This window comes from Hoeflea sp. AS16 (assembly GCF_038900095.1).
Lineage (GTDB): Bacteria > Pseudomonadota > Alphaproteobacteria > Rhizobiales > Rhizobiaceae > Hoeflea.
Map to the genome: position 1 here is coordinate 57,251 of NZ_JBBMQQ010000013.1, position 48,292 is coordinate 105,542.

Here is a 48,292-nt window from a genome sequence, read left to right on the forward strand (position 1 = left end):
GACAATCTCGAACTGCTTGCCCGCCGTGATTTCAGCGCCCTGACACGGATTTGCGGCGTCGACGAGGAAGATCTGCTCGACATGATGGCGGAGATCCGTGGGCTGGACCCGAAGCCCGGAACCCGGTTTGAGACCGGATCGAGCGAGATGATCGTTCCCGACGTCTCCGTGCGACCCGCCTCCGATGGCGGATGGAATGTCGAACTCAACCCCGATACCTTGCCAAGAGTGCTGGTCAACCAGACCTATTTTGCCACCGTCACCGGCAAGATGCAGAAGAATGCCGCCGGCCAGGAGTTTCTCAGCGAGTGCCTGCAGACGGCCAATTGGCTGGCCCGCTCGCTCGATCAGAGGGCGCGGACGATCATGAAGGTGGCCACAGAGATCGTCCGGCAGCAGGATGCCTTTCTGCTGCATGGCGTCGACCATTTGCGGCCGCTCAACCTCAAGGCCGTGGCCGAGGCCATCGGCATGCATGAATCCACCGTCAGCCGGGTAACCTCGAACAAGTACATGATCACGCCGCGCGGCGTCTTCGAGCTGAAGTATTTCTTTACCGTTTCCATCGCCTCGGCCGAGGCCGGCGGCGATGCCCACTCTGCCGAATCAGTGCGCCACCGCATCCGGGTTCTGGTCGATCAGGAGACCCCCGAAGCGGTGCTGTCGGATGACGATCTGGTGCTTTTGCTCAAGAAGTCCGGCGTCGAGATCGCCCGCCGGACGGTTGCCAAGTACCGCGAAGCGATGTCCATTCCGTCGTCCGTTCAGCGGCGCCGCGAAAAACGTGCCCGGGCGCGTGCGGCGGCAGTCTGACCGGCGTTGAGCAATGGTTTGAAAACATTCTCTAATTGCGCAAAAGCCGTGCCAAACTTGACAGTATGGGTACTTCGGCGTAGAAGCCGCCCCGCATTGGGTGACGCAGTTTGTCGGCGCGCCTCAACCCGGTTAAGTCAAGTGAAAAATTGCTTGGACCGGGCCAATTGACCACCGCTGGACGCTTGGATGAGCGCGGCGCATGGCTTAGACTAAATTCCCAAGTCATAACAAGAAGGGATGACCCATGAGCGTGCGAGTGTCGGGTAAGCATATGGAAATCGGCGAGTCTTTCATGACCCGCATCGAGGACCAGGTCACAGGTGCGGTTCGGAAATATTACGATGGCGGTTTTTCAAGCCACGTGATTGTCGAAAAATCCGGGTCGCGCTTCAAAGCTGATTGCAAGATCCATCTCGATACCGGTGTCGTGCTGCATGCGACCGGAGAAGCCCAGGACCCCCAGCCCGCATTCGATGCTGCGGCGGAGCGGGTCGAAAAGCGTCTCCGCCGCTACAAGCGCCGCCTCAAGGATCATCATGCCAACAGCCAGCAGGTTCAGGCCGAGTTGGCTTACGCAGTGGTGGATTCGGCCAGCGACGATGCGACCGAAGTGCCGGAGGATTATTCTCCGGCAATCATCGCCGAAAGCACCAAGCAGCTGGTGACCATGAGCGTCGCCGATGCGGTGATGGCTCTTGATATGACGGATGAACGGATCCTGATGTTCCGGAATGCGGGCAATGATGCCCTCAATGTTGTCTATCGCCGTGATGATGGCAACATTGGCTGGATTGACGCAGGCGGGGTAAAATCCTGACGGCGTTGGCTGACATGAAATAGGGATGCAGGCCACAGGCGGCTTTCCCGCAATGGCCTGCAACCTTTCACATGAAGCGAACAACGAGGTCCGGAACGCGGGCCCAGAACAAGGAATTCAACATGGCGCTTGCTGATCTGATTGCGCAGAACTCTGTTCTGCCTGCGCTCAAGGCAAACTCCAAGAAGCAGCTGTTGCAGGAACTCGCGGCCAAGGCCTCGGAAGTCACTGGACTTCCCGAGCGCGAGGTCTTCGACGTCATCCTGCAGCGCGAACGGCTCGGCTCCACCGGTGTCGGCAATGGCATTGCCATTCCGCACGGCAAGCTGGCGTCGCTGGACAAGATCGTCGGTGTTTTCGCGCGTCTTGACCAGCCCGTCGACTTCGAGGCGCTGGATGATCAGCCGGTCGACCTGGTGTTCCTGCTGCTGGCGCCCGAAGGCGCTGGTGCCGATCACCTCAAGGCGCTCTCACGCATCGCCCGCGTGATGCGCGACAGCGAGATGGTGGCCAAGTTGCGCGCCACCGACAGTGCTGCCTCGCTGCATGCCTTCCTCACCGAAGAGCCCGCCTCCAACGCGGCCTGAACCGGACGGCTCACGGTCTTGCGGCCTGAGCCCGGCCCGTCCGGCTGGGGCTGGCATCCGCAGGTGCCGGTTCTCGCCTGGTCAACTTTCGGAAATCGATATCTGCTGAAACCCGGATTGCCATGCCTGGCATCCGGGTTTTTGCCTTCCGGGTACTGGTCCCTTGCGCTCCGGTACGGGCTCGCGGCTCTGCGCCTCGAACCAGGTTCGAGCCGCACAGTCCGGCATACAACTCATCTCGTATGCTTTCGAATGATTCTGAACTATGGCGATATTTCTTCGACCTGAAGTTGAGATGATCAGTGACGGCTTGCCCAATTTGAGCACCGGAGAGGCGCTGCAAGCCCGTTTTTCTTTGCATCCGTTGGTAGAATTCACTCTTCTTCGCAGATCGGTCACAACCTGTGGATCTCGGGGAAATGATTGCTCGGACTTGCCAGAATGAAAAACTTCGGTAAAACTCACCAAACAAAAATAAACGAAAGCAAAAATCGAGATATATAAAAATATTCGGAACGACGGCGGATAACGACACCCACTGAAAAGATTTCAGGTGCCACAGGTTCCGGTTTGAACTGGTTGGCCTGCGCGGCTCAAAAGAGCCCATCAGGCTGAACCAACATTATCCGAGTGAACGCACACGAGCATGGAGGAGCATGGCTTCGTAGACGGGGGAGCAGCAATCGAGTGTCGCAATGGGTTTGGGTTCCGTTTTGGAGCAGCCATGCGCAATTCGAAGAAAGCCTCCTCGTTTGGGTGGGCCGTCATCATGTGCGGGCATGGCCGCAGCGAATAAGGGGTCGCTTGGAACAGGACGAAGGCCGCGACCTGAAGTTTGGAATCAAATGCCGGAATTTTCCCGGCAATCCTTGGAGGAGGTAGCAATGATTCGTAGAAAGTTTCTTCAGGCGACTGTCATGGCAGGCGCAATGCTCATGTCTTTTCAGGCGACAGCCAAAGATCTGACCGGCGCCATCGTGGTAATGGATCTGACCACCAACGCGTTTCAGATCGAAATGGCTGAACAGGCCGTGGCTTACGGCAAGGAAGTTGGCGTCGACGTCCAGCGCTATGCGCCGGCCGGTTCATTCGGCGACTATGAAGGCCAGATCTCCATCATCGAGAACCTGATCACCAAGAACACCGACATCATCATTCTGGTGGCCGGCCACACCACCGCCCTGGTGCCTGTGGTCAAGAAGGCAATGAAGGCCGGTGTCGCCGTGGTCAATATGGACAACCGCCTCAACACCACCGACATGGTGGCCTATGTCGGTGTCGACAACGGCCAGGGCGGCAAGATGGCGGTCGACTACATTGCCAAGCGTCTCGGCGGTATCGGCAAGATCGCACTTATCCAGGGTGAAACCGGAAACCCGGTGCAGATCCTGCGGACAAAGGGCTTTGAGCTCGGTGCGCTGGTGCACCCGGGTCTTGAGGTTGCCGCCCAGCAGGGTGCGCACTGGACCGAAGAGGAAGGTCTCAAGGTGATGGAGGACATTCTTCAGTCCCATCCGGATCTGGACGGCGTCTTCGGCGAGTCCGACAACCTGGCCGTTGGTGCGGCGCGGGCTGCTGCATCCGCGGGCAAGAAGGACATCGTGATTGTCGGATATGACGGCCAGCAGGGCGGTTATCAGGCGATCAAGAAGGGCGATGTTGCCGCAACCATCCGCATGGATGCGCGCAAGATGGTTCAGCTCAGCATGGATGCTGCGCTGAAGTACATTGCCAACGGCAAGACCACCGAGGGCATCGATCCGGAAACCTACATTGCGCCGGAACTCGTCACCGCCGCCGAGGTCGATCAGTACATCACCAACTAACCCTCCCGGGAAACGTCTGCAGCGATCCTGCAAACGCAAGTGCTGGAAGCCTTTCGAATGTCCGGAAGGCTTCCACCTGTCTTCGCTGGAGGGACTGAATGGAAACTTTGCTGGAAATCACCGGTCTGTCGAAAAGCTTTCCCGGTGTGCGTGCTTTGGACAGCGTCGATTTTGATCTCGCCGAGGGAGAGGTGCATGCCCTTCTGGGAGAGAACGGCGCCGGCAAGTCGACGCTGGTCAAGATCATCACCGGCGCCTACCGCAAGGACGAGGGCGTCATGCGGCTCAACGGCCGTGCCGTTGATTTTCACACCCCCTCCGAAGCCCAGCAGGCGGGCATTGGCGGGATCTACCAGGAGTTCTCTCAGGTCAACACGCTGACCGTGGCCGAGAACATATTCCTGGGCGCTTACCCGATGCGCTGGTTCGGTGTCGACTGGGCCGCAATCAATCTGGAGGCTGCCCGGTTGCTCGAACGCTTCGGTGTCGATGCCAGGCCGACCGACAAGCTCTCGACGCTTGGTGTTGCGACCCGCCAGATGATCGAGATCCTCAAGGTCGTGCATCGCAAGAACCTCAAGATCCTGATCATGGACGAGCCGACATCGGCGCTCTCCGACGCCGAAACGAATTTGCTGTTCGAGTTTGTAAGAACCCTGCAGTCGCTCGGTGTGTCGATCATCTACATTTCCCACCGGCTCGATGAAATCAAGCAGATCTGCAATCGCATCACGGTGTTCAAGAACGGCAGCAAGGTCAGCACCAGCCTGGCCTCGGAAATGACCATCGACGATATCGTCACCCAGATGGTCGGGTCCGAGTTGAAGGACCACTTCCCCGCCAAAAGCACCCATGCCGACACGACGGTCCTGCAGGTCACGGACCTGTCTGGCGAAGGTTTCCGCAACATTTCCTTCGCCGCGCGGCGCGGAGAGGTGCTCGGCATCACCGGTCTCGTCGGATCCGGAAAAACCGAGCTTCTCGAGACCATCTTCGGCGCAAGGCCGGTCCGCTCAGGCAGCCTGTCGCTTGATGGCCGAACCATCACGAACAGCTCGCCGATGGAGGCGATCCGCAACGGGATCGGCCTGCTTCCCGAAAGCCGCAAGGAGCAGGGGCTCAACCTGGTCATGAGCTGCCTGGAAAACATCAGCCTGGCATCGCTCGACAAGATCGCACACCCGTTCCTGGATCTTGCCGAAGAAGCCCGCGTCGCCGAGGAAAATTTCGACCGGCTGGAGATCAGGCCCGGCGATCCGAAGAACCGGGTCGTCAATCTGAGCGGCGGCAACCAGCAGAAGATCGTTCTGGCCAAATGGCTGATGCGCGACGCCAACATCCTGATGTTTGACGAACCGACACGGGGCATCGATGTCGGGGCAAAATTCCAGATCTACTCGCTCATCATCGAACTGGCCAAGGCAGGCAAGTCGATCATCATCGCCTCAAGCGAGATCGACGAAGTCATAGGGCTCTGCAATCGCGCCCTGGTGTTGCGCAAGGGGGAGGTCGTCAAGGAACTCGCCGGCAATGAACTGAACAGTGAGAACGTCGTGTTTTCGATGAGTGGGAGAAGAAATGTCCATTAAAGTCATTCTGGCCGACAGCAAGCAGCAGGTCATTGCGCTGGCATGCCTGGTCGCTGTCGTCATCGTTCTGTCGTTCATGTCGGAATATTTTTTCACCGCCAACAACCTGTTCAACATCGGCAAACAGGCCTCGATCAACCTGATCATCGGGCTCGGCATGACCATGGTGATCATATCCGCCGGGATCGATCTGTCCGTCGGCTCCCTGCTTGCGCTGACCATTTCCATCATGGCGGTCCTGAACGTGGTCTACGGCGTCAATATTGTCGTCGCCGGAACGCTGGCGGTGGCGGCGACGGTGTTCGCCGGCATGATCAATGGCCTTGTCATCCAGTATGGAAAGGTCCCCGCCTTCATCACCACGCTCGGCATGATGGGTGTTGCCCGTGGCGTTGTGCTGCTGATTTCCCGTGGCAATCCCTCGATGTCATTCCCGGAGGAGTTTCTCTGGATTGCAGACGGGCTGGTTCTGGGAATCCCGTTCCCGATTTTCCTGTCGATCGTGATCGCCGTGCTGGTGACGCTGCTGCTCAAGTACACCCGGCTGGGCCGCGGTATCTATGCCATTGGCGGCAATGAGGAAGCGGCGCGCCTGTCGGGCATCAACATCGCCTATGTACGCATCGCGACCTACACTTTGTGCGGGCTCTGCTGTGCGCTTGGCGGGATCATCTATGCGGCGCGCGTTGGTGCGGCCCCGCCATCTGCCGGCATCGGCTACGAGCTGAACGCGATTGCCGCGGTGATCATCGGCGGCACCGCGCTCAATGGCGGCCAGGGCAAGGTATCGGGCACGGTCATCGGCGCACTGCTGATGGCGGTCATCGCCAACGGCCTCAACATCATCGAGGTCGATCCCTATTGGCAGAGCATCGTCATCGGCGCGATCATCGTGATCGCGGTCATGTTCTCGAACCTGCGCAAGTAACCTGCGCCCCAAACACCGGGACCGCCTCAAGCTGGCTTGAGGCGGTCCCGGTGTTTTTGGTGAAACAGTCTACACGGCGCGGCGGTGCGCCTCGTCATCACCCGTGCGGTGACGGCAACCCGGTTAGTGCAGGGCGACGGTTTTGAGTTCGTCTTCAGCCGCGCGGTAGAAGGTGCTGGAGCGGTTGTCGGTCAACAGGATCGGCGTCCCGTCGGCGCCAAACAGCGCCCAGAGCTCAAGGCCGGGATCAAGCACCGGGGCTTCCGGGAAGCGGGCGATGACGTCCTCAGAGCGCATTTTGCGGATATAGCCGATCTTCCCGGCTCCGAGCAGGGCCAGATCATTGGCAGACAATTGGGTTTTTCCCGATTTGGCAATCATGTCGATTTCCTCCTGAAGCTGGCAGGAAACATCCTGTGGCTCGAACTGTAACCTTCAGTCTCGAACCGAAATGTTAATTTTTCGCACCATGCGCTCCGGTTCCGGCCGAATTAGATCAACGGAAAGCAATCCGTTCTTCAATTCGGCGCTGACAACCTGCATTCCGTCAGCCAGCACGAACATGCGCTGGAACTGCCGGGCGGCGATGCCGCGATGCAAATATTCGCGCCCGTCATTGTCGGTTTGGCGTCCGCGGATGACGAGCTGGTTTTCTTCCGTCGTCACTTCGAGATCCTCGTCACAGAAGCCGGCGACAGCCAGCGTGATTCTGAGACGCTCGGACTTGCTTCCGTCCGCGGAGGCGCGGATCCGCTCGATATTGTAAGGCGGGTAACCTTCGGAACCCTTGGCGATCCGCTCCAGGGTCTTTTCCATTGTATCAAAGCCCAGCAGCAGCGGGCTTGAAAAAGGCGTCATGCGAGACATGGCTTGTCCTCGTTCTCAAGCGACAGGCACCGGACCCACAATCGGCATCCGGTATGAGCGTAATATGGTAATTTCATTGCGGCTTCGCAAGAACCTTGCTCCATCGCCATTGCCGCACTTAATGTCCCGCCACCGAATCGCATCTTTCAAAGGACCGACCATGACGCCGTGCAAGATCATCATCGACACAGACCCCGGCCAGGACGATGCCGCTGCGATCATGCTGGCGCTTGCCAGTCCGGAACTCGAGGTGCTGGGCGTGACCGCGGTTGCCGGCAATGTGCCGCTTTCGCTGACGGAGCGGAACGCCCGCATGGTCACCGAAATCTGTGGCCGTGGCGATATCGCGGTCTATGCCGGCGCCGACAAGCCGCTTGCCCGCAAGCTGGTGACCGCCGAGCACGTGCATGGCAAGACAGGTCTGGATGGTGTCGACCTGTTTGAACCGGCACGCCCGCTCGAAAAGACCCATGCCGTCGATTTCATCATCGAGACCTTGCGCAATGAGCCGGCCGGCACGGTGACGCTGTGCCCGCTGGGACCGCTCACCAACATCGCCATGGTCATTGAGCGTGCGCCCGATGTTGTCGCCCGGATCAAGCAGATCGTGCTGATGGGCGGCGGCTTCTTCGAAGGCGGCAACATCACGCCCTCGGCCGAGTTCAACATCTTTGTCGATCCCGAAGCCGCAAAGATCGTGTTCGGCGCCGGCGTGCCGGTCACCATGATGCCGCTCGACGTTACCCACAAGGTGCTGACCACCAGGGTTAGAGTCGAGCGGCTGCGCGCCAACGGCAACCGGGCTTCGGTGGCGATGGCCGACATGCTCGAGTTCTTCGAGCGCTTCGACGAGGAAAAATACGGCACCGATGGCGGCCCGCTGCACGACCCGACGGTCATCGCCTGGCTGCTCGATCCCGGCATGTTTTCCGGCCGCTCATGCAATGTCGAGATCGAGACCGGTTCCGAGCTGACGCTGGGCGCCACGGTGGTCGACTGGTGGAAGGTCACCGGCCGGGCGGAGAACGCCCTTGTTATCAGGAACGTGGACGCCGACCGTTTCTTCGATCTGCTGATAGAGCGGCTTGGCCGTCTCTGATCGTCTCAGAGCCGGGCATCGACTTCGGCTGACAGCGGGATGGAAGGCTGGGCACCGGGCTTCAGGCAGGCCAGCGCGCCGGCCACGGCCGCGCGGCGGACCGCGGCTGCAAATCCTGTCCCCGCGTCGAGACCCTGGGCCAGGTAGCCGCAGAACGTGTCGCCAGCGCCGACCGTGTCGACAGGCTTGATCTTGAGCGACGGCACGTGCTCCACCTTGCCGTCCCTGGCCCAGAGAACACCGTCGCCGCCAAGCGTGATGATCATGCACTGACCGGTCTTGTCATGCAGCGCCTCGAGCTCGGTGCGGGCTGCGGCCAGTGTTTCCGCCGGACGGCCGGACAGCCGGGCGAATTCGGTCTCATTGGCAATGACGATGTCGGCAAGCGGCGCGAGCCGCTCGACTGCGTCGGTCAGCGGCGCGATGTTGAGAACGCTTGTCACACCCTTGCCGCGCGCCGCCTTCATTGCCGCTTCGACGCTCGCCTCCGGGATTTCCATCTGCAGCAGCAATGTGTCCCCCCCGGACATCGCCGCTACCGCCTCTTCGGCGTCCGCCGGGGTCACTTGACCATTGGCGCCGGGTATGACCGCAATCATGTTCTCGCCATCTCCGCCGACAAGGATCAGCGCCGTGCCGGTGGCGCCGTCAATGTGGTGAACCAGGCCCAAATCCGCGCCGGCTTCGCCCAGCAACGCCAGCGCTTCGCTGGCAAACGCGTCGTCGCCGACCGCGCCGCACATCTTCACAGATGCGCCCGCACGCTGCGCCGCCAGCGCCTGGTTGGCGCCCTTGCCGCCCTGCGCCGTCGTGAAATCGGTCCCGGCCACGGTCTCGCCCGGTTCGGGCAGCCGTGGTGTCGTGGCGATCAGGTCCATGTTGACTGATCCGATGACGGTGATCATGGCGGTCTCCCTTGCTTTCCGGCATCCGTCGTTTGGGATCCGGGCTACGCTTTCAGTCGTCTTCGCAGCTTTTTGTCAGGTTATCGGGACCGAGAAAAGGGGTCAGTCGTCTTCGTCGACCACGCGCAGTTTGAGTGTCGTGGAGCGCGGTTCGAATTTCGGGCTTTCGCGCGGTGTGGAGGTGTCAGCCCGGTTCGCTCCGGATGCCGGAGCTGCAGCGGCGTCCTCGCTCAGTTGCGCGAATTCCAGCGCCTCGATCTTTGCCCCGCGCTTGGTCAGCTTGTCCGATGAGGTCAGGATCAGGTCCACGTCCTTCTGCGCCATGGAGAAATGCGACTGCAGCTTGCGCACCCTGTCATCAAGCCGCGAGACATCCTCCATCATCCGCACCACTTCGCCCTGGATCAGGTGTGCCTGTTCGCGCATCCGCGCATCCTTGAGCAGCGCCTGGATCACCTGGATCGACAGCATCAGCAGTGATGGCGAAACGATCACCACCCGTGACCGCTGCGCCTTGTGAACAATGGCCTCGAATTTCTCGTGGATCTCGGCGAAGATCGATTCCGATGGCACGAACAGAAACGCCGTGTCCTGGGTTTCGCCGGCAATCAGGTACTTGTCGGAAATATCGCGGATATGAACCTCGATGTCCCGGCGGAAGCGCTGCTGCGCACTTTGCGCCGCCTGCTCGCCGCTGCCTTCGGTTTCCGCCTCGCGCATGGCGTTCCAGGCTTCCAGTGGAAATTTTGCATCGATGACGAGGTCCGGCGCGCCGTTCGGCATGGCGATGGTGCAGTCGGGCCGCATGCCGTTCGACAAGGTCGGCTGGAACCGGAAGGCCCCCATCGGCAGCCCGTCCTTGATGATGGTTTCCATCCGCGACTGGCCGAAGGCGCCGCGGGTCTGCTTGTTCGACAATATCGCCTGAAGCCCGACCACGTCGCGCGCCAGCGACTGGATGTTGTTCTGTGCCGTATCGATCACCGCCAGCCGTTCCTGCAGCTTCGACAGGTTCTCGTGCGTCGACTTGGTCTGCTCGGTGATCGAGGTTCCCAGCCGCTGGGTCATGCCGTCGATACGCTGGCCGATCGACTGGTTGAGTTCGGCCTGGCGGGCGCCGAACAGCTCGGCCATCGTGCCCATGCGGCCCTGCATTTCCGCTTGCGCCTTGAGGATTTCGGCGAGCCGCGCTTCGGCCTGGGCCGCTCGAGCGGCGGCGTCGACTGCTGCGGCAGCCCGCCTTTGGCTGGCGCGTGTCAGGCTCAGGGCCACCCAGACGGCAAGCAGCAGCACCGCCGCAACGGCGGCGACGAGGCTTTCACCCAGCGTGACCATGTGGCCATTGAGCTCAAAAAGCGGGATTGAAAACAGTGCTGTGCCGGTCTGCATCGACATGACCTAGCTGATTCTTGATCTTTTGTCAGATCAAAACAAGAACATTGTGTCCCGGTCACGCCTGGCACAGATTGACGCCGCGCGGTTCAATGACTATTTCACCGCCATGACCATCAAGCCGATCATCTACTTGCCCGACCCCGTCCTCCGCCAGCAAAGCCTGGCCGTGGAGCGTGTCGATTCAGAAATGAACAGTTTCATCGATGACATGCTCGAGACCATGTACGACGCGCCCGGCATTGGCCTGGCGGCGATTCAGGTCGGCGTGCCGCGGCGGCTGTTGGTGATTGACATCGCCGGCAAGGACGAGGACCCCAATCCGCAGGTGTTTATCAATCCGGAGCTTTTGGCGACCGGAGATGACACCAGTGTCTATGAAGAGGGATGCCTTTCGATTCCGGATTATTACGCCGAAGTCGAGCGGCCCGCGACGGTTACCGTCAAGCACCTTGGCCGCGACGGCAAGGAGCAGGTGACAGAGGCCGACGGCCTGCTCGCCACATGCCTGCAGCACGAGATGGACCACCTCAACGGTGTGCTGTTCATCGACCATATCTCCAAGCTCAAGCGGGACATGGTGGTGCGCAAATTCACCAAGCTGGCCAAGCAGCGCGTTACCGCCTGAGGCCAGGCGCCGATTTTGCCGTTTGGCGGTCGTTCGCCTGCCGCGAATGTGTTTTGAGGAGCCGCCATGCGCATCATCTTCATGGGAACGCCGGATTATGCCGCGCCGACGCTTGAGGCGTTGCACGCGGCTGGCCACGAAATCGTCGCGGTCTATTCGCAACCGCCGCGTCCGGCCGGACGGCGCGGGCTGGAGGTGCTGCCGTCACCGGTTCACCGCACCGCCGAGCGGCTGGGCCTGAAGGTCTTCACCCCGAAAAGCCTCAAGAGCGAAGAGGAACAGGCGGCATTCCGGGCGCTTGACGCCGATGCGGCCGTCGTTGTCGCCTATGGTCTGATCCTGCCCAAGGCAATCCTTGATGCGCCGCGGCTCGGTGCCTGGAACGGCCATGCCTCGCTGTTGCCGCGCTGGCGCGGTGCAGCGCCGATCCAGCGCGCCATCATGGCCGGTGACACCAGGACCGGCGTGATGATCATGAAGATGGACGAGGGCCTCGACACCGGCCCGGCGGCGATGACCGAAACCGTCGCCATCACCCCCTCCATGACCACCGGCGAACTCCACGACAGGCTGGCCCGGTTGACGGCCGCGCTGATGGTCAAGGCCATGGCCAAGCTCGAGACCGAAGGTCTGCCGGTCACACCGCAATCAGCCGACGGCGTTACCTATGCGGCCAAGATCAACAAGGCCGAAACCAGGGTCGATTTCACCCTGGACGCCCAGCAGGTACATGACCATGTGCGCGGACTGGCACCATCGCCCGGCGCCTGGTTCGAGCTTCAGGCCGGTGATCGTGCCGAGCGGGTCAAGCTGCTGGAAACCGCGCTGGCGGACACCGATACGCATCAGGCAGCTCCCGGCACCGCGCTCGATGACGGGCTGACCATTGCCTGCGGCAAGGGTGCCGTCCGTCTGCTCACCTTGCAGAAAGCCGGCGGCAAGCCGCTTGCCGCCGGGGATTTCCTGCGCGGAACACCGGTTCCCGAAGGTACGGTGATCGGCTGATGCCGCGCTACCGCCTCGACATCGAATATGACGGCACCGGTTATGCCGGCTGGCAGCGCCAGGATGAACACCCTTCGATTCAGCAGGCGATCGAGACCGCGATCCTCGGGTTTTGCGGCGAAACCGTCAGCATTCGCGGCGCCGGCAGAACCGATGCCGGAGTGCACGCGCTGGGGCAGGTCGCGCACGTCGATCTCGAGAAGAACTGGCCCGACGACACGGTGCGCGATGCCATCAACGCACATCTGCAAATGGCCAGGGAGCGGGTGGTCATCATTGCCGCCCGCCGGGTAGATGATGCGTTCGATGCCCGTTTCTCGGCACTGAAACGGCATTATGTCTACCGCATCATCTGCCGCCGAGCGCCGTTGGTGATCGAGAAGAACCGGGCGCTGTGGTCGCCCAAGCCGCTCGATGTCGCTGCCATGCACGAAGCAGCGCAGCGGCTTGTCGGCAAGCACGATTTCACCACCTTTCGCTCGGTGCAGTGTCAGGCCAATTCGCCCGTGCGCAGCCTCGACCGGCTGGACGTGCGCAAGGGCAATGCGGAAGGGCTTGTCGAGATCCACGCCTCCGCACGCAGCTTCCTGCACAACCAGATCCGCTCCTTTGCCGGGACGCTGCGGCTGGTCGGAGAAGGTAAATGGTCGGCCGATGATGTCGAACTGGCGCTGGCCGCCCGTTCGCGCAAGGCCTGCGGACCGGTTGCAGCCCCCGAGGGGCTGTATTTCCGCGCCGTTGAATATCCCGATCCGGATAGCTGAATCCCGCACCCTATGCCTTGGCGGTTCGATCCATACCCGGCGCATTGCGGTGGCCGGGAAACAGCGGCTTCGTCACTGCGTTGCCAAAATCCCATCGGTGAAAACTGCCTAACCGTTGGTTACCGCACGTTCACCTTTTTCTTCTAATTTAGAAATATGTCAAATTTTCCCCTCAAACGAGCTTCATGTTCAGAATTGACTACAGGAGTCATGTTATTTTGGCGGCAGTTGGATCAATCGTCGTTTGAGTAACTGCAACCACGGGTCCGATAGCGGCAACAGACGGGTAAGTGATAGATACCGTTCTGGATTCGTTGTTTTCATGGATCGAATCCAGGGGCGGGAATATTGGATCAAGTGAAACAGTCCTCCAGCGAGGACAAGCGCCTCAAGGCACTAAGGGACCTTCACGTTCTCGACACGGCACCCGAGCCCGAGTTCGAGGCTTTGGTTCGTGCAGCGGCACTTGTTTGCGGAACCCCGGTGTCACTGATCACCCTGGTCGAGCAGGACAGGCAATGGTTCAAGGCAAATTTTGGCCTTGATGGCATGTCTGAAACCCCCAGGGATGTGTCTTTCTGCGCCCACGCCATTTATGGCGACGGTATCATGGAAGTCGAGGACGCCACCGCCGACCCCCGGTTTGCCGACAATCCGTTTGTAGCCCGGGATGCTGGTGTCCGGTTTTATGCCGGTGTACCGCTGGCGCTTTCCAGTGGTGAGAATGTCGGCACCCTGTGCGTGATCGATCGCAAGCCCGGCAAGCTTACCGCGCAGCAGCGGGAGGTCCTGCAGCATCTCGCATTTGCAGCCGTGCGCTTGCTTGAAGTCAGGATTGCCCTCGACCGCGAACAGGAACTGCGGGGGCTCGAATCCAGGGCCACCTCTATTCTCGCAAACAGCGTCGATGCGATTGTCACCATAAGCCTGGATGAGCGGATCGAATTCTGGAACGCTTCCGCGGAAGAGCTGTTCGGCTACACGGCGCAGGAAGCCGTGGGCCAGCCTGTCAGCCTTATCATGGTGCCTGATGCCGGACCGGAGAAAGATCTTCCGCAGAATGGCGGCAATGCCCTGCGCGAGACCTTCAGGCGCACGCGGGACGGCAGAAGTGTTCCAGTGTCGGTCTCGACCGGGCCTGTCTATTCGGCAACCGGAGAGGTGACCGGCCGGACCGAGATCATTCGCGACATTTCCGATAGCGTGGATACGCAGCGTATTTTGAGCGAACAGCGGCAACGTCTCGAAAACATACTCGACGGCACCAGCGCCGGAACCTGGGAATGGAATGTTCAGACCGGCGAGATCCGGTTGAATGAACGGTGGGCGGAGATCGTCGGCTATACGCTTGCCGAACTGCAACCGGTCTCGATCGACACATGGACGAGCATGGCGCATCCCGACGAACTGGAAGCCTCGCTTCGAGCGCTGCAACAGCATCTGGACGGCAAGACAGAGACCTTCCGGCACGAAGCGCGAATTCGCCACAGGGATGGTCACTGGGTCTGGGTGCTTGATCGCGGCAAGGTGATGAGCTGGACCGAGGATGGCAAACCCGAATGGATGTTCGGTACCCACCTCGACATTTCCGTGCGGAAGCTTCGGGAAAACCAGTTGCACAAGAGCCAGATGTTTCTCGACAGGACCGGGCGCGTCGCCGGCGTCGGCGGCTGGGAACTCGATCTTGTCAGCAACGAAATCTTCTGGTCCGACGAAGTCTGCCGCATTCACGGTGTCGAACCCGGATATGTCCCGCAACTCGACGAAGCGGTAAAATTCTATGCCCCCGAGGCAAGGCCGGTTATTCAGGCTGCGGTTGGGAAGAGCATCGAGACCGGCGAGGGCTGGGACATCGAGTTGCCATTCATCCAGGCGGACGGAACCCGGATATGGGTTCGAACCGTCGGCTCCGCCGAGTTCGAGGATGGCATTGCCGTGCGCCTTACCGGCGCATTCCAGAACGTCACCGATCGTGTGAAGCAGCAGCTTGCGCTGGAGGTGCTCAGTGACCGTCAGGCAGCGGCCACCGAAAACGGGCGGATCGGCATATGGGATGTCGATCTGGTTGCCGGGACCACGCATTATTCCGAAATGTGGTGCCGTATCCTTGGATACACGCGCGAGGAGATGGGGGATGCAATCGAGAGCTGGCTCAACCTTGTGCATCCTGATGACCGGGAGCGGGCAAAAAATGCCGACCTCGACCATATTGCCGGCAAGAAGCCATTCTTCGAAGAACAGTTCCGGATGCGCCACAAGGATGGCAGCTGGGTCTGGATTCTTGATCGCGGCCAAGTGATTGCCAGGGACGCGGATGGCAAACCGATACGCCTGATCGGCACCCACATCGACATAACCAGTCAGAAACAGGCAGAGCAGGAAAGGCTGCTGCTTGCCGAGAGGGTCACCATTGCCACCAACAGCGGCAACATCGGCATCTGGGAATTCGACCTCATCAGCAAGGAGATGAGCTGGGACCCCTCGATGTACAGCCTGTTCGGACTGGACGAGGCCGATCCCGCCCCGGTAATCGAGCTGTGGTTCAGGCACGTGCATGCCGATGACCGCGAGCGCATGGAAAACGCCGTCAGGCAGGTGATGGTCGACGGATCGCCGCTGGAAGAGGAATACCGCATTCTTCATTCCGACAGCTCCATCCATCACATCCGTGTCTCCGCAAAGGTGATTTCCGACCCGTCCGGCCGCGCGCTGAGGCTCATCGGTGCGGCCTGGGACATCACCCGGATGCGGAAAATGGCGCTGGAGCTCGAGGAGCAGCACGAATTGATGCGCGTCACGCTGCACTCCATCGGCGATGCGGTGATGACCACCGATGCAGACGGAATTGTGCAATGGCTCAACCCGGTCGCAGAGAGAATTACCGGATGGAGTGCCGATGAGGCGCAAGGCCAACCAAGTCACCGCATCTTCAATATTGTGCACGAGGAAACCCGCAGGGCCGCGCCGGACCCGATAGCGGCATGCCTCGACAAGATCGAAGTCGTCGGACTGGATCATGATACCATGCTGGTCGCCCGCGACGGGCGGGAATTCAGCATCGAGGATTCGGCAGCCCCGATCCGCAATTCCGAAGGCGATATCCTCGGCGCGGTCCTGGTTTTCCACGATGTCAGCGAGCAGCGGCGGCTGTCGCGCGAGATGCATCACCGGGCGACGCATGACCCGCTTACCGGCCTGATCAACCGCGCCGAGTTTGACCGGCGGCTCACGGTGGCCTTCGAGAAGTCACAGCACGACGAGAGCCAGAACGCCCTGCTTTACATTGACCTTGACCAGTTCAAGATCGTCAATGATTCCTGCGGGCATGCGGTTGGCGATTTGCTTCTCAAGCAGGTCACCAGGCTTCTTGCCGAATCGGTGCGATCCGGCGACACGCTTGCCCGGCTCGGCGGCGACGAGTTTGCCGTTCTGCTTGAGCGTTGCTCGACCGAAAATGCCCTCCGGATCGCGCAGAAGATGTGCGACCGGGTGAACGATTTCCGTTTCGTGCACGACGAAAAGCGCTTTCGCGTCGGCACCAGCATCGGGCTCGTTCCGGTCGATGGCTCCATGCCGAGCGTTGCCTCCATACTGCAGGCCGCTGACACCGCCTGTTACGCGGCAAAGGAAGCTGGACGCAACCGGGTCCAGGTCTGGGTCGACAGTGACGAGGCACTGGCTGCGCGTTCGGGCGAAATGCGGTGGGCGTCGCGCATCGAGCAGGCGCTCGACGAAGACCGGTTCGTCCTCTACTTCCAGGACATACAATCGCTCTCCGCTGCTGCAGGCGGCCGGCATTCCGAACTCCTGATCAGGATGCAGCACGAAGACGGCAGTATCATTCCGCCATCCGCCTTCCTGCCGTCCGCTGAAAGGTTCAACCTCGCATCCGGTATCGATCGCTGGGTGCTCTCCCGCGCAATCGACTGGATGAAGAACAGTGCGCAATCGCGGGAATTCGAAACCATAAGCATCAACCTGTCGGGGCAATCGGTCGGCGATCGCTCGTTCCATGCCCACGCCAATGACGTTCTGGAAAAGGCAGGCAAGGAGATCTGCGGCCGGATTTGCTTCGAGATTACCGAAACCGCCGCCATAACCAATCTTGCGGACGCGACCTCGTTCATCGAGCAGGTCAGAAGCAAGGGGGTTCGTGTTGCCCTCGACGACTTCGGCGCCGGGGCTTCGTCTTTCGGATACCTCAAACGCTTTCCTGTCGATTATCTGAAGATCGATGGCCAGTTTGTCCGTGACCTGATCGACAATCCGCTCAACGATGTCACAGTCCGCTGCTTTGTCGATGTGGCCAGGGTTCTCGGTATCGGCACCGTCGCGGAATACGTGGGAAGCAGCGAAGTCATGGCAAAACTCGCCGAGATCGGCGTGGATTTCGGCCAGGGATTCCACATCCACAAGCCCGAACCTCTGCCAGCATAACAAGCCTGCCCTCCCTGAAAGGCACCAACATGGCCGTTTTCCGGAGGGTCTGCGCGGCCGCTATGGCAATTTGAGACAAATTTGATGCATCTGCGGTTGTTCTTAATGGAAAGGTAACGCAAAGCACCGAAAGCTTGCATGGCCAGTATCCACGTTTCCGTGGACCGCATGATGCCGTTACTGGACGTCTCTGATTGTTCGAGACATGTCGACATATATTCTCAAATTTCGGTATTGCTGATGCTTATTTCGCGAAAATTGCCGCTGGCCGCCGCATTGCTGACGATCGTCTCAATCGGCGTATCGAGCGTTGTTAGCCTGCAGATCGGATCCAGTGCAGTCAATGAAAAGATTGCAGAGAAGCTTGAGGCAGTCGTTGACGGTCGCCGCAATCAGCTCGAAACCTTTCTGGCCAACTTGCAGCAGGATCTGACCGCAACCTCACAGAACAACCTGATGCGCATCGCGCTCGAAGGCTTCAAGTATGACTGGGGCTTCCTCGGTTCGGACGTTTCCCAGGAGCTCAAGCGCCGTTACATCACCGAAAACCCGTTTGGCGCGGGCGAACGGCACAAATACGACACCGCGCAAAAGCCAGATGATGCCAAGATCAGCTCCTACGACCAGACCCATGAGCGCTATCATCCGCAGCTGCGCGAGATGGCGGAAAGCCGTGGCTGGGAGGATTTCTACCTCGTCGACATGAACGGCAACGTCATGTACTCGGTCAACAAGAATGACGATTATGCCGGCAATCTCCGCTCGGATGCGTTGAAGAATACCGGCATCGGACAAGTATTCGAGGGCATCGTCGGTCCCAACGAGACTGAAAAGACCGTATTTTCCGATTATGAGGCTTATCCCGCGGCCAATGGCCAGCCGGCAGCTTTCATGGGACATGCCCTGAATTCGCAGATGGGAATGGTCGGGGTTATCATCATCCGCGTGCCCAGCGGCAAGATCGCCGACATCATGTCCAACACCGCGGGGCTCGGCGAAACCGGGGAAACGGTTCTGCTCAATTCCCAAGGCTATCTGATCAGCGATTCGATCCGTACGCCCGAAAACGACATGCTCGCAGTCAAGATTGAGAGCGACCTGCTGCAGAACGCCAAGGGCAACACGGTGGTCGCCGGTATGATCGAGGGCTATCGCAACATGGAGGCCGATGTCGCCATGACCGGCGTCAAGTTCGACGGTGCCGACTGGACCGTCGCTGCGCTGATCGACAAGAGCGAAGCCGGCGCCAGCATGGTGATGATGCGCAATGCCATTCTCGGCCTCTCGCTGCTGCTCCTGCTTGGCGCCATTGCCGTCAGCACCTGGTTCTCGCGCTCCATGACCAAGCCGATCGAGGCGCTGGTCGACAACATGCGCCGCCTTGCGGAAGGCGACACCACGATCGAACTGGCCGGTGAAAACCGCAAGGACGAGATCGGCGAGATGGTGCGTTCGGTTGCGGTGTTCCGCAATGCGGCGATCGAGAAGCTCGACCTCGAGCGCGAGGCTGACGAGAACCGTTCCCAGACTGAACGCAGACGCCAGGAACGCGAGACCGCCAAGGCTGAAGAAGCCGCACAGATGCAGGAAGCGGTCGATGCGCTGGCAGATGGTCTGCGCAAGCTGTCGGACGGCGACCTGACAATCCGGCTCGACCGGCCGTTCATGGAAAGCCTCGACCGGCTGCGGGTCGATTTCAACGCATCCGTTGAAAAGCTCAATGCCACGCTCAGCGATGTCAGCGAAAACATTCTCGGGATCAACGGCGACACCGGTGAACTGCGTGCAGCCGCCGATGACCTGTCACGGCGCACAGAGCAGCAGGCTGCCTCGCTCGAGGAGACCTCCGCGGCGCTTGATGAGATCACAGCCACGGTCAAGAACTCGTCCCAGCGTGCTGACGAGGCAACCCACAAGGTTGCCGAGGCCAAGCAATCGACCGACACATCGAGCAAGGTGGTTGCCGAGGCAATCAGCGCCATGGGCCGGATCGAGGAAGCCTCGGGCGAGATTTCCAAGATCATCAATGTGATCGACGAGATCGCCTTCCAGACCAACCTGCTGGCGCTCAACGCCGGTGTCGAGGCGGCGCGTGCCGGCGAGGCCGGAAAGGGCTTTGCTGTGGTTGCCCAGGAAGTCCGGGAGCTGGCACAGCGCTCGGCTACGGCCGCCAAGGACATCAAGGGCCTGATCAACAAGTCCGGCGAAGAGGTCAAATCCGGTGTGACGCTGGTCCGCGAGACCGGCGATGCGCTCGGCTTGATCGCAGAGCATGTCAGCGCCATCAACGACCAGATCAACTCGATCGCAACGGCAGCGCGCGAGCAGGCCGGCGGGCTGACGGAGATCAACTCCGCGGTCAACCAGATGGACCAGGTCACCCAGCAGAATGCGGCCATGGTTGAAGAAACCACGGCGGTCACCCACAGGCTCACCAGTGGTGCGGCCGCGCTCGATAGCCTGGTGCGCCAGTTCAACCTTACAGGCAGCCGTCCTGTGTCTGTTCAGGCCCAGGCAGCAATGCCGGGCCCTGCCAAGCAGACGGCTGCATCGAAACCGGCCGGGCGTTCAGACGGCCCGGCAGGCGTCAGCGCCTCCACCGCCGGATCGCGTCCTGTCCAGTCTCCGGCCAGAAACATGCTGAACACTGTTGCCCGCGCCTTTGGTGCTGGTAAATCCAACAACTCAACCGCAGCGTCACAAGACGACTGGGAGGAATTCTGATGCAAGAATCCGCAAACAACAATTCGGTCCACAGTGGCTATCTTGAAATTATCTCGTTCCATCTGGGCAAGCAGGTTTTCTGCGTCAACATCATGTCGGTTCGCGAAATCCGCGGTTGGGCGCCCTCGACAACCCTGCCGCATTCGCCACCCCATGTTCTTGGCGTGATCAACCTGCGCGGATCGGTGATCCCGGTCATCGACATGGCCATCCGCCTCGGCCTGCCGCCGATCAAGCCGACCGAACGCTCGGCGATCATCGTGACCAACATCGCCGGCAAGCTTGTCGGTCTGCTGGTCGAGAATGTGTCCGACATGATCACGGTCAACAACGCCGACCTGCAGCCGGCTCCGGATGTCCTGCCGGCCGCCGAGCGCGCCCTGACCAAGGCGATCATCCCGGTCGACGAGCAGATGATCTGCTATCTCGACCTTGATGCGCTGTTTGCCACCGACGAAGATATCGCCGCCTGACAATCAGCCGGCTGGTTTTTGCATCAAGCCATCCCCGCACCGTTTGCATGAACGGGCAGGGGTGGCTTTTGCATGTCCTGAAGCAGGAGCCCGGTGTCAGCGGGTCAGTGCGCTGAAGGCGATTTCCGAAATGGTCAACCCGGCGATCACCATCATCAGGCTGATGAAGATGGTGATCATCAGGTCACCCTCGACGCACATGCGGATCACCCGGTAGTAAAGCCAGATGACAGCGGCATAGACAGCCAGCGAGATGAATGCGTTGGCCGTATCGGAGACCGGCGCCAGGTAACGCAGAGCGGCAGGGAAAAACCCGATATAGGCCGATAGAAGCCCGAACCAGTTGTTGACGACAACCAGCCGTGAGGCTTTGGCGGAGAGACCGAACAGCTGGCTCACGGCCAGCAGAAGCAGGGCCGGAAGAACCCACGCGACGACGTCGAACCCGGTTGAGACGAAGAAGAACCTGAACAGCCCTTGCGCTGTTTCAGGCCGGGTTTCAGGCGCCGCGCGCCATATCCCGGTCCACAGGAAGCACTGGACCGGCCAGGCCCAGAAAAAAGCTCCGAACGAGCGCCAGAAGCCATCCGGCGAGGTGTCGAAAAGGCGCAGGCCGTCGCGGTTGCCCAGGATCAGGTAGAACAGCCCGGCCAGCGACCGGCCGGCCTCCAGCCGGGTAGGAACGGGACCCCCTGCCAAGTTCAGCGCGCCTCCGTTTCGGATGCCCGGCGCTCGAACCAGCGCTCGATGAACAGCTCGTAAATGCCGGTCAGGCTTTCCAGGTCGCTGAGCGCCACTCGCTCATCGACCATGTGCATGGTCTTGCCGACAAGACCGAACTCGACGACGGGGCAGTAATCCTTGATGAAGCGTGCATCCGAAGTGCCGCCGGTGGTCGACAGGGCCGGCGTCTTGCCTGTCGCTTCCGCAACGGCGTCCGACAGCGCTTCGATCAGCGCATTGTCCCGCGTCAGGAACGACGGGGACGAGCGCGCGTCAAACTCGACGCTGTAGCGCACCGGGCCGCGCCCGGGCCGCAGTCCGGCTTCGCCTGCCGCCCGTTCAAGCCGCGAGCGCAACTCGTTCGCCAGGCTTTCGGCGGTCCAGATGTCGTTGAACCGGATGTTGAAACGGGCGGTTGTCCGCGCCGGGATCACATTGGTGGCCGCATTGCCCGTGTCGATGCTGGTGATTTCAAGATTGGACGGTGGAAAGCGCTCATTGCCGGCATCAAGTGGCGGGTCAAGCAACGCATCGGCCAGCTTGATCAGGCCGCGCAGCGGATTGTCGGCCAGGTGCGGATAGGCGACATGGCCCTGGATACCTTCGACCGTGAGCGTTCCCGACAGCGAACCGCGCCGGCCGATCTTGATCATGTCTCCCATCTGTTCCGGATTGGTCGGCTCGCCGACCACCGCCGCATCCCATTGCTCGCCCTTGGTTTTCGCATAGCCCAGCAGTTTTTCGGTGCCGTTGACCGAAGGGCCTTCCTCGTCGCCGGTGATCAGTAGCGACACCGAGCCTTCGGGCGCGCCACGGCGTTCGATATATCGCGCCAGTGCGGAGACGAAGCAGGCAATGCCGCCCTTCATGTCGACCGCGCCGCGACCGTACATTTCACCATCGACGATTTCGGCGCTGAAGGGCCCTTGCGTCCAGGCCTCCTTGTCGCCCACCGGCACCACGTCGGTGTGGCCTGCAAACATCAGGTGTGGCCCGCTCGAGCCCAGCCGTGAATACAGGTTCTCCACATCCGCCGTGCCCTCCTCGGAGAAGGTCACACGGTCATTGGTAAAACCAAGCTGGCCCAGCATATCGCCCAGAGTGGTCAGGGCGCCGCCCTCTTCGGGGGTCACCGAGGGGCAGCGGATCAGTGCGGCAAGTGTTTGTGTCGGATCGGTAAGTTTCATGCTTCGTGATTAGACGATTGGTCCGAAGCTGTCGACTGGTCGCGACGGCTGAAAAAACCGGCCGCTCAATATCCCGGCAAATCCGGTGCCGGGCCATGCGTGTTGGGTCCCTTGACCGAGGGCCACAGCATGATGATCAGCAACATGAAGAACGATGCGCCGGGAATGACCAGCACGCCGACAAGTATGCCGGGCAGACCGGCATCGTGCAGCCGCTTGATGCTCATCACCGCGATGGACCAGGCCGCAGCCAGAAAGCTGAAGATGATGCCGAACCCCGCCGCGGTCATCACACCGCTGTCGGGATCGGCCCCGACCGCCACCGAAACCGGTACCGACATCACCGCAATCCAGAACAGCAGCGCCCATGCATAGGCCCGGCGCGACAGCCGGCCGGACACGCTGAACAGAAGCCAGCGCATGCCGGAGCCGGGCCGCCGCGCCATGAGGGGCTTAGTCCCTGAGCAGGTCGTTGATGCCGGTCTTGGACCGGGTCTGCGCGTCGACCGTCTTGACGATCACGGCACAATAGAGGTTCGGCGCGGCCGCGCCGTTGCCCATCGTGCCCGAGGTCGGCATCGAGCCTGCCACCACCACCGAGTAGGGCGGCACTTCCCCGTAGCTGATCTCGCCGGTCATCCGGTTGACGATGCGCGTCGACTTGCCGATGTAGACACCCATGCCCAGCACCGAGCCTTCGCGGATGATGCAGCCCTCGACGACTTCCGAACGTGCGCCGATGAAGCAATTGTCCTCGATGATGGTCGGACCTGCCTGCAGTGGTTCGAGGACACCTCCGATGCCGACGCCGCCCGACAGGTGAACGTTCTTGCCGATCTGGGCGCAGGAGCCGACCGTCGCCCAGCCGTCGACCATGGTGCCTTCATCGACATAGGCGCCGAGATTGACGAAGGAGGGCATCAGCACGACGTTCTTGCCGATGAACGAGCCGCGGCGGACGATCGAGCCGGGAACGGCGCGGAAACCGGAACGTTCGAATTCATTGGCGCTCCAGCCTTCGAACTTGGATGGCACCTTGTCCCACCAGACCGCCTCGCCGGGGCCGCCCTTGATCACTTCCATCGGGTTGAGCCGGAACGACAGCAGCACCGCCTTCTTGAGCCACTGGTTGACGGTCCATGTGCCGTCATCACCGCGCGAGGCAACACGGGCTTCGCCGAGGTCGAGCAGGTTGAGCGCTGTCTCGACCGCATCGCGCACTTCGCCGCGGGTTGATGTGGACACCGCATCACGGTTGTCAAATGCGGCTTCGATCGTGCGGGCGAGGGCGTCCAAATCATGTTTCATCGTGGCGATTCCTTAAGGTTCAACGTCTAGTGTGGGCGGACATGGCGATATCAAGCCGGGCCGCCAGCGCCGTTGCACTTCTCCTAAGCGAGGCTGGGCACGGGGTCAATTCCGGTCCGCTACGCCAACGCCAAACGGGAAACTGCAGATGAATGCCAAACGTACAAACCAGGTCTGGGATCCGCTAGCTGACAGCCGTCAGGACAAGCTTCGCGCCGACCGTCAGCCCAGAACCCGGCAAAGCACGTCGCCGGCCTACCGGCTGGCCTATGCCGACGAGGATTTTCTGTGCCGCGAGGAGCTCAGGCCTGTGCGCTTGCAGCTGGAACTGCTCAAGCCGGAAATGATTCTCATGGAGGCGGGAATCCGCTCGACCGTGGTGATGTTCGGCGGCGCACGCATTCCCGAACCAGGCAAGGAACCCTGGGCCGCCAAGAACGAGACCCAGGCGAAAAACCTGACTGCGGCTTCCCGCTACTACGACGAGGCCCGCGCCTTCGCCCGGCTGTGCTCAACCCATTCCCTGGCGACACAGGGCCAGGAGTTCGTCGTCTGCACCGGAGGCGGGCCGGGCGTGATGGAAGCGAGCAACCGCGGCGCCCATGATGTCGGCGCGGCCTCGATCGGTCTCAACGTCGTGCTGCCGCATGAACAGGCGCCCAATGAATATGTGACGCCGGAGTTCAGCCTGAATTTCCACTATTTTGCCATCCGCAAGATGCATTTCCTGATGCGCGCCAAGGCGATCACGATTTTTCCCGGCGGTTTTGGAACCATGGACGAGCTGTTTGAAACGCTCACCCTGATCCAGACCGGCCGCATGGAGCATGTGCCGCTGATCCTGTTCGGGTCGGAATTCTGGAATGCCATCATCGATTTTCAGGCACTGGCCGATTTCGGCACCATCTCGCCGGGCGATCTCGACCTGCTCAATTTCGTCGATACCGCTGATGAAGCCTGGTCGGTCATCTCCGGCCATTACGGCATCGCCACCTCCGCATGAAAAAGCCAGGCCGGATGCAAATCCGGCCTGGCTCTCGTTCGGGATGATCCGGAAGGATCAGTTGTTGTCGCTGCGGTCGCGGTAGAAGTCGGTGATATCGATCTTCTTGTCGCCATTGCGGTCGAACCGGTCGAACATCTTGGCGTCGGCGGAGCTGAATTCCTCCAGGCTGATCTCGCCGTTCTTGTCGGTATCCAGACGCTCGAGTTTCATGCCGCCGCGGTGATCGCCCTTGCCTTCGCCGTGACGCTTGCCGTGACCTTTGCCGTCATGCTTGCCGGCCATCTTGCCGTCACGATCGCCATGCTTGCCCATCTTGTCGCCGTCCTTCATGGCACCGTCGTCCATCGACTGGCGTTCGGCACGGCGCTCTTCGCGGTTCTGCTTGCGCAATTCCTTGCGCATGTCGCCAAAGGCCTTGAGCTCATCCTTGCTCAGCGAACCGGACTTGTCGGTATCGGCGCTTTCAAACATGGCAAGGCGGTGCGCCGAGACTTCTTCAAGCGTGACAGAGCCGTCGCGGTCAGCATCGAACCGGTCCATCATGCGTTCGATGCGGGGGCCATGCCGGGGGCCGTCGCCCTTGCCTTGAGCGGCCATTGCCGGAACGGCGACGGAGGCAATCAGGGCTGCGGCGAGGGTGGCGAGAATTGTTTTCTTCATGATCAGGTCCTTTGACTGGGAGGGCAGGTCTTGTCTGCCTCCACAATGTGGTGGCTGCCACCGGCAACCACCACTTAAAGCCCTGTAATGTAGATTAAACTTCGGAAAGGTTTGGAAACCGCCGAAAGAAGGATCAGGCCACGATCCGGCTCAGGAAGGCCGGCAGGTCGTCGGTGACATGATCGATATGCTCGCCGTCCTTGCCCTCGTGCTCCCAGACCTCGTCGAGAACCACGTCAAGGTTTTGCGGCACGATAAGCACCGTGCGCATCCCGAGCGCATGCGGGGCGAGCAGGTTGCGCGGCAAATCCTCAAACATCGCCGCCTTGTCCTTGTGCACGCCATGCCTGGCCAGAAACCTGTCATAGGTCTCGGGCGCCGGCTTGGGCAGAAGATCGGCGGCAACAATATCGAAAATGTCGTCGAAATGATCGAGAATCCCCAGCGCCTGCGCTGTGCGTTCGGCATGTGGCGTGTCGCCATTGGTGAAAATGAACTTGCGGCCCGGCAACGCCCTGATCGCCTCGCCGAGCGCCGGATCCGGCTTGACCCAGGAGTAGTCGATATCGTGAACCTTCTCGAGGAAGTCGTTCGGATCGATGCCGTGATGCATCATCAGGCCCTGCAGCGTGGTGCCGTGCTCCCGGTAATACTTTTTCTGAATTCCGCGGGCGGCGTCATGATCGAGCCCCAGCAGATTGCGCACATACTCGGTCATTTTCTTGTCGATCTGCGAGAACAGGTCGGTGTGACGCGGGTAGAGCGTGTTGTCGAGATCAAACACCCATTCGCTCACATGGGCAAAGGCTGCGGGATCGGGCAGGGCCGATTTGTGGGACATGAAAAACTCAATCCTGTTTTGAAAACGGCCGGTCTGGTTCAATCTGGAACATCGACGCCGATTGTAAACAGCAGATTTACCTAGTCTGTATACCCGCTGTCAAAACTATCCTGCGATGGATCGCGCGTTAGAACACCAGGAAGCGCCAACCATGCAATGCACCGGCAATACGCCGCCGATCTCGTTTGCCATGCTTCGAAAGATGATCCTGTTGACGGGAGGCTCGGTTGTCCTCTCGCTGATGATCACCGCAACGATCATTCTGCTGCTTGGCGAGACCGGAGCGTTGCCGCTGGGGCTGGCGATTGCAGGGTTCTGTCCGGTGCTGGTCACCCCGCCGGCAACCTATGTCTTTTGCCGGCAGACCATGGAGCTGCAGGCGGCGTACAAGGCGCTTGGTGAAGCGCATCGCAACCTCTCCGATATTCATGCCAGGCTGAAGACCGCCCATGAGGATCTCGAACATAGGGCAAGTCACGACGCGATGACCGGGCTAGCCAATCGTGACCGGTTTCTCTCCCACCTGTCTGAGCTCAAACGCCAGTCACACTCGGGCTATCTGCTGATGATCGACGCCGATCATTTCAAGCAGATCAACGATCTGCATGGCCACGACGCGGGCGACCGCGCCTTGCTGGCGGTGGGGCAGGCGATAGCCGGTTCGATCAGGCCCACGGATCTCGGTGCGCGGATTGGCGGCGAGGAGTTCGCCATCATCCTGCGCGGCTCCAGCGAGGAGGGCGCGGCGATGATCGCGGAGCGTGTTCGTGCCAATGTCGAGAACATCTCCCTCAGCACGGCCGACGGCACCCCGTTGCATGTCACGGTCAGCATCGGCGGCGCGGCCTTCGGACCGCAGTCACGGTCCAAGGAAGTCATGCGCCAGGCCGACAGCCAGCTCTACGAGGCCAAGCGCAGTGGCCGCAATCGCGTGGTCATGGCCACCGGCAAGGTGACGCGCGCGGCCTAGCGCATGGTTCTGTCATCTCATTTGCCCTCTGAGAGGCTTGTCGTGCGGCGCCAGCGGCTGCTAGAGGTCTGATATTGCTTCGGCAGGCCCGGCTTCGCTGTTTCGGAAGGCGGGCCGTGTCATCTCCGCCGCCTGAAACAGGATCTGCCGCGCCAAGATGGAAACATGGGTTCTCATAACCATTGCCGCCGCGTTCCTGCAGAACATACGGTCGGTGCTGCAGAAACACCTCAAGGGTGTGATGGGCACCAGTGGCGCGACTTTCGTCCGGTTTGGTTTCGGCGTTCCCTTTGCGATTGCCTTCGTGGCGCTGCTTGTCCTTGGTGTCGGATATCCGTTGCCCCGGCCAAATCTTCCGTTTTTTGGCTGGGTCATTCTCGCCGCCGTGGCCCAGATCACCGCCCAGGCTTTCATGATCCAGATGTTCAGTCACCGCAATTTCACGGTGGGCACCGCCTATTCCCGCACCGAGCCGGCCCAGGCGGCGTTGTTCGGACTGATTTTCCTCGGCGACCGGGTGAGCGCGGGAACCCTTGCCGCCATCGCCATCAGCCTGGTCGGCGTGGTCTTGATCTCTGTCGCCCGTTCCGGCGCCGGCGCATCGGCATTGCTGCGCTCTGTGTTCTCCCGCACTGCAGCCCTTGGGCTGGCTTCGGGAACCATCTTCGGCATCGCGGCTGTCGGTTACCGCGCCGCCTCGCTGTCGCTGGACGGGCCGAATTTCATGATGCAGGCCGCCGTTACCTTGCTTGTGGCCATCGTCCTGCAAACCGTCATCATGCTGGTCTGGATGGCGTTCAAATCCCCCGGTGAACTGGCAAGGGTCCGCGCGGCGTGGAAAATCTCCGCGATGGTTGGTCTGGTTGGCGCCACAGCATCATTTGGCTGGTTCATGGCGATGACGCTGCAAACCGCCGCCGCGGTCAAGGCCTTGGCACAGGTCGAAATGATTTTCACATTCGCCTCGTCGGTGCTAATCTTCAAGGAACACGTAAACAGGCTGGAAATTTTCGGCTGCATTCTGATTGTAGCGGGAATTCTGGTGCTGTTGCTGGTCTGAACTGCGGGATCGCGGCGGCGAGCGGTATGAAACCGGCCACACCATCAACGGGAACGGTAAATGTTCATGCCCGCCTGGCGCCTGCAGATAACGAAACTCCCTGTTCCACGCCTGAGGCAATCTGCGCGCGCGGGTTCGCTCTTGCTTGCGCTGTTCCTGGTAAGTTGCGCCAGCCCGCCGGAAGGTGTTCTGACGCCGGTCGCCCAGTCCTCGTCGGATGCGACCGAGGTGTCGATCATGGTCGCCACCACCCGTGCCCCCTCCGACAATCCCGGTCTGCTGTACTCCGGCGAACGCGGCGCCCGGATCGATTTCAACGAGCTTGTCGTCTCCATACCTCCCGCCAGCCGCCGCAAGATCGGCGAAGTCCAGTGGCCCAAGAAGATGCCGCCCGATCCGTCCCGGGATTTTGCCACGATTTCGGCCAAACAGATGGATTCCGTGGCCGAGGTTGAAGCCTGGTATGACAAGAACAGGTCGCCCAACGGCCGCCTGCTCATCTTTGTCCACGGTTTCAACACCCGCTACGAGAGTGCGGTCTATCGCTTTGCCCAGATCGCCCACGACAGCAACACCGACGCCACCCCGGTGATGTTCACCTGGCCTTCGCGCGGCAGTATCTTCGATTATGGCTACGACAAGGAAAGCACCAATTACTCGCGGTCAGCGCTTGAGCTGCTTCTGAGCGAGGCCGTGGCCGTGCCCGAGATCAAGGAAATCACCATCCTGGCCCATTCCATGGGCACCTGGCTGACGGTCGAATCGCTGAGGCAGATGGCGATACGCCGTGGCGGGATCCCGGCCAAGATCTCCAATGTCATCCTGGCGTCGCCTGATCTTGATGTGGATGTTTTCCATCAGCAGATCATCGACATGGGAGAAAAGCGCCCGAAATTCACGGTGTTTGTCTCCAAGGACGACCGGGCCTTGACCCTGTCGCGCAGGATCTCCGGAAACATCGACAGGCTTGGCCAGATCGACATCAGCAACCCGGTCTATCGCGAAGGTCTTGAACGCAGCGGGATTACGGTTCTTGATCTTTCCGCGCTGCAGGTCGGCGACAGCCTCAACCATTCCAAATTTGCCGAAAGTCCGGAAGTGGTCAAACTGCTTGGCCAGCGGCTGATCGACGGCCAGACCGTCACCAACCAGGATGTTGGCCTCGGCATGGAGCTTGGCGCCACGGCGATGACCCTGTCGAGTACCGTGGGGTCTGCCGCAGGCATGGCGATTACAGCTCCCATTGCCATTCTCGATCCGGCCTCGCGCGAAGCCTTCGAGGCGCAATCCAGGCGCTTTGGCCAGGGTCTCAGCGGCGGCGGGCTGATCCCGAACCTTTCCGGCCCGCTGCCCAAGGCTATGCGCTGCGGTCTGTCGACCGACAACTGCCGGTAAGGTCTGCGACAGGGAGTTTGGCTGATCTGATCAGGGAACCAGCAATGTTCCCGCGCCGTGGGCCGTGAACAGCTCCAGCAGCACCGCATGCGGGGTCTTGCCATTGAGGATGACCACGCCCTTCACACCGCGCTCGATCGCCTCGATGCAGGTCTCGACCTTGGGGATCATGCCGCCTGAAATCGTGCCGTCGGCAATCAGCGCCCTGGCTTCACTGACGGTCAGCTCGTCGATCAGCTTCTTGTCCTTGTCGAGAACACCCGGCACATCGGTCAGGAATAGCAGGCGCGAGGCTTCCACCGCGCCGGCAATGGCGCCGGCGAAAGTGTCTGCATTGATGTTGTAGGTATGGCCGTCACGGCCCGGCGCCACCGGTGCCAGCACCGGGATCATTTCCGACTTGGCAAGCAGATCGAGCAGGGTTCGGTCGACCTCCACCGGTTCGCCGACAAAGCCCAGGTCGAGAACCCGTTCGATGCTGGAATCGGGATCGATGAAGGTCTTCTGCGCCTTTTCGGCGTAGACCATGTTGCCGTCCTTGCCGCAAAGCCCGATCGCCCATTCGCCCTCGGCATTGATCAGCGCGACGATTTCCTTGTTGATCGACCCGGCCAGAACCATCTCGACGATCTCGACGGTCTTCTCGTCGGTAACCCGCAATCCGCCCTCGAATTTCGATTCAATGCCCATCTTCGCCAGCATTGCGCCGATCTGCGGGCCGCCGCCATGCACCACGATCGGGTTGACGCCCGATTGCTTGAGCAGGGCGATGTCCTGGGCGAAGGCCTTGCCGAGCGCGGCATTGCCCATGGCATGCCCGCCATATTTGACCACCACCGTCTTGTTCTCGTAGCGCTGCATGAAAGGCAGCGCTTCGGCGAGCAGGCGGGCCTGGGTGGCGGCGTCGTCGCTTGGAGTGTCAGGCATTGGCATGGCGTCCCGGTTTAGATTGCGCACAAGCGGCAAAAGGTCCGGCGCTGTTTAGCGGCAATCCGCACCGGCTTCAATGATTGTCACATCCAATCCGGGATTTTTGCCGTAAACAGCGCCAGCACGGCTTCAAACCGATGCCAATCGAGCGCAACAGCGGAGTCCCCGATCCTCACATGAGCCAAGATGACCTCTCCGGACTGATAGCGCGCACGGCGCTGGGCGATCGCCTGGCGTTCTCCTCGCTTTATTCGCAGACCAGCGCGAAACTTTTTGGCGTCGCGCTCCGTATTCTCAAGGACAGGGGCCAGGCCGAGGACGCGATCCAGGAGGTTTATGTCCGCATCTGGCGTCGCGCCGGCAGTTTCCGTGCCGATCAGGCGTCCGCCATGGCATGGCTCGTGACGATTGCCCGAAATCAGGCGATCGACCTGATCCGCGCCCGTCAGCCGGCCACGCTGGAGTATGACGATGCGCCCGATATTGCCGACCACGCGCCGGATCCGGAGGCCAGGGCGGCACTCAGCGGCGAAACCCGCCGTATCGAGGGTTGTCTCGGCGAGTTGGAAGCTGACAGGGCTGCAGCGGTTGTGGCAGCCTATATGGAGGGGTTGAGTTACCAAGAGCTGGCAGAGCAATATGCCGTGCCGCTCAACACAATGCGAACCTGGCTGCGCCGCAGCCTGATCAAACTGAGAGAGTGCATGAGCCGATGAGCACCGGTGCGCAAATACCTGACGATAATGCGCTTGCCGGCGAGTACGTGCTCGGCGTGCTGCCGCTTGCCGAGCGCCGCAGGGTCGAGGAGCGAATGGCCAGCGACAGCGGTTTCGCAACCCTGGTTGCCTCGTGGCAGGCGGATCTCTCGAGCCTCGACGATGCCTATCAGCCCGAAATGCCGCCATCAGGCGTGAAGGCACGGATTGACGCGCGCCTGTTTGCCGAAGCCGCGAAACCTGCGGGCGGGCTTTGGGGCTCACTGGTGTTCTGGCGCGGACTTGCCTTCGCCTCTGTCGCCGCTGCGGTGGCGTTCGGCATTTACACCAGCGATTTGGCAAGCCCTGCCGGTCCCGGCCAGGCTCCGGCATTGGTCGCCGAACTTGGCGCTCCGGGCAGTTCGGTCGGGTTGATTGCCGCGCTCGATCCGGCCGATGGTGCATTCACCATCACCCCGGCAGCCTTTTCGCCCGATGACGGCAAATCGCTCGAGTTGTGGCTGGTTCCGGGTGAGGGCGCGCCGGTTTCGCTCGGTCTGGTTCCCGGTGACGGTGGCCGGCTTGTGCTTGATCGCAACCTTGTCAGCCAGATATCTGACGGTGCCCTTCTTGCTGTCAGCATAGAGCCTTTGGGCGGCTCGCCCACCGGCGTCGCCACCGGTCCGGTGGTTCTCTCCGGCGCATTGGTCAAAAAATAGTTTGGGCGTCCTGAAACTAATCTCGCACAGCTCCCGTCTTCCTCTTTAACCGCCGCAAATACAGATGCGGCGGGTGATCAAAGGCCCGGATGATCCGGCCTGCAAACACGACAAAGAGGCTGACCTATGAAAAACACTCTTCGCTCCATTGCCGCCGCCGCTGTCCTTTTTTCCGGCGCAAGCCTGGCCCTCGCCGCAAGCCATGGCGGCAACAAGATGGTCGGCGGGGCTGAAATGTTCCCCGACAAGACCATCGTTGAAAACGCCGTCAACTCGGCGGATCACACCACGCTGGTCGCGGCCGTCAAGGCAGCCGGCCTGGTCGATACGTTGATGGGCGAAGGCCCGTTCACCGTGTTCGCACCGACCAATGCCGCCTTCGCGGCGCTGCCCGATGGCACTGTCGACACGCTGCTCAAGCCTGAAAACAAGGACCAGCTGACCAAGGTCCTGACCTGCCATGTCGTCGCTGCGGACGCGATGTCTGCGGCGATCATGAAGATGGTTGATGACGATGGCGGCGTGCATCCGGTCGAGACCGTTGGCGGCTGCATGCTCAACGTCTCCTACAAGGGCGACAAGATCATGATCGAAGACGAGACCGGTGGCGTGGCCAATGTCACCATCGCCGATGTGGACCAGTCCAACGGCGTCATTCACGTCATCGACAAGGTGCTTCTGCCCAAGGGCTGAACCTGACCGCCAGCCTTTCAAGGGCTGACATCAAGTCCGGGTACGTCGCAGCCCCTGCATCGAAAAATGCCGGCGTGCCGATCGGGCAGCCTCTCGCCCTTCGCGGGCGGGAGGCTCTCACGGGCAAGTGAAAACACGTGCTTGGTGTTTTTGATCGCCAGGCCCTAGCTTCCCGTTACCACAAGGAGAAACACGCCATGACAACGAAGACAGAAATAAGCCGCCGCGCGCTTCTGACTGCCGGCGTTGCCGGTGTGGCCCTGTCGATATTCGGCCGCAGGACCCCGGCCATAGCGTCGGAAGGCACGTTCGAGGTGATGCTGAGCGAAGATCAGTGGCGCGCGCGGCTGTCGAGGCAGGCGTTTGAGGTATTGCGCGAGGAAGCCACCGAGCGTCCTTTCTCCAGCCCTCTCAACGATGAGAAACGCGACGGCATGTTCCATTGTGCCGGCTGCGACCTGCCGGTCTATTCTTCCGAAACCAAATTCGACAGCGGTACCGGCTGGCCCAGTTTCTGGCAGTCTGAAGCGGGCGCCATCGGCACCAAGGAAGACCGCTCGCTGTTTTCCACCCGCACCGAAGTCCATTGCCGCCGTTGCGGCGGCCACTTCGGCCATATCTTTGATGACGGTCCGCAGCCCACCGGCAAGCGTCACTGTCTCAACGGTGTCGCGTTGAGTTTCAAGCCGGTCAAAAACGCCTGACTGTCTGACGGATTGTTGGCTGCTACAGCGTGATCGCCAGAGCGATCGCGACCCGCAGATCAGCGATGCCCGTGTTTTTCTCGGACGACGTGGCGATGATTTCCGGATAGGCCGCAGGCCGGCGCTTCAGCGCCGCCACTGTCTCCGACATCAGCCGCGGCACGCCCGCTTCCTTGATCTTGTCGGTCTTGGTCAGCACCACCTGGTAGGACATCGCTGCCTTGTCGAGCAGGTCCATCACGTCTTCGTCGTTCTTCTTGATGCCGTGACGGCTGTCGACCAGCAGGTAGACCCGCTTCAGCGTCGAGCGGCCGCGCATGTAGTCGAACACCAGCTTGGTCCACAGGTCGACCTGGTCCTTCGGTGCCTTGGCATAGCCGTAGCCCGGCATGTCGACCAGCGCCATCGGCGGCAGATCGTCCTCGGCGCCGGAGTAGCCCCCGGGTACGAAATAGTTGAGTTCCTGGGTGCGTCCGGGTGTGTTGGACGTCCGCGCCAGCCCATTGACGCCGACAAGCGCGTTGATCAGCGAGGACTTGCCGACATTGGACCGGCCGGCAAAGGCGATTTCCGGCGGGCCTTCAGGCGGCAGGAATTTCAGTGACGGCACGCCGCGGATGAACACCCACGGCCGCGTGAACAGCGTCGCCGAGAGTTCCTTGGCAGCCTGCGTTGCCGGATCTGCTGACAGTTGGGTCATCGCTCCGGCCTCCGCGTGCCGTCAGGTGGTTTTGTTTTTGGGTTTGAACAGGGCCGCGAGATTGTCCCACAGCTCGATCTTGGCACCCTGACGCTTCATGATCACGCCCTGCTGGATCACCGAAAGCGTGTTGTTCCACGCCCAGTAGATCACCAGGCCGGCCGGGAAGGTCGCCAGCATGAAGGTGAAGACCACCGGCATCCAGGTGAAGATCATCGCCTGGGTCGGATCCGGAGGCGTCGGGTTCATGCGCATCTGGATGAACATGGTGATGCCCATGATCAACGGCCAGACACCGATCATCAGGAAGGACGGCACGTCGTAAGGCAACAGGCCGAACAGGTTGAACAACGAGGTCGGGTCAGGCGCCGAAAGGTCCTTGATCCAGCCGAAGAACGGCGCATGCCGCATTTCGATGGTGATGTAGAGCACCTTGTAGAGCGAGAAGAACACCGGGATCTGCAACAGCACCGGCCAGCAGCCGGCAACCGGGTTGATCTTCTCTTTCTTGTAGAGCTCCATCATGCCCTGCTGCAGCGCCATCTTGTCGTCGCCATGCTTGGCTTTCAGCTCTTCGAGCTTCGGCTGCACCTTCTTCATGTTGGCCATCGACACGTAGGACTTGTTGGCCAGCGGGAAGAAGATCAGCTTGACGATAACGGTGGTGACCAGGATCGAAACCCCGAAATTGCCGAACATCTTGTAGAGGTAATCGATCAGCCAGAACATCGGCTTGGTCAGGAAGTAGAACCATCCCCAGTCGATCATCAGATCGAAGTTGAGAATGTTGTTCTCCTCCTGGTACTCGGCAATCACCGGAACTTCCTTGGCGCCGGCGAACACCAGCGTCTTGGATGTGACACTGCCGCCCGGTGCGATTGCCATCGAATCGGTCTTGAAGTCCGACTGGTAGCGCGCACGGCCGTCTGTGAAGTGGGCAAAGCGGGTCTCGAAGCCTGCGCCCTGCGGCGGGATCAGGGCTGCGGCCCAGTATTTGTCGGTAATCCCCATCCAGCCGGCAGTCGCCTTTGCGTGGACGATGACCGGGGTGTCCTCGACATCGGAATAGTCGACTTCCTGCAGCCCTTCCTCGCCAACGACGCCGATCAGGCCCTCATGCAGAACATAGATGCCCTGGGTCTTTGGCTTGAAGAAGCGGGTGACGCGGCCGTAGCCGGCAACGGATGCGGCTGCATCGCCGGAGTTGGCGATCGTGTCCTCGAAGCTGAACATGTAGTGCTCATCAACCGAGATGACGCGGGTGAACACGAGGCCCTGGCCATTGTCATAGGTCAGCGTCACAGGGGTGGTCGGGGTCAAAACCTGACCGGGCGCAGCTGTCCAGACTGTGTTGGGGCCGGGAGCCGGGCCGGACTGGGCCTCGGCGATGAAGCCCACTTCGGCAAAATAGCCATCCGCCATTGCGGCCGGGCTGAACAGCGTGATGTTCGGGCTCGTCGGGTCAATCGTCTCGCGATATTCCTTGAGCAGCAGATCATCGATGCGGGCGCCCGAAAGATTGATGGATCCGGAAAGCGACGGGGTGTCGATGCTGATCCGGCCGGTCTGGGCGACGGCATCTTCGCGCGACAGGCTTCCTGCCGGAGCCACAACCGTGCCGGGGATTGCGGCATCGCCGCCAGGCGCTGATCCGCTCACCGCGCCTGGAGCAGCGGCATTGCCGGTTCCCGTCGCTTGGGTCTGAGCCGGCTGCTGCGCCTGCAGTGCTTCTGCAGCCACGCGTTCACGCTCGATCTTCGGGCTGACATAGAGAAATTGCCAGGCGACAAGGACAAGCACCGACAAGAGAATTGCGACGAAATAATTGCGATTGTTTTCCATCACTCAATCCTGATGTTCAGGCTTCGATTGCCTGGTGTTCTGGTGTTGTCCGGTGCGCCGATCAGTCTCGACGCGCGCCTGTTGGGGCCGTTTCTGTCTGTCGGCATCTTTCACCCGCTCGGTGAGCGCGGTGATCAATCCGTCAAACGGTGCGCGCAGCGTATCCCTGCGCGCGACCACCACATAGTCATGTCCGGGCTTGAATGGAACCCCTGCCATGTGACGCACCACTTCTCTGAGGCGTCGGCGCATCCGGTTGCGCTCGACCGAATTGCCCTGCTTTTTCGTCACCGTAAAGCCGATGCGCGGGGCCTGGTCGGGTTCGCCCCGGTCGAGGGTTTCGAGCAGAAAATATGGTCCGCGCAGACGTTTGCCCTTCTGCACGGCGAGGAAATCCGGCCGGGTTTTAAGCCGCCCGGGTTTCTTGATGGTATCGTCCTGTGCCACGCGATCGTAGTCCTTCGCGGGCTGTCGTCGGCGCTTAAGCCGACAAACGACTGCGCCCGCGGGCGCGGCGAGCCTGGATGACCTTGCGGCCGCCCTTGGTAGCCATACGTGCACGGAAACCGTGACGGCGCTTGCGAACAAGCTTGGATGGTTGGTAAGTACGCTTTGGCATTTATTTTAATACCGCGGTGTGCGGCCCTTCTTGGAACATCTTGGTTTGGGTGTTCAGTCCGTCAAAACACGCTCCCGGAAACCGGAAGCTTCCACGGACGAGCGGCTTATAGGCGCGATCCCGGTCAAAAGTCAATGAGCCGCCCCTGCTTGCCTCCAACTTGAACAACGCTCCGGATGGAGCCGGTGCCCGGCTTTGTCCCGCGCACCCCGCATAAAATGCGAAAGTCCGGTCACGTGTGTTCACAAGCCGGTGACACCGCCCTTGCAGCTGTTGCCTCAGCCACTCCCCTGCGCCAAGTGCTTGCCCGACAAGCGCTGCACTTAACGGAGGAAAGCAACAGCCATGACCCTAGACCGCCGTACCCTCATCACCGGATCCCTCGGTCTTGCCGCCGTGACAGCGCTTTATCCCCTGGAGGCATCTGCCGCTTTGACCGGCTTTCGGCCCAAGGGACAGGCGGGTTTCGACCATTCGGCCTATGACGCGCTTCTCAAGGCCCACGTCAAGCCGGATGCGCGGGGATACAACCGGGTCGATTATCGCGGCGTGAAGGCAAAGCTGGATACCTTGCACGGATATATTGCCTCCCTGCAGGCGGCCAACCCGGCATCCCTTTCGCGCAACGAAGCGCACGCCTACTGGATCAATCTCTACAATGCCAAGACGCTTGAGGTTGTTGCCGAGGCTTACCCGGTGACCTCGATCAAGAAGATCAATCTCGGCGGATCCTTCCTGTTCGGCTCCGGTCCCTGGAAGGCCAGGATCCTCAACGTCGGCGGCACGGAGCTGTCACTTGACGAGGTCGAGCACGAAATCGTCCGCGCCATCTTCACCGATCCGATGTCTCATTACGGGCTCAACTGCGCGTCCTATTCCTGTCCCAATCTCGCCACCCGCGCCTTTACCGGCGCCAATGTCGATGCGCTTCTGCGCCAGAATGCGGTTGATTACGTCAACCACCCCCGTGGCGTGACGGTCGACAAGGGCCGCATCACAGCCTCCAAGATCTACTCCTGGTATGCCGGTGATTTCGGCGGCAAGGGCAAGCTCAAGGATCACTGGGTTTCGCTTGCAAACCCGCAGAAGGCGGCCCTGATCGCGCCCGCTTCGATTTCGGGCTATGAGTATGACTGGAGCATCAACGCGCTTGAGACCTGATGACGCAGGGTTCACGCCGCCGTGAGTTTTGTGCGTCCCGGGTTCACGCGAGTTTGGGAAATAGCGAGGGATTGTCATTGGCGGTACAAGCCGCATCCTTCTATTCATTCTCTGGAGCGATACTGCGGCAGCCCGGCCGCTGCAAACCAACTGGAGACCCGGCATGACCTCGCAATCCCCGACAGGCCAGATGGAAAAGGCCATGCCATGCGATCCGCAAGCGGCTTCAGCCACATGCAAGAAGCCGGCCTGGCGTCGGTACCTGCCATTGGCAATCATTCTTACCGGCTTGGTGAGCGCCTATGCGGCTGGCCTTCAGGATTACATTTCGCTCACGGTGCTGGCCGAGCAGCGTGACGCGCTCAAGCAGGTCGTCGCTGAACACCGCATTGCCTCGATCGTGGGCTATTTCGTGCTTTACGCTCTGGCCGTCGCCTTTGCCTTTCCCGCAGCCTCGATCCTGACGATCTTCGCCGGTTTTGTGTTCGGATGGTTCATCGCCGGCACCGTGACGGTCTTTGCCGCCACCACCGGCGCCGCCGCCATCTTCCTCGCCGCGAGGTCGGCCTTTGGCGATGTGCTGCGCAAGCGCGCTGGACCATTCGCTGCCAAACTCGCCGACGGCTTTGCCAAGGATGCATTCGGCTATCTGCTGGTGCTGCGTCTGGCTCCGGTGTTTCCGTTCTTCATCATCAACATTGCACCTGCTTTTTTCGACATCCGGCTGCGCACCTATGTGGCGGCGACGTTCCTCGGCATCATTCCCGGCACCTTCGCCTACACCTGGCTGGGGCAGGGCCTCGACAGCGTCATCGTCGCAGCCGCGGGCCGTGAAATTTCGATCTCCGACCTGGTGACGCCAGAAATAACCATTGCGTTTCTCGGCCTTGCAATCGTCGCGGCAATCCCCACCATAGTACGCAAGTTTCGCGCGCGCTCCTGAATCGAACCGGGGTCATCCCCCGCCTGCGTTCAAATCATACGGAAGACAGCTCATGAGCACCCCACTGACACCTGACATCTGCATCATCGGCGGTGGCTCGGGCGGCCTTTCGGTCGCTGCCGCCGCCGCCGCGTTCGGCGTTGACGTGGTTCTCATCGAAAAGGGCAAGATGGGCGGCGACTGTCTCAATTACGGCTGCGTGCCGTCCAAGGCGATGATTGCGGCGGCAAAGCACGCCCACGCTATCGCCGAAGCGCCCGATTTCGGTGTCACCGCGGGCGAGGCCAAGGTCAATTTCCGCAAGGTTCATGATCACATCCATTCGGTCATCGGCGCCATTGCCCCCAATGACTCCGTCGAACGCTTCCGCGCCATGGGCGTCAACGTGATCGAGGCCGAGGCCCGTTTCATCGACAAGTCCACCGTCATGGCCGGCCAGACCGAAATTCGCGCCCGGCGTTATGTCGTCGCCACCGGCTCGTCCGCCTTCGTGCCGCCGATCCCCGGCCTCGACACGGTCGACTACCTGACCAACGAAACCCTGTTCGAGCGCACCCGCGCGCCCAGGCATCTCATTGTCATTGGCGGCGGCCCGATCGGCATGGAAATGGCCCAGGCGCATCGCAGGCTTGGCGCCGAGGTCACCGTCGTCGAAGGGTTCAAGGCGCTGGGCAAGGATGATCCGGAACTGGCCGCGATCGTGCTCGAGAACATCCGGGCTGAAGGCGTCACCATTCATGAAGGCTCCAAGGTCACCTCAGTCGAAAAGCGTGGCAAGACCGGTGTCCGGGTCAATTATGAAACCGAGTCTGGCGAAGCCTATGTCGATGGCTCCGATGTGCTGGTTGCCGTCGGCCGCCTCGCCAATGTCGAGGGTCTGGGACTGGACGCCGCCGGCGTCGAGTACGACCGGCGCGGCATCAAGGTCGGCGCCAACCTGCGCTCGTCCAACAAGCGCATCTATGCCATCGGCGATGTCGCCGGCGGCCTGCAGTTCACCCATGTCGCGGGCTATCATGCCGGTCTGGTGGTGCAGCAGATCCTGTTCCGCATGCCGGCGAAGGAAAACCGCGACATCATTCCCTGGGCAACCTACACCGATCCCGAACTCGCCCATGTCGGCTTGACCGAGGAAGAGGCGGGCAAGCGCCATGGCGGCCGGATCTCGGTCCTGCGCTGGCCCTACGCCGAAAACGATCGCGCCCAGGCCGAGCGCAAGACAACCGGCCTGATCAAGCTGGTGGTCGACCGCAAGGCCCGCATTCTCGGCGTTTCCATCGCCGGTGCCGGGGCCGGGGAGATGATCAACATGTGGGCGCTTGCTGTGACCAATTCCATGACGCTGAAGGACGTGCGCGGCTACATTCCGCCCTATCCGACAATGGCCGAGATTGGAAAACGCGCCGCGGTTTCCTATTATACACCCTTGACCCGCAAGCCGTTCGTACGCTGGCTCGTGCGCTTCTTGAGGCGTTTTGGCTGAGGGATTCAATTCAGGGGCAGCAAAATGGCGGACACCGATCCAACCCAAACCGATCCGACCTGTGCCGGCAAAGTCCGCAGGGGGATGGGGCTTTCCTCGCGGCTGTTGTGGCTGACCATCCTTTTCGTGATGATCGCCGAAGTGCTGATCTTCGTGCCGTCGGTGGCCAACACCCGGATCCGCTGGCTGCAGGACCGGCTCAACACCGCCGCTGCGGCGGCCCTGGTGATTGATGGCGTCAACGAGATGGAGCTGCCCCAGCCGATCCAGAACGATGCGCTGATGGCCACCGGCACCAAGGCCATCGTCCTGCACAAGGACGGCACATCGCGGATGATCGCCAGCGCCGACATGCCGCCCGTCGTTACCCATTATTACGATCTGTCCGCCGTCACGCCGCTCAGCGCTGTCCGCGATGCCTTCGACACCATCCTGTTTGGCGGCGACCGGATAATCCGCGTCGAGGGCCTGGTGGGCGACAATCCCGACATGGTGATCGAGCTGGTGCTCGAAGACGCCCCGTTGCGCCATGCCATGCTGATCTACGGCCGCAACGTGTTCCTGCTGTCGGTGCTGATCTCCGTCATCACCGCGAGCCTGGTGTTCTTCTCCATCACCCGCATGCTGATCCGCCCGGTCCAGCGGGTCACCGAAAACATGAAGGCTTTCACCGAGGATCCGGAAAACCCCAACAACATCATCATCCCGAGCCCGCCGGTCGATGAACTGACCGCAGCCGAAGGCCACCTTGCCGACATGCAGACCCGGCTTCAGCAAACGCTGAAGGAACAGCGCCATCTCGCCGATCTCGGTCTCGCCGTCTCCAAGATCAACCACGACATGCGCAACATCCTCACATCGGCGCAACTGATGTCCGACCGGCTGGCAATGATCGATGACCCGATGGTCAAGCGTTTCGCGCCCAAGCTGCTGCGCACCATCGACCGGGCGGTGAGCTATTCCAGCGAGGTCCTGGCCTATGGCAAGGCGCGCGAGGCCAAGCCGCGCCGCCGCTTCCTCAACTTCGCCGCCCTTGCCCGCGAGGTCACCGAGATTGTCGCCGAGGAGACCGAGGCTGACATAAACTACGTGCTCGATATCGATGAGACACTGGAGATCGAGGCCGACAGCGACCAGCTGTTCCGGGTGATCTACAACCTGGTGCGCAATGCGGTTCAGGCCTTCGCCTCCGACCCGTCGGATGACCCGGCGCTGGTCCGCCGCATCACCCTGTCGGCAAGGCGCACGGGCTCTGTGGTGGAAATCCGGGTGAGCGACACCGGTCCGGGCCTGCCTGCCCGGGCACGCGAGAACCTGTTCCAGCCATTCCGCGGCTCGGCCCGCTCCGGCGGCACCGGGCTGGGGCTGGCGATTGCCCGTGAGCTGGTGCTTGCCCATGGCGGCTCGATCACGCTTGATGATTCCGTTTCGCAAGGCACCGCCTTCTGCATCGAGCTGCCCGACCAGCCGGTGCCGATCGACGGTTACCGGGCCCGCGCCTGAGTCGCATCTTGCGGCCCTGAGCCTGTCCGTCGATCACGCAGGCACGCAGGCGGCAGATGATCCTGCTGCTGCAACAAGCCGTTGTTTGCGCCTGCCGTTTCGGCCAACTGTGCGACAATTGCGCGACAATCGTTTTTTTCGTCAAATCCGCTTGCAATCCCCCGCTGTCCGTTTTAGGAGAACGCCTCGCAGGCAAACGACACCTGCAGCGCGCGCCCGTAGCTCAGCTGGATAGAGCACCAGACTACGAATCTGGGGGTCAGAGGTTCGAATCCTTTCGGGCGCGCCAATTTTCTCAATAGCTTAGCTCAAGTTCCCGTGTCTTGGTGCTCCGCAGTTTGCAGCCGGTTTGCAAATTCTGTGCTCCTTGCGTTCTCGAACAAGGCAATTGCTTCCTCCGCCAGCGTGCGAGTGCGGGCAAGATACTTGTCGAGAATAGTCGTCACCGTTTTCAACGAATGTCCGGTGATGGCGGCAATTTGTGGTGTGGAGCAGCCCGCTTCAGCAAGCATGGTAATGGCTGTTCCGCGAAGGTCGTGGAAATGCAGATCCGTGATGCCGGCGGCTTTGGTCGCGGCCTCCCACTGAGCCTTGAAGTATCTCGCCTTCCAGGGAAGCTTCGTTTTCGTTGTAAGAATAAGGTTCGTATCTCTATCCAGTCCGTCGAGCATTCTCTTCAGGGCGGTCGTGCAAGGGATTTCGACACGCCGCTTGGTCTTGCCCTGACGCAGCGAGATAAACGAGCCGTCGTAGTTGTTCCACGAAAGGCTTAGCAAATCAGCCTGCCGCTGCCCTGTGTGCAAAGCGAGAATGAGCGCCCGCTGCAGTTCCAACGGAGCGACCTTCATAAATGCCTCGATATGTTCGGGGAGCCAGATCTTCTCGGATCGGTCCGTCTTGTGAAGGCGTCGGAACCCGGCAACGTGATTGTGCAGGATATGGCCGTTCTCCTTGGCCCAGGTCAACATCGACGAGATCACGGAGAGCCTGTTGTCAGCCTCCCGGTCGCCTGATTCCTTTGCAACGGTTCCGCGCCAACTCATGAAGTCCTGCCTGACCCGTGGGTCGTCCAACGCTTTGATCGGCAGATCACCGAACCTGACTTCGACCTTGGTAAGCATCCGCTGATATTCTTTACGGGTGCTGTCCGCCAGTTTCCCGAACTCCGGTGACAACGTGTAGTCCCTGATCAAGCGATTGAGAACGCCGGCGTGACGATCGCGCATGCTCTCCTCAGCCGCCACGTAGTCGGCAAGGAACTCCATGGAACCAATTTCGCCCCTGAGCGGACGACCGGTTGCTCTGTGATAGTGGTAGTAGCGTATAGAGCCGTCCGCCAGGCGCTTGCTGACCGTGTTGACGCCACGAATATTAGTGGTTGGCACTGCCCTGCCTCCATGTGTCAAGAGGCGATTGAATTTCTGTGGGAGCCGGGGCTTGATCAGCCGAATTACTGGCCAATCCCGAATGTCCGTCAATTATGCGATCCAGTAGGCGCTTGTCCCAGACCTTTCGACCTCCCCAATTGATAGGTTTCGGCATATGGCCGGATCTTACGAGTTTGTCGAAAGTGCCTACGCTAACGCTGACGTAGCTGGCGGCTTCCTTTCGATCGTAACAACGACGGGCCGTTGGGGGGAGAGCATGGATGAGACCAGCGGTTAACATGTGCATAGTGAGCGTTTCCATGGTTCGTATCAATGGGGTTGCGAGCCTGGCGACCGCCTCGAGAGGCCGTTCCAGGGCTGACATTCTTGAGTATAGCAACGAGGCCGAGGCGATGACGTTGGCGGGCAAACTTTTTTGATTTTCTTTTCAGCAATCGATCAGACCAGGTCAGGCCCGGCGTAACAACACGTCTGCCGCCGGCAGCGGTGGACAGGATTTCCATGTGTCAGCGGAACGGGATCTTGGTGCTCATTTCCGCGGCGTCTAAGGGTGATCGTCCTATCTGCCTCACGCTTCGAGGAACGTCAGATAGAACCAATTGATTAGATGTCAAACAACATGCGAAAGACCTTCAGTATGCTCTCCAGGTGTCGGCTTTGGGCGATGTCGTCACGTCCGCGCGGGGCGCGCCATTAGCTATTTTCCCTTGCCTCGTATGGGTTGGAGGTGACGGACGTGATCTTGCGCGCGAACTGAGGAGCTTGTCCTCAGATAGCTATCGAGGAGATTGTCAGCGCACTCGTTGCTCGACCGCAGAGGCGATGTCTGTTATTGGCTGGCGATATCAATGGTTGTATTCCATGTTGCCGGTATCGACAAAAAGAGTCGAATTCGCCGCATCCCTGTCAACCTAACGACAAGTTAGTGTCAACTGGCTCTTATTTCGCCTAAGAAGGAGCTCGATGCGCTACACAACTTAGGCGGGAAAAAATTTCGAAACTGGCGCGCGAGGAGTGAATATCTTTACATAATGACAAGGTCACAAGGGTCTGACCTTTACGTCCTGGTGGACAGAGGTGGATTGGTTCCCGGAACGCTTGCGGCCCCAGAAGGCATCCCCTTGCAGTGAAGAGATATTTTCTAGGACTTCGCTCACTTTGCAAGACGATGTCACATGGCTTCCATCCATCCCGAAGCGGATCCTAGCTGATGCGATATAACAAGACGATGAACATGCCCATGATGGTCACTCAAGCGCAGGCCGTCCATCTTGGCGGGTAGCTCGTCAATCGCAGTGCCCCTCATCCCGGGTGAGAATAGCGTGTGACAGACCGTCCGGTGCTCAACATGCTTCGGCGGGGCCAGTTCGAACTTGTCGAGCAAGGCTGACATCAGCTCACGGGCTTCTTCTGGTGCGCGCTTGGGAGGGACGGTCTGATTGAAGTCTCCGACCAGGATCGTGGGATACACCGGATCAACAAGCCCGTCATAGGAGATGAGAGCCTTCAGAAAGGCAATATGGTCTTCCCATGCTTTTCGGTCTCTTCTACCGGTCGACACGTGGGCATGCGACCAGGGCACACAGACACCATGAACTCTTACAGGTCCCACGGTGCTGCTTGTCAATCCACTGACAAACCTCCCTGGGGGCGCATTGTCTAGATCGGTTAGTGTTTCGGTCCAGAGAGATCTACTGGCCAACATTACCTTCCTCCGGCCTTCCAGGATCGGATACCCGCTGTCGCCGCCGGGATGAACCGAATGCCAGGAAGAAGGGTCGAGGAAACCGTCGTAGGCTTCGGCAAGGCAGATGATGGTTGGATCCGCAGCCGAGATCATTCGCAATATCTCGCGGCCAGGCCGACTACTTGCCTTCTTCCATTCCAGGTTCCAGTTGAGGAGGGTCAGCATGAGAACGTATTTCAATTCTTGAAGAGGTGATTTGCGACAATCGAGTGCTGGGCATGATGGTGTCGATTGAGCGCTATGCAAAGTCCTCCCGCAGATTTGATTACGGATAGTGTATGCTCAACGGAGGATGTTGCTCGGCAATCGCTCGCAATCAGTCGCATGAGGAATGACGCATGGCCTTTCAAACCGAACCCCGCACACCACGGCTTGCCGTCCTGATTGACGCCGACAACACGTCAGCCAAGATCGTCGATGGCTTGTTCGAGGAGATAGCGAAGATCGGGGAGGCGAGCGTGCGGCGGATCTACGGCGATTTCGCCAGTCCGCGGTCCAGGGGCTGGACGGAAGTCTTGGCCCGGCATGCGATCATCCCGCAGCAGCAATTTGCCTACACGAGCGGCAAGAACGCCTCGGACATCACTCTGGTTATCGACGCAATGGACCTCCTGCACAGCGGCCGCTTCGATGGCTTCTGCCTGGTCTCGTCTGACAGCGATTTCACCCGGCTCGCTTCCCGTATCCGGGAGCAGGGCGTCGATGTCTTCGGCTTCGGCGAGCAGAAGACGCCCGAGAGTTTCCGGCAGGCCTGCCGAAGGTTCACCTACACCGAGAACCTGCTGCCCGAACTCGTATCCGACAACAGCGACGCCGCGGACGCGTCGAAATCGCTCCAGCCGCCAAGTGCCGCGACACCTGTGTTGAGAAAGGTCATCACGCAGATGGACAGCGAAGACGGCTGGGTTCCCCTTGGCGCGCTCGGAACGCAGCTGGCCAATCTCTCGTCCGACTTCGACCCGAGGACCTACGGGTTTCGCAAGCTGAGCGATCTGGTCCGCAAGACCGGCGCCTTCGAGCTCGACCAGGGGGAAGGCAGAGCCTTGCGTGTCCGTATGAAGCCTGCTGGCCGCAAGAAGAGTGATAGCTAAGGTTGGAATATCATTCGCTGACTAAAAGGAGCTGGCTAACTGGCACTGTTGGCCTCAAGCAGACATCAGGATGTCTGAGTCAACGGCTTCACGCACTCTGCGCCTTCATGGATTGAGCTGTCTTCCTCGCGGCACCTGCATGCGCAAAGGCCGTACCACTGTGCCTGAAAACCATCTTCGCAGTACGTAATAATTCGAGACCTTCGGGAGTGGCAGGCAGGTATTTTGTAGATCATGATTCCATCAGCTCGATTGATGGACTCGAACCGACCATTTCTGATCTTCAGGATTTTGATCAACCACCCCTTCAGTCTCGAGCATTGCCAAGAGCGTTCTCGAGATATGACCTTCATGTCTCTTATGACCGGTATAGATCCCAAGCGAACGGCCTATTGATGCATTCGACATACCACCCGGTGTTTTCTCAAGCAGCGAAAGAACAGCTGCCTTGAGCTCAGCCATTGCTATTTGAGATTTTCTGTACTCATTGCCATTAATCATTCCGATACCCTCTGTTTTCATGTCGCACTGGTCGATGATTGCCAGTTGTCGAACTCGGGAGGCAGCAAGTCATAGATTTCCTCTTTGTCCATTGAATGAAGGTCGTAATTCATCTGTAGCTGCTTTGCGATTTTCGTAGCGAGGCGCCTCGCACTTCCAGGTGTAGCCTTCCCGAGAGCATTGCGCTTCATCGTTCCGGTTGTCGGATCGATGTACATTTCTACCGCTGCCTTCATCAGGCCTTTGGAAGCGAGAAAGTCGCGATCCTGAGTGTAGAGTTGCTCCATTGCGTCCGAGTGGGCATGGGCGGGCCGCGAAAGGAAGAACTTCGCAACCTCTTCGCCGAATGCGCGACACAGCCAGAACGCCATGAAAGCCAGATGACGGTAGTACCGGAACTTTTGATACTCGCCTGGAATATAGCGGTAGGAACTCCAGAGTTTCGAACGTCCCCCCTTCTTCTGTCTTTCGAGCAGTTGCCGAAGATATATCGCTGAAATCCATGCCCAGAGCCCGGAATTGGAATGTTGTACTACTGACAGATCTGAAGGCAGGACTTGAGAGAGATAATCGCCCATGTGGAATCGATCGTTGAACTTGATCGTTGGATCGATTTCTTCATCTCCCGAGATCGGGATGGTCATTTCGGGATTGTTGGCGATCGCGTCCACTTCTGAAAAGAACGTTTCAGCCACCAGTGCAGGCTTGCGGGGCTCAACCTTTTCGCGTTCCTCATCAATCAGCGCTTTGAATGCCTCGATACCTTGCGCGTTGAATTGCCGTAGCTCCATGTCAAATCAGCTCCTCAAGCAACGTTTTCCCATTCCGCCATTTTCTGTCGGCGAAGGTAGTCACAATTTCGTCGACGAGGTTCAGGCGCTCCTCGACACCGGATTCAAATTCGGCATCTTCACCACGAAGAGGGAACTCGAGAACCTGCTCGACGAAGTTGAGCCAGTCATCCGCCGGGGACTGATCTTCGATCACTTCGAGGTCATCGTTCCTAAGCAGTATCCCAGTTATGACCGCCCGTAGGATTTCCGGAAAAAGATGCGCTGCAAAATAGGGTTTGTCCTTCGACTTCTCGAAATAGGAGCGGTTCAGGGAGATTACCGGTGCGTCAGGCTGCGGCCAGGTTACCGCCCAGATTCTCGAGCCGAGACTATCCGAGAGATCGGGATGGAAGAATCCACTTGTTACGAATGATCCCTCGTTAGGGCCCGATCCGGTCTTCAGATTGAACGGCGCGGTTGCTGCCAGAACGACGCCTCGGGTTCCCTCTCCATAGGAAACCAGCTTTAGGCGAAATTCCAGTAGGGCGTTATCAGGGCAGTCCTCGAGAACTAGTTCCTCGACCGATCCACCTGCAGGTAGCTCGAATCGTTGCGTGTTGCCAAGGAACAGAACATCCAGAACAAGCATCCGTTTCGTGGTGGCGTCAATTCCGGTCTGCTTCAGAATCTTGGCTTCGTCCCATTGGACCCTGAGACAGAGGTGGCTCGGGAAAACTGCACAGCAGGGATAAGTGGAATTTCTGCCTGAGTTTGGCTTAGATGCCGGAAACAG

At 60.3% G+C, this 48,292-nt stretch carries 46 protein-coding genes and 1 tRNA gene (1 of these 47 only partly in view); 27 read left to right on the top strand and 20 right to left on the bottom strand.

The features are described from left to right. The 6 genes from rpoN to WNY80_RS21400 form a co-directional block, all read left to right on the top strand. Positions 1-813: the 3' portion of an RNA polymerase factor sigma-54 gene (gene rpoN / locus WNY80_RS21375; RefSeq protein ID WP_342889437.1), read on the top strand. Its footprint begins 750 nt before the window's first position; the window shows 813 of its 1,563 coding nt (coding positions 751-1,563); its start codon lies off the left edge, out of view; the stop codon is at positions 811-813. 247 nt (positions 814-1,060) lie between these two features. After that, positions 1,061-1,633 carry a ribosome-associated translation inhibitor RaiA gene (gene raiA / locus WNY80_RS21380; protein ID WP_342889438.1) on the top strand — a complete coding sequence of 191 codons (573 nt, stop codon included), beginning with the start codon at positions 1,061-1,063 and terminating at the stop codon, positions 1,631-1,633. A gap of 122 nt (positions 1,634-1,755) precedes the next feature. Continuing rightward, on the top strand, positions 1,756-2,220 hold the full coding sequence (gene ptsN, locus WNY80_RS21385; RefSeq protein ID WP_342889439.1) for a PTS IIA-like nitrogen regulatory protein PtsN: 465 nt from the start codon (positions 1,756-1,758) through the stop codon (positions 2,218-2,220). Between the two features lie 884 nt (positions 2,221-3,104). Beyond that, entirely contained in the window at positions 3,105-4,046 is a 942-nt protein-coding gene (locus WNY80_RS21390) for a sugar ABC transporter substrate-binding protein (RefSeq protein ID WP_342889440.1), read from the top strand. 98 nt (positions 4,047-4,144) lie between these two features. Next, positions 4,145-5,635: a sugar ABC transporter ATP-binding protein gene (locus WNY80_RS21395; RefSeq protein WP_342889441.1), complete on the top strand. Its 1,491-nt coding sequence runs from the start codon at positions 4,145-4,147 to the stop codon at positions 5,633-5,635. Further along, positions 5,625-6,563: an ABC transporter permease gene (locus WNY80_RS21400; protein ID WP_342889442.1), complete on the top strand. Its 939-nt coding sequence runs from the start codon at positions 5,625-5,627 to the stop codon at positions 6,561-6,563. Before WNY80_RS21395 ends, WNY80_RS21400 begins: the two co-directional genes overlap by 11 nt. A 123-nt stretch (positions 6,564-6,686) precedes the next feature. Here WNY80_RS21400 and WNY80_RS21405 read toward each other — a convergent pair whose 3' ends face one another. Together WNY80_RS21405 and WNY80_RS21410 are read right to left on the bottom strand one after the other, a co-directional pair. Continuing rightward, positions 6,687-6,944 carry a DUF1150 family protein gene (locus WNY80_RS21405; RefSeq protein ID WP_342889443.1) on the bottom strand — a complete coding sequence of 86 codons (258 nt, stop codon included), beginning with the start codon at positions 6,942-6,944 and terminating at the stop codon, positions 6,687-6,689. Positions 6,945-6,998: 54 nt separating this feature from the next. Beyond that, positions 6,999-7,430 (bottom strand): Hsp20 family protein, encoded by a 432-nt coding sequence (locus WNY80_RS21410; protein WP_342889444.1) that lies wholly within the window; start codon positions 7,428-7,430, stop codon positions 6,999-7,001. A gap of 160 nt (positions 7,431-7,590) precedes the next feature. On the opposite strand from WNY80_RS21410, the gene WNY80_RS21415 reads away from it, so the two are divergent. After that, the gene (locus WNY80_RS21415) at positions 7,591-8,529 is read left to right on the top strand and encodes a nucleoside hydrolase (RefSeq protein ID WP_342889445.1); all 939 of its coding nucleotides are present in this window, start codon (positions 7,591-7,593) and stop codon (positions 8,527-8,529) included. Positions 8,530-8,534: 5 nt separating this feature from the next. Here WNY80_RS21415 and WNY80_RS21420 read toward each other — a convergent pair whose 3' ends face one another. Continuing rightward, positions 8,535-9,434 carry a ribokinase gene (locus WNY80_RS21420; protein WP_342889446.1) on the bottom strand — a complete coding sequence of 300 codons (900 nt, stop codon included), beginning with the start codon at positions 9,432-9,434 and terminating at the stop codon, positions 8,535-8,537. A 102-nt stretch (positions 9,435-9,536) separates the two neighbouring features. Next, the gene (gene rmuC, locus WNY80_RS21425) at positions 9,537-10,823 is read right to left on the bottom strand and encodes a DNA recombination protein RmuC (protein WP_342889482.1); all 1,287 of its coding nucleotides are present in this window, start codon (positions 10,821-10,823) and stop codon (positions 9,537-9,539) included. A 112-nt stretch (positions 10,824-10,935) separates the two neighbouring features. On the opposite strand from rmuC, the gene def reads away from it, so the two are divergent. The 6 genes from def (at position 10,936) to WNY80_RS21455 (ending at position 20,857) form a co-directional block, all read left to right on the top strand. Next, the gene (gene def / locus WNY80_RS21430) at positions 10,936-11,454 is read left to right on the top strand and encodes a peptide deformylase (protein WP_342889483.1); all 519 of its coding nucleotides are present in this window, start codon (positions 10,936-10,938) and stop codon (positions 11,452-11,454) included. Between the two features lie 66 nt (positions 11,455-11,520). Beyond that, a complete protein-coding gene (fmt, locus tag WNY80_RS21435; protein WP_342889447.1) occupies positions 11,521-12,459 on the top strand; it encodes a methionyl-tRNA formyltransferase in 939 nt (312 codons plus the stop codon). Further along, entirely contained in the window at positions 12,459-13,223 is a 765-nt protein-coding gene (gene truA, locus WNY80_RS21440) for a tRNA pseudouridine(38-40) synthase TruA (protein ID WP_342889448.1), read from the top strand. Before fmt ends, truA begins: the two co-directional genes overlap by 1 nt. Before the next feature lie 357 nt (positions 13,224-13,580). Next, entirely contained in the window at positions 13,581-17,660 is a 4,080-nt protein-coding gene (locus WNY80_RS21445) for a PAS domain-containing protein (RefSeq protein WP_342889449.1), read from the top strand. Between the two features lie 240 nt (positions 17,661-17,900). Further along, positions 17,901-20,384, top strand: coding sequence for a methyl-accepting chemotaxis protein (locus WNY80_RS21450; protein WP_342889450.1), 2,484 nt, complete (start codon positions 17,901-17,903; stop codon positions 20,382-20,384). Further along, positions 20,384-20,857 (top strand): chemotaxis protein CheW, encoded by a 474-nt coding sequence (locus tag WNY80_RS21455; protein ID WP_342889451.1) that lies wholly within the window; start codon positions 20,384-20,386, stop codon positions 20,855-20,857. Before WNY80_RS21450 ends, WNY80_RS21455 begins: the two co-directional genes overlap by 1 nt. A gap of 96 nt (positions 20,858-20,953) precedes the next feature. On the opposite strand, the gene WNY80_RS21460 is transcribed toward WNY80_RS21455, so the two are convergent. From WNY80_RS21460 to dapD, 4 genes are all read right to left on the bottom strand, one after another. Further along, positions 20,954-21,556, bottom strand: coding sequence for a hypothetical protein (locus WNY80_RS21460; protein ID WP_342889452.1), 603 nt, complete (start codon positions 21,554-21,556; stop codon positions 20,954-20,956). A gap of 2 nt (positions 21,557-21,558) precedes the next feature. Further along, entirely contained in the window at positions 21,559-22,767 is a 1,209-nt protein-coding gene (dapE, locus tag WNY80_RS21465) for a succinyl-diaminopimelate desuccinylase (RefSeq protein WP_342889453.1), read from the bottom strand. 65 nt (positions 22,768-22,832) lie between these two features. Continuing rightward, the gene (locus WNY80_RS21470; RefSeq protein ID WP_342889454.1) at positions 22,833-23,213 is read right to left on the bottom strand and encodes a DUF805 domain-containing protein; all 381 of its coding nucleotides are present in this window, start codon (positions 23,211-23,213) and stop codon (positions 22,833-22,835) included. A 7-nt stretch (positions 23,214-23,220) separates the two neighbouring features. Beyond that, positions 23,221-24,075: a 2,3,4,5-tetrahydropyridine-2,6-dicarboxylate N-succinyltransferase gene (gene dapD, locus WNY80_RS21475; protein ID WP_342889455.1), complete on the bottom strand. Its 855-nt coding sequence runs from the start codon at positions 24,073-24,075 to the stop codon at positions 23,221-23,223. A gap of 148 nt (positions 24,076-24,223) precedes the next feature. Here dapD and WNY80_RS21480 point away from each other — a divergent pair, with 148 nt between their 5' ends. Next, entirely contained in the window at positions 24,224-25,078 is an 855-nt protein-coding gene (locus tag WNY80_RS21480) for an LOG family protein (RefSeq protein WP_342889456.1), read from the top strand. Positions 25,079-25,135: 57 nt separating this feature from the next. Here the strand turns inward: WNY80_RS21480 and WNY80_RS21485 are convergent, their stop codons facing one another. Further along, positions 25,136-25,741, bottom strand: a complete 606-nt coding sequence (locus tag WNY80_RS21485; protein WP_342889457.1) for a hypothetical protein — start codon at positions 25,739-25,741, stop codon at positions 25,136-25,138. Between the two features lie 133 nt (positions 25,742-25,874). Beyond that, the gene (locus WNY80_RS21490) at positions 25,875-26,582 is read right to left on the bottom strand and encodes a pyrimidine 5'-nucleotidase (protein WP_342889458.1); all 708 of its coding nucleotides are present in this window, start codon (positions 26,580-26,582) and stop codon (positions 25,875-25,877) included. Positions 26,583-26,733: 151 nt separating this feature from the next. Between WNY80_RS21490 and WNY80_RS21495 the strand changes: the two genes are divergently transcribed. From WNY80_RS21495 to WNY80_RS21505, 3 genes are all read left to right on the top strand, one after another. After that, positions 26,734-27,552: a GGDEF domain-containing protein gene (locus WNY80_RS21495; protein ID WP_342889459.1), complete on the top strand. Its 819-nt coding sequence runs from the start codon at positions 26,734-26,736 to the stop codon at positions 27,550-27,552. Positions 27,553-27,709: 157 nt separating this feature from the next. Beyond that, entirely contained in the window at positions 27,710-28,612 is a 903-nt protein-coding gene (locus WNY80_RS21500) for a DMT family transporter (protein ID WP_342889460.1), read from the top strand. Between the two features lie 66 nt (positions 28,613-28,678). Then, a complete protein-coding gene (locus WNY80_RS21505) occupies positions 28,679-30,007 on the top strand; it encodes an alpha/beta hydrolase (protein WP_342889484.1) in 1,329 nt (442 codons plus the stop codon). A 30-nt stretch (positions 30,008-30,037) separates the two neighbouring features. On the opposite strand, the gene argB is transcribed toward WNY80_RS21505, so the two are convergent. Then, positions 30,038-30,934, bottom strand: coding sequence for an acetylglutamate kinase (argB, locus tag WNY80_RS21510; protein ID WP_342889461.1), 897 nt, complete (start codon positions 30,932-30,934; stop codon positions 30,038-30,040). 179 nt (positions 30,935-31,113) lie between these two features. Between argB and WNY80_RS21515 the strand changes: the two genes are divergently transcribed. The 4 genes from WNY80_RS21515 (at position 31,114) to msrB (ending at position 33,748) form a co-directional block, all read left to right on the top strand. Beyond that, the gene (locus tag WNY80_RS21515; protein ID WP_342889462.1) at positions 31,114-31,653 is read left to right on the top strand and encodes a sigma-70 family RNA polymerase sigma factor; all 540 of its coding nucleotides are present in this window, start codon (positions 31,114-31,116) and stop codon (positions 31,651-31,653) included. Continuing rightward, a complete protein-coding gene (locus WNY80_RS21520; protein ID WP_342889463.1) occupies positions 31,650-32,351 on the top strand; it encodes an anti-sigma factor in 702 nt (233 codons plus the stop codon). Before WNY80_RS21515 ends, WNY80_RS21520 begins: the two co-directional genes overlap by 4 nt. A 126-nt stretch (positions 32,352-32,477) precedes the next feature. Next, positions 32,478-33,044, top strand: coding sequence for a fasciclin domain-containing protein (locus WNY80_RS21525; RefSeq protein WP_342889464.1), 567 nt, complete (start codon positions 32,478-32,480; stop codon positions 33,042-33,044). 197 nt (positions 33,045-33,241) lie between these two features. Beyond that, complete coding sequence (gene msrB, locus WNY80_RS21530) at positions 33,242-33,748, top strand: peptide-methionine (R)-S-oxide reductase MsrB (RefSeq protein WP_342889465.1); 507 nt, start codon at positions 33,242-33,244, stop codon at positions 33,746-33,748. A gap of 22 nt (positions 33,749-33,770) precedes the next feature. Here msrB and yihA read toward each other — a convergent pair whose 3' ends face one another. Genes yihA through rpmH form a run of 4 tightly spaced genes read right to left on the bottom strand, consistent with a single transcriptional unit; the run spans position 33,771 to position 36,909 of the window. Beyond that, a complete protein-coding gene (gene yihA, locus WNY80_RS21535; RefSeq protein WP_342889466.1) occupies positions 33,771-34,448 on the bottom strand; it encodes a ribosome biogenesis GTP-binding protein YihA/YsxC in 678 nt (225 codons plus the stop codon). Positions 34,449-34,469: 21 nt separating this feature from the next. Beyond that, positions 34,470-36,290: a membrane protein insertase YidC gene (gene yidC, locus WNY80_RS21540; protein WP_342889467.1), complete on the bottom strand. Its 1,821-nt coding sequence runs from the start codon at positions 36,288-36,290 to the stop codon at positions 34,470-34,472. A gap of 3 nt (positions 36,291-36,293) precedes the next feature. Then, positions 36,294-36,737 (bottom strand): ribonuclease P protein component, encoded by a 444-nt coding sequence (rnpA, locus tag WNY80_RS21545; protein ID WP_342889468.1) that lies wholly within the window; start codon positions 36,735-36,737, stop codon positions 36,294-36,296. 34 nt (positions 36,738-36,771) lie between these two features. After that, entirely contained in the window at positions 36,772-36,909 is a 138-nt protein-coding gene (rpmH, locus tag WNY80_RS21550) for a 50S ribosomal protein L34 (RefSeq protein ID WP_342889469.1), read from the bottom strand. A 345-nt stretch (positions 36,910-37,254) separates the two neighbouring features. Between rpmH and WNY80_RS21555 the strand changes: the two genes are divergently transcribed. The 5 genes from WNY80_RS21555 (at position 37,255) to WNY80_RS21575 (ending at position 42,288) form a co-directional block, all read left to right on the top strand. After that, positions 37,255-38,070 carry a DUF547 domain-containing protein gene (locus WNY80_RS21555; RefSeq protein WP_342889470.1) on the top strand — a complete coding sequence of 272 codons (816 nt, stop codon included), beginning with the start codon at positions 37,255-37,257 and terminating at the stop codon, positions 38,068-38,070. Positions 38,071-38,233: 163 nt separating this feature from the next. Continuing rightward, positions 38,234-39,013, top strand: a complete 780-nt coding sequence (locus tag WNY80_RS21560; protein ID WP_342889471.1) for a TVP38/TMEM64 family protein — start codon at positions 38,234-38,236, stop codon at positions 39,011-39,013. Positions 39,014-39,065: 52 nt separating this feature from the next. Continuing rightward, positions 39,066-40,496 carry an FAD-dependent oxidoreductase gene (locus WNY80_RS21565; RefSeq protein WP_342889472.1) on the top strand — a complete coding sequence of 477 codons (1,431 nt, stop codon included), beginning with the start codon at positions 39,066-39,068 and terminating at the stop codon, positions 40,494-40,496. 84 nt (positions 40,497-40,580) lie between these two features. Then, a complete protein-coding gene (locus tag WNY80_RS21570) occupies positions 40,581-41,999 on the top strand; it encodes a HAMP domain-containing sensor histidine kinase (protein ID WP_342889485.1) in 1,419 nt (472 codons plus the stop codon). Between the two features lie 212 nt (positions 42,000-42,211). Continuing rightward, positions 42,212-42,288: transfer RNA gene (locus tag WNY80_RS21575), tRNA-Arg, on the top strand. A 19-nt stretch (positions 42,289-42,307) separates the two neighbouring features. Here WNY80_RS21575 and WNY80_RS21580 read toward each other — a convergent pair. Then, positions 42,308-43,384 carry a tyrosine-type recombinase/integrase gene (locus WNY80_RS21580; protein WP_342889473.1) on the bottom strand — a complete coding sequence of 359 codons (1,077 nt, stop codon included), beginning with the start codon at positions 43,382-43,384 and terminating at the stop codon, positions 42,308-42,310. Between the two features lie 1,174 nt (positions 43,385-44,558). Continuing rightward, positions 44,559-45,299, bottom strand: coding sequence for an endonuclease/exonuclease/phosphatase family protein (locus tag WNY80_RS21585; RefSeq protein ID WP_342889474.1), 741 nt, complete (start codon positions 45,297-45,299; stop codon positions 44,559-44,561). 173 nt (positions 45,300-45,472) lie between these two features. Between WNY80_RS21585 and WNY80_RS21590 the strand changes: the two genes are divergently transcribed. After that, positions 45,473-46,225 (top strand): NYN domain-containing protein, encoded by a 753-nt coding sequence (locus WNY80_RS21590; RefSeq protein WP_342889475.1) that lies wholly within the window; start codon positions 45,473-45,475, stop codon positions 46,223-46,225. A gap of 243 nt (positions 46,226-46,468) precedes the next feature. Here the strand turns inward: WNY80_RS21590 and WNY80_RS21595 are convergent, their stop codons facing one another. The 3 genes from WNY80_RS21595 to WNY80_RS21605 all read right to left on the bottom strand — a co-directional run. Further along, the gene (locus WNY80_RS21595; RefSeq protein ID WP_342889476.1) at positions 46,469-46,726 is read right to left on the bottom strand and encodes a hypothetical protein; all 258 of its coding nucleotides are present in this window, start codon (positions 46,724-46,726) and stop codon (positions 46,469-46,471) included. A gap of 17 nt (positions 46,727-46,743) precedes the next feature. Then, positions 46,744-47,517, bottom strand: a complete 774-nt coding sequence (locus WNY80_RS21600; protein WP_342889477.1) for a hypothetical protein — start codon at positions 47,515-47,517, stop codon at positions 46,744-46,746. A gap of 1 nt (position 47,518) precedes the next feature. Then, positions 47,519-48,292: hypothetical protein (locus WNY80_RS21605; protein ID WP_342889478.1), on the bottom strand; the 774-nt coding region annotated here is incomplete at its 5' end.

Bases quoted from the DNA above. Each gene is read 5' to 3' on its own strand.
- raiA (WP_342889438.1), top strand. From the start codon at position 1,061: ATGAGCGTGCGAGTGTCGGGTAAGCATATGGAAATCGGCGAGTCTTTC.
- ptsN (WP_342889439.1), top strand. From the start codon at position 1,756: ATGGCGCTTGCTGATCTGATTGCGCAGAACTCTGTTCTGCCTGCGCTC.
- WNY80_RS21390 (WP_342889440.1), top strand. From the start codon at position 3,105: ATGATTCGTAGAAAGTTTCTTCAGGCGACTGTCATGGCAGGCGCAATG.
- WNY80_RS21395 (WP_342889441.1), top strand. From the start codon at position 4,145: ATGGAAACTTTGCTGGAAATCACCGGTCTGTCGAAAAGCTTTCCCGGT.
- WNY80_RS21400 (WP_342889442.1), top strand. From the start codon at position 5,625: ATGTCCATTAAAGTCATTCTGGCCGACAGCAAGCAGCAGGTCATTGCG.
- WNY80_RS21405 (WP_342889443.1), bottom strand. From the start codon at position 6,944: ATGATTGCCAAATCGGGAAAAACCCAATTGTCTGCCAATGATCTGGCC.
- WNY80_RS21410 (WP_342889444.1), bottom strand. From the start codon at position 7,430: ATGTCTCGCATGACGCCTTTTTCAAGCCCGCTGCTGCTGGGCTTTGAT.
- WNY80_RS21415 (WP_342889445.1), top strand. From the start codon at position 7,591: ATGACGCCGTGCAAGATCATCATCGACACAGACCCCGGCCAGGACGAT.
- WNY80_RS21420 (WP_342889446.1), bottom strand. From the start codon at position 9,434: ATGATCACCGTCATCGGATCAGTCAACATGGACCTGATCGCCACGACA.
- rmuC (WP_342889482.1), bottom strand. From the start codon at position 10,823: ATGCAGACCGGCACAGCACTGTTTTCAATCCCGCTTTTTGAGCTCAAT.
- def (WP_342889483.1), top strand. From the start codon at position 10,936: ATGACCATCAAGCCGATCATCTACTTGCCCGACCCCGTCCTCCGCCAG.
- fmt (WP_342889447.1), top strand. From the start codon at position 11,521: ATGCGCATCATCTTCATGGGAACGCCGGATTATGCCGCGCCGACGCTT.
- truA (WP_342889448.1), top strand. From the start codon at position 12,459: ATGCCGCGCTACCGCCTCGACATCGAATATGACGGCACCGGTTATGCC.
- WNY80_RS21450 (WP_342889450.1), top strand. From the start codon at position 17,901: ATGCTTATTTCGCGAAAATTGCCGCTGGCCGCCGCATTGCTGACGATC.
- WNY80_RS21455 (WP_342889451.1), top strand. From the start codon at position 20,384: ATGCAAGAATCCGCAAACAACAATTCGGTCCACAGTGGCTATCTTGAA.
- dapE (WP_342889453.1), bottom strand. From the start codon at position 22,767: ATGAAACTTACCGATCCGACACAAACACTTGCCGCACTGATCCGCTGC.
- WNY80_RS21470 (WP_342889454.1), bottom strand. From the start codon at position 23,213: ATGGCGCGGCGGCCCGGCTCCGGCATGCGCTGGCTTCTGTTCAGCGTG.
- dapD (WP_342889455.1), bottom strand. From the start codon at position 24,075: ATGAAACATGATTTGGACGCCCTCGCCCGCACGATCGAAGCCGCATTT.
- WNY80_RS21480 (WP_342889456.1), top strand. From the start codon at position 24,224: ATGAATGCCAAACGTACAAACCAGGTCTGGGATCCGCTAGCTGACAGC.
- WNY80_RS21485 (WP_342889457.1), bottom strand. From the start codon at position 25,741: ATGAAGAAAACAATTCTCGCCACCCTCGCCGCAGCCCTGATTGCCTCC.
- WNY80_RS21490 (WP_342889458.1), bottom strand. From the start codon at position 26,582: ATGTCCCACAAATCGGCCCTGCCCGATCCCGCAGCCTTTGCCCATGTG.
- WNY80_RS21495 (WP_342889459.1), top strand. From the start codon at position 26,734: ATGCAATGCACCGGCAATACGCCGCCGATCTCGTTTGCCATGCTTCGA.
- WNY80_RS21500 (WP_342889460.1), top strand. From the start codon at position 27,710: ATGGAAACATGGGTTCTCATAACCATTGCCGCCGCGTTCCTGCAGAAC.
- WNY80_RS21505 (WP_342889484.1), top strand. From the start codon at position 28,679: ATGCCCGCCTGGCGCCTGCAGATAACGAAACTCCCTGTTCCACGCCTG.
- argB (WP_342889461.1), bottom strand. From the start codon at position 30,934: ATGCCTGACACTCCAAGCGACGACGCCGCCACCCAGGCCCGCCTGCTC.
- WNY80_RS21515 (WP_342889462.1), top strand. From the start codon at position 31,114: ATGAGCCAAGATGACCTCTCCGGACTGATAGCGCGCACGGCGCTGGGC.
- WNY80_RS21520 (WP_342889463.1), top strand. From the start codon at position 31,650: ATGAGCACCGGTGCGCAAATACCTGACGATAATGCGCTTGCCGGCGAG.
- WNY80_RS21525 (WP_342889464.1), top strand. From the start codon at position 32,478: ATGAAAAACACTCTTCGCTCCATTGCCGCCGCCGCTGTCCTTTTTTCC.
- msrB (WP_342889465.1), top strand. From the start codon at position 33,242: ATGACAACGAAGACAGAAATAAGCCGCCGCGCGCTTCTGACTGCCGGC.
- yihA (WP_342889466.1), bottom strand. From the start codon at position 34,448: ATGACCCAACTGTCAGCAGATCCGGCAACGCAGGCTGCCAAGGAACTC.
- yidC (WP_342889467.1), bottom strand. From the start codon at position 36,290: ATGGAAAACAATCGCAATTATTTCGTCGCAATTCTCTTGTCGGTGCTT.
- rpmH (WP_342889469.1), bottom strand. From the start codon at position 36,909: ATGCCAAAGCGTACTTACCAACCATCCAAGCTTGTTCGCAAGCGCCGT.
- WNY80_RS21555 (WP_342889470.1), top strand. From the start codon at position 37,255: ATGACCCTAGACCGCCGTACCCTCATCACCGGATCCCTCGGTCTTGCC.
- WNY80_RS21560 (WP_342889471.1), top strand. From the start codon at position 38,234: ATGACCTCGCAATCCCCGACAGGCCAGATGGAAAAGGCCATGCCATGC.
- WNY80_RS21565 (WP_342889472.1), top strand. From the start codon at position 39,066: ATGAGCACCCCACTGACACCTGACATCTGCATCATCGGCGGTGGCTCG.
- WNY80_RS21570 (WP_342889485.1), top strand. From the start codon at position 40,581: ATGGGGCTTTCCTCGCGGCTGTTGTGGCTGACCATCCTTTTCGTGATG.
- WNY80_RS21585 (WP_342889474.1), bottom strand. From the start codon at position 45,299: ATGCTGACCCTCCTCAACTGGAACCTGGAATGGAAGAAGGCAAGTAGT.
- WNY80_RS21590 (WP_342889475.1), top strand. From the start codon at position 45,473: ATGGCCTTTCAAACCGAACCCCGCACACCACGGCTTGCCGTCCTGATT.
- WNY80_RS21595 (WP_342889476.1), bottom strand. From the start codon at position 46,726: ATGATTAATGGCAATGAGTACAGAAAATCTCAAATAGCAATGGCTGAG.
- WNY80_RS21600 (WP_342889477.1), bottom strand. From the start codon at position 47,517: ATGGAGCTACGGCAATTCAACGCGCAAGGTATCGAGGCATTCAAAGCG.